The sequence below is a fragment of the Ruminococcus sp. 5_1_39BFAA genome (assembly GCF_964240875.1).
In the GTDB taxonomy this organism is placed as follows: domain Bacteria; phylum Bacillota; class Clostridia; order Lachnospirales; family Lachnospiraceae; genus Blautia_A.
In genome coordinates this window covers 1-57,671 of record NZ_CAXSVO010000017.1, presented here as the reverse complement: position 1 = coordinate 57,671, position 57,671 = coordinate 1, and the positions used below count along the sequence as shown (strand labels likewise).

Annotated in this window: 46 protein-coding genes, 1 pseudogene and 1 other annotated feature (1 of these 48 running past the window's edge); of the genes and pseudogenes, 9 read left to right on the top strand and 38 right to left on the bottom strand. The window is 47.1% G+C overall.

Annotated features, from left to right (window positions below):
* Positions 1–40, top strand: partial view of a response regulator gene (locus tag ACESZH_RS16110; RefSeq protein ID WP_373217721.1) — the 3' portion only. 1,574 nt of this gene lie to the left of the window's left edge; 40 of the gene's 1,614 nt are visible here — the last part of the coding sequence; its start codon lies off the left edge, out of view; its stop codon occupies positions 38–40.
* A 1-nt stretch (position 41) separates the two neighbouring features.
* On the opposite strand, the gene ACESZH_RS16105 is transcribed toward ACESZH_RS16110, so the two are convergent.
* The 7 genes from ACESZH_RS16105 to ACESZH_RS16075 form a co-directional block, all read right to left on the bottom strand.
* On the bottom strand, positions 42–1,268 hold the full coding sequence (locus ACESZH_RS16105) for a hypothetical protein (protein ID WP_373217722.1): 1,227 nt from the start codon (positions 1,266–1,268) through the stop codon (positions 42–44).
* 1 nt (position 1,269) lies between these two features.
* The gene (locus tag ACESZH_RS16100) at positions 1,270–2,097 is read right to left on the bottom strand and encodes a PP2C family serine/threonine-protein phosphatase (RefSeq protein ID WP_373217723.1); all 828 of its coding nucleotides are present in this window, start codon (positions 2,095–2,097) and stop codon (positions 1,270–1,272) included.
* Positions 2,098–2,117: 20 nt separating this feature from the next.
* A complete protein-coding gene (locus ACESZH_RS16095) occupies positions 2,118–3,755 on the bottom strand; it encodes a serine/threonine-protein kinase (protein WP_373217725.1) in 1,638 nt (545 codons plus the stop codon).
* A 164-nt stretch (positions 3,756–3,919) separates the two neighbouring features.
* Entirely contained in the window at positions 3,920–7,633 is a 3,714-nt protein-coding gene (gene rpoC / locus ACESZH_RS16090) for a DNA-directed RNA polymerase subunit beta' (RefSeq protein ID WP_373217727.1), read from the bottom strand.
* 16 nt (positions 7,634–7,649) lie between these two features.
* A complete protein-coding gene (locus ACESZH_RS16085; protein ID WP_373217728.1) occupies positions 7,650–11,513 on the bottom strand; it encodes a DNA-directed RNA polymerase subunit beta in 3,864 nt (1,287 codons plus the stop codon).
* A 265-nt stretch (positions 11,514–11,778) separates the two neighbouring features.
* Positions 11,779–14,115 carry a NosD domain-containing protein gene (locus ACESZH_RS16080; RefSeq protein ID WP_373217729.1) on the bottom strand — a complete coding sequence of 779 codons (2,337 nt, stop codon included), beginning with the start codon at positions 14,113–14,115 and terminating at the stop codon, positions 11,779–11,781.
* 124 nt (positions 14,116–14,239) lie between these two features.
* Positions 14,240–17,173, bottom strand: coding sequence for a glycosyl hydrolase (locus tag ACESZH_RS16075; RefSeq protein WP_373217731.1), 2,934 nt, complete (start codon positions 17,171–17,173; stop codon positions 14,240–14,242).
* A 279-nt stretch (positions 17,174–17,452) separates the two neighbouring features.
* Between ACESZH_RS16075 and ACESZH_RS16070 the strand changes: the two genes are divergently transcribed.
* On the top strand, positions 17,453–18,502 hold the full coding sequence (locus ACESZH_RS16070; protein WP_373217732.1) for an AraC family transcriptional regulator: 1,050 nt from the start codon (positions 17,453–17,455) through the stop codon (positions 18,500–18,502).
* Between the two features lie 31 nt (positions 18,503–18,533).
* Here the strand turns inward: ACESZH_RS16070 and ACESZH_RS16065 are convergent, their stop codons facing one another.
* From ACESZH_RS16065 to ACESZH_RS16035, 7 genes are all read right to left on the bottom strand, one after another.
* Positions 18,534–19,568, bottom strand: coding sequence for a M24 family metallopeptidase (locus tag ACESZH_RS16065; RefSeq protein WP_373217734.1), 1,035 nt, complete (start codon positions 19,566–19,568; stop codon positions 18,534–18,536).
* Positions 19,569–19,626: 58 nt separating this feature from the next.
* Positions 19,627–20,421, bottom strand: coding sequence for a tetratricopeptide repeat protein (locus ACESZH_RS16060; RefSeq protein WP_373217735.1), 795 nt, complete (start codon positions 20,419–20,421; stop codon positions 19,627–19,629).
* A gap of 36 nt (positions 20,422–20,457) precedes the next feature.
* Entirely contained in the window at positions 20,458–21,459 is a 1,002-nt protein-coding gene (locus ACESZH_RS16055; RefSeq protein ID WP_373217736.1) for an ABC transporter ATP-binding protein, read from the bottom strand.
* Entirely contained in the window at positions 21,428–22,423 is a 996-nt protein-coding gene (locus tag ACESZH_RS16050; protein ID WP_373217737.1) for an ABC transporter ATP-binding protein, read from the bottom strand. The genes ACESZH_RS16055 and ACESZH_RS16050 overlap by 32 nt, the downstream gene beginning before the upstream one ends.
* A 10-nt stretch (positions 22,424–22,433) precedes the next feature.
* Positions 22,434–23,270, bottom strand: a complete 837-nt coding sequence (locus tag ACESZH_RS16045) for an ABC transporter permease (RefSeq protein ID WP_373217738.1) — start codon at positions 23,268–23,270, stop codon at positions 22,434–22,436.
* 11 nt (positions 23,271–23,281) lie between these two features.
* Positions 23,282–24,202, bottom strand: coding sequence for an ABC transporter permease (locus ACESZH_RS16040; protein ID WP_373217740.1), 921 nt, complete (start codon positions 24,200–24,202; stop codon positions 23,282–23,284).
* 187 nt (positions 24,203–24,389) lie between these two features.
* On the bottom strand, positions 24,390–25,982 hold the full coding sequence (locus ACESZH_RS16035) for an ABC transporter substrate-binding protein (RefSeq protein ID WP_373217741.1): 1,593 nt from the start codon (positions 25,980–25,982) through the stop codon (positions 24,390–24,392).
* Positions 25,983–26,050: 68 nt separating this feature from the next.
* On the opposite strand from ACESZH_RS16035, the gene ACESZH_RS16030 reads away from it, so the two are divergent.
* Entirely contained in the window at positions 26,051–26,932 is an 882-nt protein-coding gene (locus tag ACESZH_RS16030; RefSeq protein ID WP_373217742.1) for a helix-turn-helix domain-containing protein, read from the top strand.
* On the opposite strand, the gene ACESZH_RS16025 is transcribed toward ACESZH_RS16030, so the two are convergent.
* From ACESZH_RS16025 to ACESZH_RS16010, 4 genes are all read right to left on the bottom strand, one after another.
* Positions 26,927–28,267, bottom strand: coding sequence for an MATE family efflux transporter (locus tag ACESZH_RS16025; RefSeq protein WP_373217743.1), 1,341 nt, complete (start codon positions 28,265–28,267; stop codon positions 26,927–26,929). The two genes, ACESZH_RS16030 and ACESZH_RS16025, sit on opposite strands and share 6 nt — an antisense overlap.
* Positions 28,268–28,361: 94 nt before the next feature.
* On the bottom strand, positions 28,362–28,733 hold the full coding sequence (rplL, locus tag ACESZH_RS16020; RefSeq protein ID WP_373217744.1) for a 50S ribosomal protein L7/L12: 372 nt from the start codon (positions 28,731–28,733) through the stop codon (positions 28,362–28,364).
* Between the two features lie 60 nt (positions 28,734–28,793).
* Positions 28,794–29,333 carry a 50S ribosomal protein L10 gene (gene rplJ, locus ACESZH_RS16015; protein ID WP_373217745.1) on the bottom strand — a complete coding sequence of 180 codons (540 nt, stop codon included), beginning with the start codon at positions 29,331–29,333 and terminating at the stop codon, positions 28,794–28,796.
* A 49-nt stretch (positions 29,334–29,382) separates the two neighbouring features.
* Positions 29,383–29,526 (bottom strand) — a sequence feature (ribosomal protein L10 leader region).
* Between the two features lie 21 nt (positions 29,527–29,547).
* Complete coding sequence (locus ACESZH_RS16010; protein WP_373217746.1) at positions 29,548–30,141, bottom strand: GNAT family N-acetyltransferase; 594 nt, start codon at positions 30,139–30,141, stop codon at positions 29,548–29,550.
* 182 nt (positions 30,142–30,323) lie between these two features.
* On the opposite strand from ACESZH_RS16010, the gene ACESZH_RS16005 reads away from it, so the two are divergent.
* Together ACESZH_RS16005 and ACESZH_RS16000 are read left to right on the top strand one after the other, a co-directional pair.
* Entirely contained in the window at positions 30,324–32,339 is a 2,016-nt protein-coding gene (locus ACESZH_RS16005) for a M28 family peptidase (protein WP_373217748.1), read from the top strand.
* An 18-nt stretch (positions 32,340–32,357) separates the two neighbouring features.
* On the top strand, positions 32,358–33,002 hold the full coding sequence (locus ACESZH_RS16000) for a GNAT family N-acetyltransferase (protein ID WP_373217749.1): 645 nt from the start codon (positions 32,358–32,360) through the stop codon (positions 33,000–33,002).
* 15 nt (positions 33,003–33,017) lie between these two features.
* On the opposite strand, the gene ACESZH_RS15995 is transcribed toward ACESZH_RS16000, so the two are convergent.
* Positions 33,018–33,206 carry a DUF6472 family protein gene (locus tag ACESZH_RS15995; protein ID WP_373217751.1) on the bottom strand — a complete coding sequence of 63 codons (189 nt, stop codon included), beginning with the start codon at positions 33,204–33,206 and terminating at the stop codon, positions 33,018–33,020.
* A gap of 87 nt (positions 33,207–33,293) precedes the next feature.
* Between ACESZH_RS15995 and ACESZH_RS15990 the strand changes: the two genes are divergently transcribed.
* A complete protein-coding gene (locus tag ACESZH_RS15990) occupies positions 33,294–34,409 on the top strand; it encodes an FAD:protein FMN transferase (protein ID WP_373217752.1) in 1,116 nt (371 codons plus the stop codon).
* A gap of 106 nt (positions 34,410–34,515) precedes the next feature.
* Here the strand turns inward: ACESZH_RS15990 and ACESZH_RS15985 are convergent, their stop codons facing one another.
* From ACESZH_RS15985 to ACESZH_RS15960, 6 genes are all read right to left on the bottom strand, one after another.
* Positions 34,516–34,770, bottom strand: a complete 255-nt coding sequence (locus ACESZH_RS15985; RefSeq protein WP_373217753.1) for a kinase — start codon at positions 34,768–34,770, stop codon at positions 34,516–34,518.
* Between the two features lie 29 nt (positions 34,771–34,799).
* Positions 34,800–35,486, bottom strand: coding sequence for a TIGR00266 family protein (locus ACESZH_RS15980; protein ID WP_373217754.1), 687 nt, complete (start codon positions 35,484–35,486; stop codon positions 34,800–34,802).
* 131 nt (positions 35,487–35,617) lie between these two features.
* The gene (locus ACESZH_RS15975; RefSeq protein ID WP_373217756.1) at positions 35,618–37,252 is read right to left on the bottom strand and encodes a DUF4179 domain-containing protein; all 1,635 of its coding nucleotides are present in this window, start codon (positions 37,250–37,252) and stop codon (positions 35,618–35,620) included.
* The gene (locus tag ACESZH_RS15970) at positions 37,203–37,811 is read right to left on the bottom strand and encodes an RNA polymerase sigma factor (protein ID WP_373217757.1); all 609 of its coding nucleotides are present in this window, start codon (positions 37,809–37,811) and stop codon (positions 37,203–37,205) included. The genes ACESZH_RS15975 and ACESZH_RS15970 overlap by 50 nt, the downstream gene beginning before the upstream one ends.
* 257 nt (positions 37,812–38,068) lie before the next feature.
* A complete protein-coding gene (locus tag ACESZH_RS15965; RefSeq protein WP_373217759.1) occupies positions 38,069–39,106 on the bottom strand; it encodes a rhamnose ABC transporter substrate-binding protein in 1,038 nt (345 codons plus the stop codon).
* An 85-nt stretch (positions 39,107–39,191) separates the two neighbouring features.
* Positions 39,192–40,691, bottom strand: coding sequence for an arabinose isomerase (locus tag ACESZH_RS15960; protein ID WP_373217761.1), 1,500 nt, complete (start codon positions 40,689–40,691; stop codon positions 39,192–39,194).
* 170 nt (positions 40,692–40,861) lie between these two features.
* Here ACESZH_RS15960 and ACESZH_RS15955 point away from each other — a divergent pair, with 170 nt between their 5' ends.
* On the top strand, positions 40,862–41,746 hold the full coding sequence (locus ACESZH_RS15955; RefSeq protein WP_373217763.1) for an AraC family transcriptional regulator: 885 nt from the start codon (positions 40,862–40,864) through the stop codon (positions 41,744–41,746).
* A 138-nt stretch (positions 41,747–41,884) separates the two neighbouring features.
* Positions 41,885–43,282 carry an alanine/glycine:cation symporter family protein gene (locus ACESZH_RS15950; protein ID WP_373217765.1) on the top strand — a complete coding sequence of 466 codons (1,398 nt, stop codon included), beginning with the start codon at positions 41,885–41,887 and terminating at the stop codon, positions 43,280–43,282.
* Positions 43,283–43,365: 83 nt separating this feature from the next.
* On the opposite strand, the gene ACESZH_RS15945 is transcribed toward ACESZH_RS15950, so the two are convergent.
* Together ACESZH_RS15945 and ACESZH_RS15940 are read right to left on the bottom strand one after the other, a co-directional pair.
* Entirely contained in the window at positions 43,366–46,365 is a 3,000-nt protein-coding gene (locus ACESZH_RS15945; protein ID WP_373217767.1) for an alpha-mannosidase, read from the bottom strand.
* Positions 46,366–46,458: 93 nt separating this feature from the next.
* Positions 46,459–47,481, bottom strand: a complete 1,023-nt coding sequence (locus tag ACESZH_RS15940) for a LacI family DNA-binding transcriptional regulator (protein ID WP_373217769.1) — start codon at positions 47,479–47,481, stop codon at positions 46,459–46,461.
* A 161-nt stretch (positions 47,482–47,642) separates the two neighbouring features.
* Here ACESZH_RS15940 and ACESZH_RS15935 point away from each other — a divergent pair, with 161 nt between their 5' ends.
* Positions 47,643–50,045 (top strand): TIM-barrel domain-containing protein, encoded by a 2,403-nt coding sequence (locus ACESZH_RS15935; RefSeq protein WP_373217771.1) that lies wholly within the window; start codon positions 47,643–47,645, stop codon positions 50,043–50,045.
* A gap of 154 nt (positions 50,046–50,199) precedes the next feature.
* On the opposite strand, the gene spoIIID is transcribed toward ACESZH_RS15935, so the two are convergent.
* The 11 genes and pseudogenes from spoIIID to ACESZH_RS15880 form a co-directional block, all read right to left on the bottom strand.
* Positions 50,200–50,454, bottom strand: a complete 255-nt coding sequence (spoIIID, locus tag ACESZH_RS15930) for a sporulation transcriptional regulator SpoIIID (protein ID WP_373217773.1) — start codon at positions 50,452–50,454, stop codon at positions 50,200–50,202.
* Between the two features lie 178 nt (positions 50,455–50,632).
* Positions 50,633–50,812: a DUF3990 domain-containing protein gene (locus tag ACESZH_RS15925; RefSeq protein WP_373219938.1), complete on the bottom strand. Its 180-nt coding sequence runs from the start codon at positions 50,810–50,812 to the stop codon at positions 50,633–50,635.
* 105 nt (positions 50,813–50,917) lie between these two features.
* Positions 50,918–52,645: a carbon starvation protein A gene (locus ACESZH_RS15920; protein WP_373217774.1), complete on the bottom strand. Its 1,728-nt coding sequence runs from the start codon at positions 52,643–52,645 to the stop codon at positions 50,918–50,920.
* Positions 52,646–52,661: 16 nt separating this feature from the next.
* On the bottom strand, positions 52,662–53,213 hold the full coding sequence (locus tag ACESZH_RS15915) for a hypothetical protein (protein ID WP_373217776.1): 552 nt from the start codon (positions 53,211–53,213) through the stop codon (positions 52,662–52,664).
* Positions 53,214–53,308: 95 nt separating this feature from the next.
* Complete coding sequence (locus ACESZH_RS15910; RefSeq protein ID WP_373217777.1) at positions 53,309–53,581, bottom strand: hypothetical protein; 273 nt, start codon at positions 53,579–53,581, stop codon at positions 53,309–53,311.
* On the bottom strand, positions 53,535–54,785 hold the full coding sequence (locus ACESZH_RS15905) for a hypothetical protein (protein WP_373217778.1): 1,251 nt from the start codon (positions 54,783–54,785) through the stop codon (positions 53,535–53,537). The genes ACESZH_RS15910 and ACESZH_RS15905 overlap by 47 nt, the downstream gene beginning before the upstream one ends.
* 381 nt (positions 54,786–55,166) lie before the next feature.
* Complete coding sequence (locus ACESZH_RS15900; RefSeq protein WP_373217780.1) at positions 55,167–55,520, bottom strand: hypothetical protein; 354 nt, start codon at positions 55,518–55,520, stop codon at positions 55,167–55,169.
* A gap of 182 nt (positions 55,521–55,702) precedes the next feature.
* On the bottom strand, positions 55,703–55,987 hold the full coding sequence (locus ACESZH_RS15895) for a Wadjet anti-phage system protein JetA family protein (protein WP_373219936.1): 285 nt from the start codon (positions 55,985–55,987) through the stop codon (positions 55,703–55,705).
* A 178-nt stretch (positions 55,988–56,165) separates the two neighbouring features.
* Positions 56,166–56,795 carry a uracil phosphoribosyltransferase gene (upp, locus tag ACESZH_RS15890; RefSeq protein ID WP_373217782.1) on the bottom strand — a complete coding sequence of 210 codons (630 nt, stop codon included), beginning with the start codon at positions 56,793–56,795 and terminating at the stop codon, positions 56,166–56,168.
* 105 nt (positions 56,796–56,900) lie between these two features.
* Positions 56,901–57,527 carry a hypothetical protein gene (locus tag ACESZH_RS15885; protein ID WP_373217786.1) on the bottom strand — a complete coding sequence of 209 codons (627 nt, stop codon included), beginning with the start codon at positions 57,525–57,527 and terminating at the stop codon, positions 56,901–56,903.
* A gap of 12 nt (positions 57,528–57,539) precedes the next feature.
* Positions 57,540–57,584, bottom strand: a pseudogene (locus tag ACESZH_RS15880) (FRG domain-containing protein); the annotation flags it as partial.
* Positions 57,585–57,671 lie beyond the last annotated feature (87 nt).

Genomic DNA, 57,671 nt, shown 5'->3' with positions numbered 1-57,671 from the left:
ACTCACCCCGTCCAGATATATTGAATCCAAAAAAATTTAGACTATTTTTCCTCTGCCTCCTCATAGGACTTCTCCCAGATCTCCGAGAAGACCGCCAGCGGGCAGTCGGTGAGCAGGCACATGAGCAGGAAGCATTCGTATGGATTTACGATGTAAATTTCGCTCATGCCGCATTTTGACAGGATCTCCTGTGCTTCCTCAATAAAATGGTGATAGCGGTTATAGGGATCGTCATCCTCCATTTCCTGGGAGACGATGAAAAACTCCAGTGTCAGCAGGTCAAAACGCTCCACCGGGAATTTATGGTTCAGGATGTTGGTAATCCGCTGTCTGCTGAACCGCTTCTGGCTGAAATGCTTTGCCAGGATGGAGGCTGACATTTTTTTCAGATTTCCCATTTTATTGATGGGGATTCCGTTACAGATAACCTTTTCCAGATCAGAGGGTGTGATGTTTTCCGCTTTCCACACCCTTTGGCGGTTTTTCTCCTCCTCATCCCTTTGGTACATGGCCGCAATGATGCCCTTTGCGCGCTCCAAAAGCTTCTGAAACTCCTGAAAAGCCTGGCTTTTCTCTGATTTCGGATCGTCCCAGCCAGCCTTCAAATACGCCAGATATTGGAACAGCTTCTCCTCGTTGTCAAGGCTGAATCCTCCGCTCAGGATCATAGGTGCATTTCCCTTTTCCCGCGCCGGTTCCAGGGTCTTATATTTCTCCTTATATTCCTCCGCCTTTCCGTACAGTAAGTGGTTGCAATAGCAATACCAGTAAATCACTTCCTCCGGGTTATGGAAGTCAAAGTCCTGTTCCCGAAGCACCCTTGTCAAAAAGTCTGAGACATCCTCCGCCCCCATTCTAAGTCCGAATCCCAACAAAAATACGGTCTCTCTTTTTACGGAAGCCTGGGTAAGCCAGTTATTTACAAGAGCCGGAAGCTTGGTGGAGGTAGGATTCATGGATTTAGGTGTATAGGTTTCCCGGAAGGATTCCACTGCGATTTCCCGGTAAACCTCCTGCGGTACCTCCCCGAAAGGTTCCTCCAAGCCTGCCCTTTCATATATGTAGCGTTTCAGATGATCCCCAAAGGATACCAACTCCATTTCCTTGTACAGGTAATTAAAAATTACGTCTGCATCCTCGTCTTCAAAGCTTTCCAGACTGACCACCTGCCGGAACCTCTGCGCCGCTCTTCTGGTAAACTCAAAATCCTTAACCGTATCAAAAGCAACCGTCTGTTCAAAATCCAAATCATTCATACGGTTTTTCATCTCACATCACCTTCACGTATTCCTTTCTGCGCTGCCTGAGCCTGGTCACAAAGGAAGGCTTCTCCTCGTTGGCCTGCACCTCGCACAGGATAATGGTTGCATTATCCTTTCCGCCTTTTTCCATAGTCTTTTCCATCAGTTCTTTCACTGTCTCTTCTACTGTATTTCCATGAGCCAGGATGTCAAAAATCTCCTGTTCCGTAAGCATATCTGTAAGCCCGTCTGAACAGAGCAGATAGCGGTCCTCCGGCTGATAATCAATTTCCACGATAGATGGCTCCAACAGCATATGTTCCTCCTCCACCCCAAGGTACTGAGTCAGAGGAGCTTTGCCGAAAAAGCCGTTTCCCATAACATGGTCTGTGGAAATTCTGGCAGCCTGTCCGTTTCTTACCTGATAGATCCGGCTGTCTCCCAGATTACAGGCAAATATGGACTGCCGCCCAAATGCAGTCATTGCCAGGGTAGTTCCCATACATCGAACGCCGTTTTCCCTTCCATAACGGCATACTGCTTCATTCATCTTCCGGCAGGCATCCCGTAGAAAGCCTTCCGGATTTCTTTTCATTCCCCGCTTGTTTCTCTGATGGAATCTGCCCAATTCTTCTGCTGCAAGGAACGCTGCCATCTCTCCGCAACTTTCTCCCCCCATACCGTCAAAAACAGCCAATACCGGCATATCGCTCTGGGTTCCGCTCCCGGTATGAATACCCGCAAGCCCCTGATTTTCTACGGGAAGCTGCTCATGGCAGCACCAGAAATTATCCTCATTATTAGCCCTTACTTTCCCCATGTCACACGCATATGCGAACTTAATCTGATAGGTCATTTCCGTATTCCTTCTCTCATTTATTCGAACTGCTCCAGAGAAATTTTCCAGTATTTTTCACCTCGCTTAGTGTACTCGGTGCTGTCTGTTTCCTTGTCATGAACCGTGCCGTCCTGATCGATCCAGCGGATCATTTTTCCCCGCTTGTCATAGTAATAAAGTTCTTTTTTGTCGCCTGTCCATATGTATGCGAAGAATAATCTCTCGTCCCAGTAATAGTATTCCTCATAGACTCCGTCATCTGACATCTCCGGGTAGATCAGGGCTTTTAAAAGCTTACCGTTTTCATCATAGTAACGGAGTCTTTCGCCCTCGGTTCCTACCTCCTCGCAGTCAGGAAGCTTGTCCACGATCTCCGTAGCCTGATCCTTGATCGTCTGAATTGCTGTGGAAAATTCATCGATCTGAGCTGTACTGTAATCATTTTCTTCCAAAACATTGACAACCGTCTCAGAGTTCTGTGCGCGTCTGTCCTCATCCAGAATCAGCTTTGCATATACTGCTGTAATAATACATGCCGCAATTGCCACCACGACCACCGAAATAGTCCATGGCGAGGTCTTTTTTGAGTTTTCCTGAGTTTTCGGTTTCCTTATTACGTTCTCCTGAACTGGCTGCTGCTCTGGTTCTATTTTTCGAATCCTTCTCTCCGGAGCGGCTTTCTGCCTCATTACAGCATTTTGCTCCATCCTGGCTTTCTGCACGATCCGGCTCTGGGCAGTTTCCTGCTCAAGACCGGACAGCCGTCCATTCTGCAGATCGTCCAGATCATGAAGGAAATCCTCCGGCATACGGTAACGTTCCTCCGGCCTGTATGCACAGGCTTTCAGGATGATCGCAGCAAACGCTCCGCTCGCCTGTGCCGGCAAGGGCATCATCTCGCCGGATATCCTACGAGTCAGGGCATTTTCCTTATCTCTGTATGTGATCAACTGCTTCTCCAGGGGAATGAAGGGAAGTCTGTTATGGTTCATCAGCTTATACAGGACAATTCCCAATGAATAAATATCTGCACTGCTGTCATATTTCTCACCCCGGTACATCTCCGGCGCCATGTAAGAGTAGGTACCCTTTTTTGACATACTGCTCATACTGCGTTCCAGCTCCCTGGCAATTCCGAAATCCCCCAGCTTAAAATCCCCAAACCGGGATATGAAGATGTTTTCCGGTTTTATGTCCCGATGGACAATGTTAAGCTGGTTGCAGTAGATCAGCGCCCTGCAGAGGTCGCAGCCCAGCTTGATCACTTCTTTTTCCGTAAGCTCTTTTCCGGTACAATAGTCCATAAAACTGGTCAGATATTCCATACGTATGGAAATATCCCAGCCAATCTCATCCAGATACTCCACAACCTTAAAATCCTCAACCGATACAATGTGAGAATTTCCCCGGAAATATTCCATTGTGCTTACTTCCTGAATGCACTCTTCCACAAGATTCTGAAAGTATTCCCTGGTAGAATTATCATTTCCTGTCTCTGACCTGACACTGTTTAACTCGCTCTTACTGCCCGGGATAGTAATAATCTTTATGGCGGAATAGAAAGATCTGCCTCTTTCTGTCCGCTGCGCTTTATATACCTTTCCGAATGAGCCTTCTCCGATCTTTTCTATAATTCTCCATTCCGGCCACACGGAAACCGGTAATTCTTTATCCATGTATTTCCCTCCTTTCCGTCAGGAATTAAAGCAAATTATACTAGAATATTAACACAAAAGATAGTGCCCTTTGTATTTTTCTTTTTGAAGAATATGGAAAAAAATACCCTCCCAGCGGCTTTCGCCGCCACGGAGGGTACCTTAAATCACTCGTTATGGAATTCTTATTCTTCCTCGCCGTCTTCTGTCGGCTCTTCGAAATCCTCTTCTGCCTCTTCATCCTCCGGCAGATCCTCTTCCATCATAAGCGGCTCGTCTTCATAAGAAGAAATATCAATCTCCTCTTCCATTTCTTCTACTTCTACGGGCTTTTCCTCAGGCATTCCTGTGTCAAGCTCTACATCACTGTAGCACTTCATACCAGTACCTGCCGGAATCAGCTTACCGATGATAACGTTTTCCTTCAGACCAATGAGCTTGTCAACCTTACCCTTGATCGCTGCCTCCGTCAGAACCTTGGTAGTCTCCTGGAAGGATGCGGCAGACAGGAAGGAATCGGTAGCCAGAGAAGCCTTGGTAATACCAAGCATACCCTGTTTTCCAACAGCAGGTGCTTTTCCTTCTTTTTCCAACTGCTCGTTTACTTCCTCGTACTCCAGATAATCTACAAGAGTACCTGGCAGGAAATCGCTGTCTCCGTTCTCCTCAATGCGGATCTTCTTCAGCATCTGATGAACAATAACCTCAATATGCTTATCATTGATCTCAACACCCTGGAGACGGTATACACGCTGTACCTCGCGGAGCATGTAATCCTGAACAGCACGGACACCCTTGATCCTAAGGATATCATGCGGGTTCACGCTACCTTCTGTCAGCACATCACCAGCCTCCATAACCTGTCCGTCCGTAATCCTGATACGGGAACCATAAGGAATCAGGTAGGTCTTGGAATCGCCTGTCTCCGGATCGGTAACGATGATCTCACGTTTCTTCTTGGTATCATTAATGGTAGCAACACCCTTGATCTCTGTGATAACAGCAAGACCCTTAGGCTTTCTTGCCTCAAAAAGCTCCTCGACACGGGGAAGACCCTGTGTGATATCTCCACCAGCAACACCTCCGGTATGGAAGGTACGCATGGTAAGCTGTGTACCAGGTTCACCGATAGACTGAGCAGCGATGATACCAATGGACTCACCAACCTGTACAGGCTCACCGGTTGCCATGTTTGCGCCATAGCACTTCGCGCACACACCAACCTTACACTTACAGGTAAGAATGGTACGAATCTTCACTTTGTCAATGGAACCGCCGGTTTCGTTATCTACGCCCTCTTTCATAATGCGGGCCGCACGCTTCGGCGTGATCATATGGTTTGCCTTTACAAGGACTTCACCGTCCTTGTTCTTGATCGTCTCACAGGAAAATCTTCCGGTGATACGTTCCTGAAGGCTCTCAATCTCTTCTTTTCCGTCTACGAATTCTTTTACGTACATACCGGAAATTTCGTCTCTGCTCTCACAGCAGTCCATCTCGCGGACGATCAGGTCCTGAGAAACGTCTACAAGACGTCTGGTCAGGTAACCGGAGTCAGCGGTACGAAGCGCTGTATCGGACAGACCTTTACGTGCACCGTGTGCAGACATGAAATACTCCAGTACGTCAAGACCTTCACGGAAGTTTGACTTGATAGGCAGCTCGATCGTATGTCCGGTTGTATCGGCCATCAATCCACGCATACCAGCAAGCTGTTTGATCTGTTTATCGGAACCACGGGCTCCGGAGTCAGCCATCATGAAGATGTTGTTGTACTTATCAAGGCCGGACAGCAGGGCATGTGTCAGCTCATCGTCCGTCTTTTTCCAGGTATCTACAACTTCCTTGTAACGCTCTTCCTCAGTGATAAGACCACGCTTATAGTTCTTGGTGATCAAATCCACAGTATCCTGAGCCTGTTTGATCATCTCCGGCTTCTGCGGCGGCACGGTCATATCAGAAATAGATACGGTCATGGCTGCCCGTGTGGAGTATTTATAACCCATGGACTTGATGGCATCCAGAACCTCTGCGGTCTTGGTTGCCCCGTGGGTGTTAATGACCTTTTCCAGAATCTGCTTTAACTGTTTCTTTCCAACCAGGAAATCAACCTCCAGAAGCAGTTCGTTGCCCGGAATGCTTCTGTCTACAAATCCAAGGTCCTGAGGCAGGATCTCATTGAACAGGAATCGTCCCAGTGTGGACTCCACATTTCCTCTCAGCACAGTTCCATCCGGCATCTGCTTCTCGCAGCGTACAATAATCTTGGACTGCAGCGTGATGGCTTTGTTTTCGTATGCAAGGATCGCTTCGTTTACACTCTTGAAGATTTTTCCCTCGCCCTTATTTCCAGGTCTTTCCTGAGTCAGATAGTAGATACCAAGAACCATATCCTGGGAAGGAACGGCCACAGGTCCACCGTCTGACGGCTTCAGCAGGTTATTCGGCGAAAGGAGAAGGAAACGGCACTCTGCCTGTGCTTCCTGGGACAGCGGAAGATGAACAGCCATCTGGTCACCGTCGAAGTCAGCGTTAAATGCAGTACAAACAAGGGGATGAAGCTTGATCGCCTTACCTTCTACCAGAATTGGCTCAAAAGCCTGAATCCCAAGACGGTGCAGTGTAGGTGCACGGTTCAGCATAACCGGATGCTGCTTAATAACATCCTCAAGTACATCCCATACAGCCGGCTCCAGCTTTTCAACCATTTTCTTTGCATTTTTAATATTGTGTGAAGTTCCGTTTGCAACCAGCTCCTTCATGACAAATGGTTTGAACAGCTCGATTGCCATTTCCTTCGGAAGACCGCACTGGTAAATCTTCAGCTCCGGTCCTACGACAATAACGGAACGTCCGGAATAGTCAACACGTTTGCCAAGAAGATTCTGACGGAAACGTCCGGATTTACCTTTCAGCATATCGGAAAGGGATTTCAGCGCTCTGTTTCCAGGTCCGGTAACAGGGCGTCCGCGGCGTCCGTTATCGATCAGCGCGTCAACAGCCTCCTGAAGCATACGTTTCTCATTGCGGACAATGATATCCGGAGCACCCAGCTCCAGCAGTCTCTTCAGACGGTTGTTACGGTTGATGATCCTTCTGTATAAATCGTTCAGGTCAGAGGTTGCAAAACGTCCGCCGTCCAACTGTACCATAGGACGGAGATCCGGCGGAATGACCGGAATCACATCCAGGATCATCCACTCCGGTCTGTTTCCGGATTCGCGGAAGGATTCTACTACTTCCAGACGTTTGATGATTCTCGCACGCTTCTGTCCGGTAGCCTTCGCAAGCTCAGATTTTAATTCCTCTGAATCCTTCTCCAGATCAATTGCCATCAGAAGCTCTTTGATCGCCTCTGCGCCCATGCCTACGCGGAAATTGTAACCGTAACTTTCACGGGCATCCTGGTATTCTCTCTCTGTCAGGATCTGTTTGTACTGAAGCCCGGAATCAGCCGGATCCAGTACGATATAGTTAGCAAAATAGAGGACTTTCTCCAGAATTCTCGGAGTCAGGTCCAGGATCAGTCCCATACGGGACGGAATTCCTTTAAAATACCAGATATGGGAAACAGGAGCCGCCAGCTCGATGTGTCCCATACGCTCTCTACGAACAGATGCTTTTGTAACCTCTACGCCGCATCGGTCGCAGACAACGCCTTTATAACGAATTTTCTTATACTTTCCACAGTGGCACTCCCAGTCCTTGCTCGGTCCGAAAATTCTCTCGCAGAAAAGTCCGTCTTTTTCAGGCTTCAAGGTACGGTAGTTGATGGTCTCAGGTTTTAAAACCTCGCCTCTTGACCACTCTCTGATCTTCTCAGGGGACGCCAGTCCGATCTTGATGGCATCAAAAGTCATTGGCTGATATGTTTCAGCGGTATTGGTTGATTCTGCCATGTATTCTTTCCCCTTTCTACTCTTCGCTATCATCAAAGGAATCGTCGAGAACTTCGTAATCTTCATCGTCCTCATCGTCTTCCTCTTCCACGTCTACAAGTTCCCCTCCGTCAAACTCCTGCTTGGTATAGCCGTGTCTGCCCAGAGATTCTTCTCTTCCGTGGCTGCGGGAATCCCCTTCGATAATAGAACGAAGGTCTGTCTCGCCGTAATCGACATTTTCCATGATCTCCACTTCTGTCTGGTCTTCTCTCAGGACGCGGACATCCAGTGCAAGAGACTGCAGCTCTTTCAAAAGTACCTTGAAGGATTCCGGAATACCCGGCTCAGGGATATTGTCTCCCTTGATGATCGCTTCGTAGGTCTTTACACGTCCGACAACATCATCGGATTTCACAGTCAGGATCTCCTGCAGTGTGTAGGATGCGCCGTATGCCTCCAGAGCCCAAACCTCCATCTCACCGAAACGCTGACCGCCGAACTGCGCTTTACCGCCCAGAGGCTGCTGTGTAACCAGGGAGTATGGACCTGTGGAACGTGCATGGATCTTATCGTCAACCAGATGGTGCAGCTTCAGGTAGTGCATGTGACCGATGGTAGTCGGGCTGTCAAAGAACTCGCCTGTACGTCCGTCACGGAGCTGTACCTTACCGTCTCTGGAGATAGGAACGCCCTTCCACAGTGCTCTGTGCTCTTTGTTCTCATCCAGATACTGCATAACATCCGGTGCTAAAATATCTTTGTATTTCTCGCGGAACTCTTCAAAGTCCTCTGTGTTTACATAATCGTTTGCCAGCTCAAGGGTATCCTGGATATCATCCTCGTTTGCACCGTCAAATACAGGTGTAGCGATATTGAAGCCCAGGGCCTTTGCAGCAAGGCTTAAGTGAATTTCCAGTACCTGTCCGATATTCATACGTGACGGCACACCCAGAGGGTTCAGCACGATGTCAAGCGGACGGCCGTTTGGCAGGAATGGCATGTCCTCAACAGGAAGTACACGGGAAACAACACCCTTGTTACCGTGACGTCCGGCCATCTTGTCACCAACGGAAATCTTTCTCTTCTGTGCAATATAAATACGGACTGATTCATTTACACCGGGAGACAGCTCATCGCCGTTCTCTCTTGTAAATACCTTTGCATCCACAACGATACCATACTCGCCGTGAGGAACCTTCAGAGAAGTATCACGGACTTCACGTGCCTTCTCACCGAAGATCGCACGGAGCAGTCTCTCCTCAGCCGTCAGTTCTGTCTCACCCTTCGGGGTAACCTTACCAACCAGGATATCTCCGGCACGAACCTCTGCACCGATGCGGATGATTCCGCGCTCATCCAGGTCTTTCAAAGCATCATCGCCCACACCTGGTACATCGCGGGTGATCTCCTCCGGCCCAAGCTTTGTATCGCGGGCCTCTGCCTCATATTCCTCAATGTGGACAGATGTGTATACATCGTCCTGTACAAGCTTTTCACTTAAAAGAACAGCATCCTCGTAGTTGTAACCTTCCCAGGTCATAAATCCGATCAGCGGGTTTTTACCAAGAGCCAGCTCTCCGTTGGAGGTGGACGGTCCGTCTGCAATAACGTCTCCTGCCTCTACGTGATCGCCCTGGTTTACGATCGGTCTCTGGTTGTAGCAGTTGCTCTGGTTACTTCTTAAGAATTTTGTCAGATGGTAATCATCCTTTGTTCCGTCATCATTCTTGATACTGATGTCTGTAGATGTGGAACGGAGAACCGTACCGGACTTTCTTGCCAGCATACACACGCCGGAGTCAACGGCTGCCTTATTCTCCATACCGGTACCTACAACAGGCGCCTCTGTGGTCAGAAGCGGCACTGCCTGACGCTGCATGTTGGATCCCATCAGCGCACGGTTCGCATCGTCGTTCTGCAGGAACGGGATCAGGGCCGTTGCCACTGAGAATACCATCTTAGGTGATACGTCCATGTAGTCAAACATCTGACGCTCGTACTCCTGTGTTTCCTCGCGGAAACGACCGGATACGTTCTTACGGATAAAGTGTCCTTCTGCATCCAGGGCCTCATTCGCCTGTGCTACATGGTAGTTATCCTCTTCGTCTGCGGTCATATAGACTACTTCGTCCGTGACACGCGGATTTTTAGGATCTGATTTATCGATTTTACGGTAAGGCGCCTCCACGAATCCGTACTGATTGATCCTTGCATAGGATGCAAGAGAGTTGATCAGACCGATGTTCGGACCTTCAGGAGTCTCAATGGGGCACATTCTTCCATAATGGGAATAGTGAACGTCTCGTACCTCGAATCCTGCTCTGTCTCGTGACAGACCGCCTGGTCCAAGGGCGGAAAGACGTCTCTTATGGGTCAGCTCACCAAGAGGGTTGTTCTGATCCATGAACTGTGACAACTGGGAAGAGCCGAAGAATTCTTTTACCGCTGCTGTCACCGGCTTAATATTGATCAGGGATTGAGGAGAAATACTCTCCACATCCTGAGTTGTCATTCTCTCGCGGACTACACGCTCCAGTCTGGAAAGACCGATACGGTACTGGTTCTGAAGCAGCTCGCCCACTGCACGGATACGGCGGTTGCCCAGATGATCGATATCATCGTCATTGCCCAGACCGTATTCCAGATGCATGTTATAGTTAATGGAAGCAAAGATATCTTCTCTCGTAATGTGTTTCGGAATCAGGTCATGGATATCTCTGCGGATTGCCTGTTTTCTTTCCTCAAAGCTGTCATTTTCTTCCAGAATTTTTTCAAGTACAGGGTAATATACTAACTCTGTAACACCCAGTTCTGCCTTAGGATCTGTCACCTCAGGCAGGTAATGGCGGATATCAACCATCATACTGGAAAGGACTTTGATCTTGCGGTCTTCCTCTCCCTGGATCCATACAAACGGAACAGCGGAATTCTGCAGAAGATCTGCCATCTCCCGTGTTACGGTTGTTCCGGTCTCTGCCAGAATCTCTCCGGTGGAAGCGTCCACAACATCCTCGGCCAGCTTATGACCTACGATTCGCTTGTTAAAATGAAGCTTCTTATTAAATTTATAACGTCCGACTTTTGCAAGGTCGTATCTTCTGGGGTCGAAAAACATTGCATTGATCAGGCTCTCTGCGCTCTCTACTGCCAGCGGCTCACCCGGACGGATTTTTTTGTATAATTCCAGAAGACCCTCCTCGTAATTTGTGGAGGTATCCTTTGCAAAGCTTGCCAGAATCTTCGGCTCCTCGCCGAACAGTTCCACGATTTCCGCATTAGAGCCTACTCCCAGGGCACGAATGAGGACAGTGATGGGAACCTTTCTGGTTCTGTCAACTCTTACGTAAAATACATCGTTAGAGTCGGTTTCATATTCCAGCCATGCACCTCTGTTGGGGATAACTGTACAGGAAAACAGTCTCTTACCAACCTTGTCATGGGCAATCGCATAGTAGATTCCAGGGGAACGTACCAACTGGCTGACAATGACACGCTCAGCGCCATTGATCACAAACGTGCCCGTAGCCGTCATTAACGGCAAATCTCCCATGAAAATCTCGTGTTCGTTGATTTCTTCTGTTTCTTTGTTAATCAGTCTCACGCGAACCTTCAAAGGTGCGGCATAAGTTACGTCACGTTCTTTACACTGTTCGATGGTGTATTTTGCATCTTTTTCCTCAAATGTAAAGTCGATGAATTCAAGGCTGAGCTTTCCGCCGTAATCTGCGATCGGAGAAATGTCATCAAAGACTTCCTTCAATCCTTCGTCGAGAAACCACTGGTAAGAATCTTTCTGGACTTCGATCAAATTCGGCATTTCCAGAACTTCTTTTTGTCTCTGGTAGCTCATTCGCATGCTTTTTCCAGTTTTTACAGAACGAATTCTGTTTTTTTCCATTGACGTTTCACCCCTGTTTTTATTTATATTTATTACAACATGTTACTGCCTGTTATGAAGATAATTAGGCATATCTTGCCATAATATAGCATTCTTCACTATAGCACAACGAAGAAAGGCTGTCAATAAAAATTTTAAATTTTTTTAACAAAAAAGAAACACCGGGCGCAGCGGCTTTTCTGATTCAGCCGCTGTATCCCGGTCTATACAGTCTGTATATTTATTTTTTCTCAAATCCAAGTATCATCCGCGCTTCCGCAGCTTTTTATTTTACAGTTTTCTGGATAATAGCTGTGTTTCCATAGGCATCCTTTACAGCAAATATCAGAGTGGTTCCCTTTTTCTGCTTTTTCACAGAAAGGCTGTATCGGCCTTTCGCAGTTACCTTTCCCCTGGCAAGCTTTAAATTTCCGGAGTTTTTTTTCGCATATACGGTAACGGTTTTTCCGCCCACTATTTTCCCTGTAAGCTTTGTAGTCTTTCTGGTGACCGTGCTGCTTGGCACCATCCGAAATGAGCTGATTCCTTTACTGCTCTTTGCGCAGATAGCATAGGAGGATTTGTTGCTTTCCATTTTATTTGATTTCTGGCTTTTTACCTTTGCCGCTTCCGTATAGATGCCGTACTTTCCATTTTCTTTCATCGTATTTTTGCGCAGGATGCTGACGGTCAGGCTCTGAAGGGACATCCCTCTTCCTTTGTTTGCCGAAATACTATTTGCCCTCAGATCGATTCCGCTTGCTTTTACAGCGCTGATTCCATCCAATGTACATTTGCTTACATTATTATAGGTAATAACACAGTTTTTACTGCCCGAAATGACGATTCCGTTCTTTTTGGATCCCGTAACCGTGTTGCGGTACACGACAGTCGTCGTGCTTCCCTCTTCGACCAAAATGCCGTCTCCGTCTGTTCCCGATACGGAATTGCGGCTGATAGAATTTTTCTTCGCCGCAATCTTGTAGGAGCTGCCTCCGTTATAGACATATATTCCCACATTACGGCTGTTCTCCACCGCGTTCCCGCTTATAGTATTGACATTTGACGCTCCCAGACAGATTCCTATATTAGAAAAGTTTCCTGTTTTTTTCAGGGAGACCCGATTTCCGGTGACCTGGCAGTTATCTGCAAGAAAAAGGCGGATTCCGTTTCCATAGCCCGTAATGGTATTTCCTGTAACCGCAACCGATTTTGCCGGGTAAATCCCCTCCGGCACACTGCCCGAGGTTTTCCTTGCCTTTTCTCCCTCAATCTGGATACCATATCCCTTCCACGAAGCGCCATTAATGGCTGCCGTATTGGATATGGAGATGGAGTTTCCTGTGACGTTCACATTCATCGGCTGCTGGTTTCCCTTATTAGAAGGATTTTGTCCTGCAAGAACATGGGTGTTGGGATAATAAACAGAGCTTACCAATACACCGCCGCCCACGTTTTCCATCACGTTATTTTCCACGCGGGAATCTTCATAGTTCAGACACCATACGGCGCGCTTCTTTATATTATAGAAGGAATTGCCGCTGATAGTAATGTTTCGATAGGAATGGTCAAATACCATACTATGGCTTCCCACTCCTGCAAAAACATTTTCAAAGGTGTTTCCCGTGATCACAACATCCTCACATACAGTTCCGTCAAAAGGCTGATAATTGGGAAAAATATAATCCAGACAGGCATCCAACTGAATACATTCCTGCCCGCCGCCCTCATAACCTTCCCAGTACCCCCGGAAGGTACAGCCTGTTACTAAAACATCCCTGACCCCGGCCAGCTCCAGAAAATGGGATTTCAGATTATTCAGAAACGTAACATTTTTGACTGTCACATGGCTGGCATGACCGATGCGGAAGCCTACGTAGCCCGTTCCTCCTGCTTTATCCTCAATGACCGGATAATTACAATCCCAGGTTCCGCCTTCTATGGTGATATTCCGGTAGCCATCATAGCCTCCCGCCGAAATCTCGCTGTTTCCAAGACGGAGCAGGATGTGCTTTTCCTGGGAGTTTTTTGTAATAGTAGCTCCCTGCGCACAGAGATGAAGATTGCTGTACATGCAGATCGTACCAGTAAGCTGATAGCTGCCCGGCGGTATGGTGACCTTACAGGGCTGCTCATCTGTGGCGCGCTGACCCATGATAAAAAGCAGCTCATTAAGAGGGGCTGTGATATCCTCCCCTTCCCGCACATTCAAGGTTGCTTCCACGGCACCCGGCTCCGGAAGCTCCCCCGTATCCGGATCCGATCCTGAAAACAGTTCTGTTCCTGCTGTCATCTCCTGTTGCTCTGCATTCATCGCGCCTTCATCTATAAAACCGGATACTTCTGTCTCTCCTTCGGAAAATTCTGTATTTCCGGACTCTGTATTGTCAGGAGCACCAGGCAGAATCACACTTTCGTCTCCAAATAGCGCCTCATTTTCCTCCTGAAACATTCCCCCTTCTTCTTCCTCTGTTTCAGGAAGAAGCGTCTCTATTTCATCTGTCTGTATTTCTTCAACCGCCGTCACTTCCGATCCTGATACCACTGCTTCCTCCGCTGCTGCAGGCAGCGACAGCCAGGAAGCGATTGCCAGGCATAAAAGGACTGCTGCTGTTTTCTTCATCCCAATTCCCTCCAAATACTGTAAAATATTGCTTTATTTCCTTATTTTACATGAGGAAAACGGGAATGTCCATAGACATTCCCGTTCCATTTTTTTACAATACATCCTTCTATTCCTGTCCTGTTTATCTGATTTCCACGTTGATCTCACCAGCAAGTCCGGTATCTACCAGCTCCTCTGTAGCAAGATCTGTGTGAACCTCGTTATATCTTCTTGGTGTAACCTGAATGGATACTGTGTTTTCTCCATCCTGAACATATTCTGTGATATCCAGCTCATAAGGTGCATACAGGATATCTCCGGCTTCCTGCCCGTTTACCAGGATCGTTACACCGCCGTAGATCTCACTCAGTGTGAGATATGCCTTCTGGCCTTCCTCTTTTCCTTCGAGGGTAAAGGTGCCCTCATAGGTTCCTGTTTCAGCAGAATTTTTCAGAGCGCCGCCCTGGAATTCGTCACTGTTCCATTTTCCAAGGATATCCTCCGTATATGTCTCCTCGCCTACTGTCAGGGTCTGAAGCTCTACGGCTGCCTCAGAAGCTGCCTCAGTCTGGTCAATGCACGCCGGAGCGCCTTCAGATACTTCGATAGCATCGTCAGCTTTTGTGCAAAGCAGTGCAAGTGACATACTTCTCGGGCCGTCTCCTGCCATGCCTGTCAGATTATCCACACTGGCATCCATCGTTACGGTAATAGTTCCATCCTCTGCCTTTTCAGCGTTATAGATCTTTCCGGTGCTCTGGTCAAGCCAGTAGCAGCTGCCATAGCCTTCGGCTGTCTTTACGGTAATGGTATTCTCAGCTTCTCCGATGTTTCTCAGGTAAACAAGCTCGGATCCGTCATCCAGTGTACGTCTTGCAAAACGAACCTGGTCATTTGTTTCATAGGAAACCTCTGGTGTCACTTTTTCTGCCAGAGCCTGCGCAAAGCTTTCAGCGTCTGCTGCAAGGACTCCGTTTTCCTGCTCCAGAACTTTTGCTGCCGCATCTGCAGTTTTTGCATCTGCTTCCGCATAATTTCCATCCTGGTATCCCGGCTGTCTGGACGGCGCCTCTCCATAGAAGATCACAGTTGCGCCCTCTTCTGCCATAGCTGCCAGTTTTTCCATTGTATCTACAGGAACGGATGCGGATTCTACAACAATAGCATCATAAACCATGTTGCCGCCGTTTGCAGAAATTTGTCCGTCAACAACCGTTGTCTCCTCAGAAATGATACTGTCATCGTTTATGGCATCCCATGCGATACCGTTGCTGTTCATAGTATTTACAGCGTCTGTGAGGGAAAGGCTTCCGTTAAATGGCATGTAATATGCCACGTCCTTGCTCGCCTTGCCCTGCTGCATCAGATAGTTGACGCGGGTTGCATATTCGTTCATTTCATCCAGATATTCGGATAAGGTATTTCTCTCAGAAGCATTCATGCCGGTAGACGGGAACGGTGCCCATCCAATTTCACCATATTCTTCAGAATCCACTCCATATCCGTACATCATTCCATGATAGAAAAAGTTATTGACACCGCTGGTCGCCATAATATCATAGCCAATCTTGAACTGCTCCAGGGTATTTGCCAGAGGAGTTCTCCCCAATGTATACTGTTCACAGGTAACCAGATCTTTGTCGTATAAATGCGCTCCGGAGGATACGCGGATCAGACTCAGCTCATCTGCCTGCTCAGCCTCTGGAATATCAACGTTTTCAGCAGATCCGATGGTATCAATAGGCGGATTATATGCTTCCTGCCTGTAGAGAAGATCCCTCTCATTAGAGCCTTCCTTAAACGCTTCCATGCCTTCTTCAAATCGCTGGTTCACCAGAGTGTTATAATCATACTGGATACGGCTCTTTTCATCCTCATCTGTGGTGTATGTAAGATAAGTATCTATAGTTCCAAGACCCATGTAGAACGGCGCTGCACTGTACTGCTTATAAATCGTTGGCAGATATTTGCTGAAGTCATAGCCAAGGCCATTGTTTTCTGCATCTGCCGCCAGCTCTGCAATATTTTCGGAATAATAAATATCAGAATAGAACTCATAGCTGTCGTTGAAAAGGGCTCTGATATTGGAATGCTTTTCCAAAATTGCGGACAGATTTTCATTGCCCAGCCAGTCATTCAGATAATCCGCAACCTTTGCTGCGTCCATATGATCCACGGTGTACCACTCCGGTACTGCGCAGTCGATTGCCTTTCCGCCGGACGGAAGATAATACATAGCAATGATCTCATAATTCTTGCCGTCATCAAGGGAAGCCGTAATTTCTTCGCCTAAAACAAGCTTGCCGTCCTGGATCTGTGCATCGTCAGCAGAAATAAAGTGGCTGTTTTCAGAATTCAGGACGATCTGTGTGTCGTAGGATTTTGTCACATTGCCTTCTGCATCATACACATCCTCGTAAGAAGGCTTCGGACCAAACAATCCCTCTCCCTCTACAAAATCCGTTCCTGCGGCCTCCGTAATTTCTGCAACCAGTATACCCTGAAGCTTTACGCTTTCGTCACGCCACTCGCCCTTTGCGTCTTCTCCCACATAGAAAAGGCTGCGCTCTGCCGCTGGGATTTCCAACTCTGTTTTTGCATCGGCTCCTGTTACCGTTGCACGACCAAGTGCCATATTTCCCATAGATTCCTCATAAGTAACATCAGGGCTGTTTGCATTCCAGCCGGAACCCATATTCAGATCAACGGTAATTCCTTTTTCTTCACAATAGCTGATGGCAATGTCCAAAAGCTCATAGAACTCCGGTGTATAGATGGATTTCACCCTTTCCTCATCACCCTCCAGTATTTCAGATACTTTGAAAGGATTGATCTCTACATAACCGATTCCTTTTTCCGCCAGATAATCAATCTCGGATTTCAGAGTTTCTTCCTCAACCGCTCCGCCCGGCCACCACCAGCGCACGCCTGGCCGATAGCTCTCATCCGGTACCGCAAATCCTGCTGCCAGTGCTGCCACAGTGCTGCCTGCTTCTTCTGCTGCCCATACAGGTGCCTGAATGCTTCCCAACGCCATCAGGCCTGCCAATAAAATCGCAACGTGTTTTCTTTTCATATTCCAATCTCCTGTTTTCATATTCAGGTTTTTTCTCAGGTAACCTGTAAACCTTTTTTCTGTCCTGAATTATAGCAGGAAGGTTTCCTTGATATTTGTATTTTTTTGGCTTCTGAAAAGTATTTTTTTGACATATTTGCTCATATAAGTTACACTATTCAGAGAGAGTCTTCTTAATGTTGTACATTTATTACAATTTTAATTTGATTTTTTTATCAATTATGAACAATTCATTTTTTTTGCCCGGCGATCAAATAACCACGACTGGAGATGATGATTTTGACAGAGAAATATTCCCCAAATGACTTTTCGGTGCTAATGAGCAGACTTCGTCCTCTTACCCCACTGGAAACCCTGTTTCGTTCCCATTATCATATTTTGCACAGACAAAGCCTGCTGTCGCAGGAACAGCAGGAGCAGATCAGGCAGGAATATGACCGCACTATCGTAAGATTTCAGGAGGTTTTGCTGGATACAGAGGTATTTCACGGCAACGAATCTATTTCCGTAGTCAAACACCTCCGCTATCTGCCTCCTCACATGCACCGACATACATTTTTTGAATTCTTCTATATTTTGGAAGGCTCCTGCACCCATATCTCCGGCAACCGTAAATATTCCCTGCAAAAGGGAGATTTCTGTCTCTGGCAGCACGATATTCCCCATCAGATCATCGCAAATTCTGATGAATGTATCGGCATCAACATTCTAGTGCAGAAATCGGCATTTCAGTTATTTTTCTTTGGAAATATGACGGAATATAATCTTTTGAACCAGTATTTTGAGAAGATTTTATATGGAAAAGGCGATTCTCCGCTTTTGCTTTTCCACACGGGAGATGACCCGCTGATGTTTCAGTTGATCTGTTCCATTTATCTGGAATACGAAAGAAAGAAGCCTTACTGGCAAGGCGCCATTGTGGGCATGCTGAACTATGTTTTCGTTCATCTGCTGCGTCACCATCAGGAGCACGTTACCACCTCCCAGCACACGGAAAAAAGCGAACCGATTCTTGCAATCCTGATGTATATTCAGGAGCATTTTTCCTCAGTCACACTGGAATCTCTGGCAAAAGAATTCGGATATACCACAGCCTATCTTAGCCGCTATATCAAGGCAAAGACCGGCTCCACCTTTTCCCAGATCGTCACCCAGCAGAAAATGCTCCATGCGGCGCTTCTTCTCACCACCACACAGCGAAGCATCAGCCAGATCTCCGATGACATAAACTGCGCGGATGCCAGCCACTTTTCCCGACAGTTTTGTAAGATCTATGGTGTCTCTCCCAGCGCATACCGCAAAGAACACACGGACCACCAGCCGCTTTGACTGGTGGTCCATATCATATCCTTATTATTTATTAATGTATCCTTACCATCTCCGTAGGCATCTTGCTGAGCAGCTCGTATCCATCTTCTGTGATGATAAAGTTCTGCTCCAGAACCATGGAGCCTGCAGTCTTGCTGTCCAGATTCGGCTCAAGTGTCATGACCATACCTGCCTTCAGAGGCGTCTCTTCCCCTGCTTCCAGACACGGATACTCATGTACATTCAGACCAAGACTGTGGCCTACGCCAATGCGGATAATATCGGAAAAATATCCCTGATAGCTCGGGCCGCCGTCGATCAGGATCGCCGTGCCGTCCTCTGTTCCAAAAGGCATATTGCTGGGCGGACAATTCGGAAGGCCGTAGCGGTCCTTGTGTCCTCTTACATCCAGCTCCAGCATACTGTCACAGCCAAGTGCAAACGCCTCGGAAACCATGCTGTTATACAGCTCCCGCTCCGTTGTCACACCTGGGATCAGACGCTCATAAGCATGTTCAAACAGCTTTGTATTGATATTGTTTACCTTCCGAAGAAGATCCTGCTCGTACGGGCTCTTCACACCGCGCACTGCCCAGATTACATCACTTGCATCCACAAAATTCGCATGTGACATAGTAGATATGATCTGCTCATAATCCGCATGGATCATACGCACGCGACAACCCCGGCCCCATTCCATACCAATTTTTCCATTTTCCAGTCCAAGCTCCGTAAATGCCTGGCAGATTGCCTCCGGATAGCTGGTTGGCTGGCCCGGCTTTCTCACGCCTCCGTTAAAATAGGCGATATAACAATCCTCATCTACGCAGGCAGTCCTTACAGCCGTCGGATGATTGCTCTGGGAACCAGCCAGACGCATCGTTCCGTCTGCTGATACCACCAGCGTTCCCGGCATGGAAACGTTTGAATCCCACACAATACTGCGGTGACCGCAGAAATATCTCATATTGTCCGGTGCAGAAAGCAAAATACCATCCATTCCTCGTTTTTTCAGTTCCGCACACAGCTTGCTGATCCTCTGCTCGTATTCGGAAAGCGGCGCCTCCAGCAGCATACTCTTTCTCATAAGCTCTTCCTCCTGATTCCATCTAAAAAATATGTTTCAAACTTCTATCCGTTCAGGCTTAACCTCTGTTTTTCTTATCTACCTTAGCAGCAAGATATCCAAAAGCAAAGTAACACTCGTTTTTGTCTCCCATATCCAGGATCATGTCAATCATCTGATTGGATTTCTCCTGGTCTCCGTTATACCAGTAATAATTTGCAATGCCAAATCCCATTGTCACTACATCCAGGGCTTCCATTTTGGAGATGTCTGCCGGAATTACCTCTTCCGGCTTCAGGATTCCCTTGTACATCAGCAGACGGCGGAAATATGCCACATTGTCTCCCGGGTTAAAGTCCTCTTTGATGTTCTCAAGCAGAGCCTGCGCTTTTTCCCGGTTACCCAGACGAAGCTCTGTCATATAATACCAGTCGCAGACAGCAATCAGCTCATCCTCTGCCTTAGAAAGCTCCAGACATCTCTGGTAAGCCACCTCAGCCTTCGCGTAATCTCCCAGCAGGAAATTGGAAAGTCCCAGATGATACCACACATCCCAGTTCTCCGGAATCAGTCTGGAAGCGATCACAAAGTCTGCCCGTGCATCCTCAAATCGCCACTGGGAAAGAAATCTGTGTGCTCTGTGGCGGTATAAGATTCCATTGAACGGATCCAGAGAGATGGCATGGGCATAGCACTCTCCCGCCTCACGGTAAAGTGCGCTCTCTGCCAGCTTCAGACCTTTTTCCATCCAAAGCACCGCATTGTCAGGATCCGCTGCCATCTTCTTTTCGATTTCCTTTAATTCCTCGTCAGCCTGAAACTCTACGCGCTCCCAACTGGATACCTCATACTCCTGAATTAACTTACATTCCATTTTTATATTCCTCCTTGAATTGATCCCCGTAGTTTTCTACAGAGTCTCTGACTCATGAAACTGATGACATGCAACTGTATGTCCTTTTGCTGTCTCATGCAATACCGGAGCTTCCTTTCTGCAGCGTTCCGTAGCATAAGGACAGCGTGTATGAAAGCAGCACCCGGACGGGGGATTCAAAGGACTGGGAACATCTCCCGTCAGCTCCCCGTTCATACTCTTTACATCCGGATCTGCAATGGGAATCGCATCTAACAGAGCCTTTGTATAAGGATGGCAGGGATTGTCAAACAATTCCTTCTTATCCGCCAGCTCCACAATATGTCCCAGATACATTACCGCAACACGGTCGCACAAAAACTTTACTACGCTCAGATTGTGTGAAATAAAAATATAAGTCAGCTTATATTTGTTCTGCAACTCTTTCATCAGATTCAGGATCTGAGCCTGAATCGAAACATCAAGCGCAGAAACCGGCTCATCGCATACCACCAGCTCCGGCTGAAGGGCAATTGCCCTGGCAACACCGATACGCTGGCGCTGTCCCCCGGAAAACTCGTGAGGGAACCGTTCGTACTGGTCTTCCCGAAGTCCTACGTCCTTCATAAGCTGAACAGCCCGGTCCCGCCGTTCCTTCTTTGTTCCCACCTTATGTACGGAAAGCGGCTCCGCAATGCACGTTCCTGCCGTCATTCGGGGATCCAGTGAGGAAAAAGGATCCTGAAAGATCATCTGGATCTTCCGTGCCAGCTCTTTTCTGGAATAGCCGCTGATGTCCTTTCCGTCAAACAGGATCTTACCTTCCGTAGGCTCCAACAGACGGATGATCGCCTTTCCTGTAGTGGATTTTCCGCAGCCGCTCTCACCAACCACGCCAAACGTTTCTCCCTTTTTCACTGTAAAGCTCACGCCGTCCACCGCTTTAGACCAGGAGACGCTATTTCCCAGCCTGTTCTTTGACTTTACAGGATAATGTATTTTTAAGCCCTGTACCTCAAGCAGATTTTCACTCAAAATGCTTTCCCTCCTGTTCGTCATATTTCCAGCAGCGGACCTTTCTGCCGTCTGCAAGCTTCAGCAAAGGCGGCTGTTTTTCCCGGCAGACCCCTTTCGCTTCCTCGCACCGCGGACAGAACCGGCAGCCCTTTGGATAATCCTTGGGGCTTGGAACCATTCCCTTAATGCTGTACAGTGTATCCGTCTCCTCATTCAGTTTCGGAATGCTCTTCAGCAAACCTGCCGTATAAGGATGCAGCGGATCCTTATAGATACTGCGGGTCGGCACATATTCCACCACCTGCCCCGCATACATAACCATGGCATTCTGCGCAATCTGCGCCACTACCCCCAGGTCATGGGTAATAATAATGATGGATGTTCCCGTTTTTTCCTTCATCTCTCCCAAAAGCCGCATGATCTGTGCCTGGATCGTCACATCCAGCGCCGTAGTGGGCTCATCCGCGATCAGAATATTTGGCTGGCAGGCAAGTGCCATGGCAATCATGATCCTCTGACGCATACCGCCTGACAGCTCATGGGGATATTCGTCCACCACCTTTTCCGGGGACGGAATTCCCACCATCCGGATCATTTCAATCGTTTTTTCCCTTGCCTCTTTTTTCCCCAGCTTTTGATGGATCCGAAAGGAATCCATGATCTGCTGTCCTACCGTAAATACCGGATTCAGGCTGGTCATTGGTTCCTGGAATATCATGGAAATCTCGTTGCCCCGAATGGCACGCATTTCCTTTTTATTCATTTTCAACAGGTCCTGTCCCTTGTACAGGATCTCTCCGTCCACAATTTTTCCGGGAGGGCACTGCACCAGGCCCATGATCGACAGGCTGGTAACGGATTTTCCGCAGCCGGACTCTCCCACGATTGCCAGTGTTTCACCCGCTGATAACTCAAAATCAACGCCGTCAACCGAGGGCATCACACCGTCTTCCGTATAAAAATAGTTCTTCAGGTTGCGGACGCTCAATAATGCTTCTTCCTTCATAGTCCTCACCTCACACATTTTTCAGACGGGGATCCAGTGCATCCCGAAGCCCATCTCCAACTAAACTGAAACTCATAACTACCAGTGTAATAGCAGCACCCGGAATGATTGCCTGCATCGGATAAGACCGGAGCACATCCCTTGCCTGGCTCAGCATGGAACCCCACTCCGGATCTGGAGGGGTAACGCCCAATCCCAGGAATGACAGGGATGAAGCGATCAAAATAGCCGTTCCAAGCTGCAGCGTCACATTTACGATGATCTGCGAAACCGCGTTCGGTATGATATGGGTAAAAATAACCCGAACATTGCTCTCTCCCATTACCCGGCTTGCCGCAATATACTCATTTTCCCGCAGGGAAATTACCTCACTGCGCACCATGCGCGCCACGGTTGGTATGGAAAAGATTGAAATCGCGATCACTGTATTCTGCATACCGTTCCCCAATACGGCAACTACCGCGATTGCCAGTAATAGCCCCGGAAACGCCAGCAGAATATCCACAAAACGTGAGATCAGGGTATCCACAATTCCTCCGAAATATCCTGCAAATACACCCAGCATTACTCCCACAAAGGTGCCTAAAATCACTCCTTCAAAGCTGATCCAAAGGGAATTCCGTCCACCTACCAGTATGCGGATAAAAATATCACGACCAAGATTATCGGTGCCAAACCAATGCTCACTGCTTGGCTCCTGGTAGGCGCTGAGAATATTCTGTTCCAAAGGATCCGTGTGGATAAATATAGGTCCCAATACACACAATCCAATGATGACCAGCAAAACAACGGCAGCGACTACAGATACCTTACGCTTTAAAAAACGTCGAAATACAGTATGTTTCATCCTCTGCCCCCTTACTCAAATTTAATACGCGGATCTGCCACTGTATAAAGAATATCCACAATTGTATTTACCACAACAAAAGTAACAGCCAGTACCAGAATACACCCCTGGATCAGCGGGTAATCACGCTGTGATACCGCAGTTACTGTCAGACGACCGATACCGGCAATAGAAAACACCGTTTCTGTCAGTGTTGCCCCTGCCAGAAGAGAACCAAACCGCAGGCCGACAGAGGTCAGAACCGGAATAATGGCATTTTTCAGCGCATGTACGCAGGTAACGGTCAGCTCTCCCACACCTCTGGCACGGGAGGTTCTGATATAATCCTGCCCCAGGACATCCAGCATGGAGGAACGGGTAATTCTCGTTATGTAGCCAACCTCCTGCATTCCCAAAGTCATGATAGGCAGCACCATATGCTTCCACGTATCAAAACCGCTCACCGGCAAAAGCCCCAATTGAAGACAGAAAATCAACATCAGTATCATTGCCAGAAAAAAGGACGGCGTGGAAACAGATACCAGAGACAGCACCATCAAAAGATTATCTGTTATTTTTCCGTGTTTTACAGATGCCAGGATTCCGAAAGCAACTCCTACCACAGTAGAAAAAAGAGTGGCTCCCAAAGCCAGACGGAAAGTAGTCGGATAGCGGCGGGTGATCTCATACAGCACTTCCTTGTGCGTGGAGATCGAGGTGCCGAAATCCCCGTGCAGCAGATTATTCATCCAGATCAGATATTGCTCCCAAATCGGCTTATCCAGTCCCAGCCGCGCCGTCTCTGCCGCAATCGCATCTTTTCCGGCGCCCATACCCAGATTCATGGTAACCGGATCTCCCGGGATCAGGCGGACCATACAGAAGACCACGACCGACAGGATCAGCAGCATGGGAATCATCTGTAAAATGCGTTTCACAATATATTTAAGCATAAACAATTCCTCTATTAAAAAGTGTGCTCTGGCGCACACTCGCGCCGAAGCGCGGCTGCGCCAGCAACCATTTCTCTGTTGAAAAATTCCGAAGTGCTATAAGAATAAAAATATGTGGAGCAACTGTGCCGGATACCCGGCACAATGGCTCCAACATTTTACTTAATATTTCTTATTTGACACCGTGTTACTCGCGAACCTTGATCTTCTCGAATTCTACACGCTGGGTAGCGCTCATGGAGAAGTTTTCCACCTTATCGGTCATTACAAAGATGCTGCTTCGCAGATTGAAGTACACTGCAACCGGATCGTCCAGATATACGATCTGCTCTGCTTCCGCGTACATTTCACGACGTTTATCCTGATCCATTTCCACAATAGCGCCGTTCAAAAGCTCATCTACACGCTCATTGGAATACCAACCGTAATTGTTGGTGTTAAGTCCATCGGGGCTGGTTACAAATACACGGCGCAGACATCCGTCACAGTCCAGACCGCCCAGACCGCCAAAGCCCATGATGAACATATCCCATGGCATTTCCTCAGGAGTGATTCCGTTCACTGCTGCGGTAAAGGTTGCTCCGTCCACTGCCTCGATGGTTACATTGATGCCAACATCTGCCAGGTTTGCTTTGATACACTCTGCCAGCTCAACGCCCTTGTTGTATCCGTCATAGGTCATGACAGACAGCTCCATGCCATCCTCATATCCTGCTTCTGCAAGAAGCTCTTTTGCTTTCTCTACGTCATAAGGCTGTACGCCCATATCCGTATATCCAAAATACTGAGGTGCCAGCGGAGCATGTGTAGCAGTCTCACCGATGCTGCCGTACAGTGCCTGGCAGATCGTCTCACTGTCGATTGCGTTTACGATTGCCTGACGAACCTTTGTATCTGCACATACACGTCCTTCGGAGCAGTTGAACTGGAATCCGTGAAGACCGTAACCCGGCTTATTAAATACTACCAGACCTTCTGTCTCTTCCAGTCTCTGTACATCATCGACACCAGGACGGTCCATTACATCTACCTCACCGGTTTCAATGGCCATAGCACGGGAAGCTTCCTCAGGAATGATCTTGAAGATCAGATTTGGCGTACCAACTTCGCCTCTCCACCACTCTTCATTTTCTACAAGTACAACTTCCTCATCCATATCCCAGCTTACCAGCTTATATGGTCCTGTACCGTCGATCGTAGCCGGATCAAATCCGATGTCGCTTCCGTACTCTTCAAGGTAGTCTGCATTCATGATGTAGGTACATGCCTGTGTAAAGGTATCCTCCACAGCACCATACTCATATGCCAGTGTCATCTCCACCGTATAATCGTCCAGTGCTGTAACCGTATCGATGAATTCCACGTTCTGTGTATATCGTCCCGCATTTTCTTTGTCCAGCAGACGGTCAAAGGTGGCCACTACATCCGCAGAGGTCATCTCTTTTCCGGATGCTGCAAATTTTACGCCCTGGCGCAGATGGAAGGTCCAGGTCATGTAATCATCGCTGTGCTCCCAGCTTTCTGCCAATGCTCCCACAAACTCGCCTGTTTCCGCGTCAATTTCCAGAAGACCCTCATACAGCTCTCTCATGATTTTTTCATGGGATACGTTTTTCTGCGGATCCAGTGAATCGGAATCGCCGTACTCAGCGACAATAAGGGTATCCTTATATTCCGCTTCCTCAGCTCCTACTGTGACTCCCATGCAAGCAGCCAGAATACCCGCCACAGACATAACAGCAGCTTTTTTCCATAATCCGCTCAATTTGCTCTTTTTCATAATAATGTCCTCCGCAGTTATATACAGAAACTCCCGGGGCTTGTATATGCTACAGCACGGTCAAAAACATGACCTATCTGGAACATACGCACTTAGAATATGAGCTTCTCTTTGTCCTGGAGGGCAATATTGATGTGGCGATCCTGAACCATAAAATCAAAGCGGTTCCAAACGATCTTATTTTTATTGCCAACAATGTTCCCCACAGCTACGTTACCCAAAACAGCTCCGTGTCGTTGGTTCTTGCCTGCTCTCCCAGTGAGGTTCCCCGTTTTACTCAGCTTGTACAGACCCAGGGATCAACCTCCTGCTGTCTGAAAAGCGATGGTTCTTTATATCCCATCATACATTCTCTGACAGACACACGGGTATCCTCCCAAAATCTGTACACGGTCACAGGCTATATCAACATGCTGCTGTCCCATGTGAGCACTGCGCTTTCTCACCAGCCCCGTCAGGCACCTCGTGAGATAACCCCTTACAATTTGGTTTTGAATTATATAAGCGACCATTTTGAAGACACGACGGAAGAGTCCATTGCAAACGAACTCGGAATGTCTAAATATGCGCTTTCGCGCCTTTTTAATCAGAATATGGGATGCAATCTGCGCACCTATATCTCCTCGATCCGTATCAATACCGCCCACCGGATGCTGGTGCAGACGGATCTTCCAATAAATGAAATTGCATTAAGATGCGGCTATTCCTCACCGCGGAGCTTTAACCGTGATTTTCTTCGTTTTTCCGGTATACAGCCCCGGGAGTGCCGAAATATAGAACGACAGGAAAAGATGGTAAACTACCAGACTCCCATCGTAAATGAGATTTTGCTGAAGAAGTGGACATCTCCTGACTTTACAGATTATCCACCAGAAAATATTTTTTACCTTTCGCCCTCTGCTCCGCAGAATCCCGCTCCTTCGCGGCCGTCACGCAGGCTGCAGTCATAAAAAGCCATGTAGCCAGTCAGACTTAAGATAGCAGAACAGCAGCGTAATCGAGCTCAGGCTCCAGGTAAGGGGATAGACCCAGTTAACTACTGCGATATTCTGAAAAATCGGGGTAAATATAGTCAGAAATCCCACCCTGACCACACACCAGAATATCAGCATGACCACCATCGGCGTCACCGCCTGTCCTGCTCCCCTAAGGACTGCAGAAACACAATGTGAAAAGGCCAGCAGGCAGAAAAACAGGGTACAGGTTCTGGCCTTCTGTACGCCAAAACCAATTGCTTCCGGCTCGCTTGTAAAAGCCTTGATCAGCAGCGGTGCCCCCAGGAAAATAAGCGCACCGATAACCTCAGCCATCAACATGGAGCACAATATTCCGAAACGCGAACCTTTTTTCGCCCGTTCGTATTCCTTCGCCCCCAGATTCTGGCTTACAAAGGTAGTAATTGCCATGGTGAAACTGGTAACCGGCAAAAAACCAAAGCCTTCTACTTTGGAGTAAGCACCGCAGCCGGCTATGGCCATCTCTCCGAAGGTATTGATGTTAGACTGTACCACTACATTGGCCAGAGAAATAATTGAATTCTGCAAGCCGGAAGGAAGGCCGTAACGAATGATCATTTTCAGACTGCTCCGGTCAAACCTGATTTTGCGCAGTGATACCTGATAGTCCTCTTTTACCCTGGTCAGCCGCAGCAGACAGAGAAAGAAGCTGATAAAGTTCGATATCACCGTTGCCAACGCTGCGCCTCCCACTCCCATGTGGAATACGATAATCATTACCAGATCCAAAACCACGTTGAGCACAGACGAAATGATCAGGTACTCCAGAGGATGGCGGCTATCCCCCACTGCCTGCATAACACCCATACAACAGTTATACATGATCATTCCCAATACCCCGGCAAAATACACTTGTATGTAAATAACTGACTGCTTCAGCACTTCTTGCGGTGTATCCATCCACACCAAAATCCTGGGCGCTGCCAGCACGCCGAATACAGATACCGCCACTCCTGCGCTCAGGCCCAATGCCAGAGCAGTATGCACAGCTTTTTGTACATTTCTGGTATCCTTTGCCCCCCAAAAACGCGAAACAACAACTCCAGCCCCCATAGATATTCCATTGAACAGACTGACCAGCAAAAATACCAGACTTCCTGTAGAGCTGACTGCAGCCAAAGCAGTATTTCCCAGAAGATTACCCACAATCAGGGTATCCGCAATGTTGTAAAGCTGCTGAAACAGATTCCCCCAAAATAAAGGCATAGCAAACCGAAGGATTTTTCTTCCAATTGCCCCCTCAGTCATCCTTTCCTGTGTTCCCTCCATAATTGTGTATTATCTCCTTCTACACTTCATATTCCTAAAAAAGGGCAAAAAGATGGCACATGGCTTTTGTCCATGTGCCGTCTCTGTTTTTAAATTATTTAAGAGTAACCTTAGCGCCTTCAGCCTCAAGTTTTGTTTTGATGTCCTCAGCCTCAGCTTTGGAAGCTGCTTCTTTAACAACCTTCGGAGCACCGTCAACAACAGCTTTTGCTTCTTTCAGACCTAAGCCGGTAACTTCACGAACAACTTTGATAACTTTAACTTTGTTCGGGCCAACCTCTGTCAGCTCTACGTCGAACTCATCTTTCTCTTCTGCTGCTTCTGCAGGGCCTGCTGCTGCTACAACAACACCTGCTGCTGCAGATACGCCGAACTCTTCTTCACAAGCTTTTACTAAGTCATTTAACTCTAATACGGATAATTCTTTGATTGCCGCAATAAATTCTTCTGTTGTTAATTTTGCCATTTTAATTTCCCTCCATTTTTGATTTTTTAATTTAATTTGGATTTTTATTTTTCCGTTTAATTATTCTGCTGCTGGTGCCTCAGCCTCTGCTGCAGGTGCTTCTGCTGCTGCAGCAGCTCCGCCTGCCTCTGCGATCTGATTAAGCACACGAGCAAAGTTGGTGATCGGAGACTGGATGCTTCCAAGCAGTTTTCCAAGAAGTTCTTCTCTGGACGGAATCTGGGACAGAGCCTGGATTCCAGCCTGGTCATTGTAGTTTCCTTCCACGATACCAGCTACTAATTCAAGTGCCGGATACTGTTTTGCATATTTTGCCAGGATTCTTGCAGGAGCAGTTGCGTCTGTCGCGGAAATGGCCAGAGCGTTTGTTCCATGTAAGTGCTGATCAAGTTCTGCACATGCAGTACCTTCGAATGCACGACGCATCATAGTGTTTTTGTAAACCTTATAATTAACGCCGGATTCTCTTAATTCCTTACGTAAAATAGTATCCTGCTCAACAGTAAGACCGCTGTAGTTTACCAGAACTACTGACTGTGCGTCTTTGATGCTGTTCGCGATTTCTTCTACGATTGGTTGTTTCAGTTCTACTTTTGCCATGAAATGGTACACCTCCTTATAGATTTTGATATACCGCCGTCGCAATGAGTAAGTCAAAAAAAATACCTTACTGCATGACAGTAAGGCTATACGTAATCTCTCTCATAAAGTAAAGAATACTTAATCCTCGGTAGGCGTTTTCATCCTTATGCCTTACGGCACCTACTGTCTTCGGCAGCGTTCTTTGAAAGAATAGCATGTTTTGGAATTGATGTCAAGCATTTTTTCGCAGAAGTGTGGGATTTACCACCTGTCTCATTTCCGCTTCTCCCATAACCCTTGTCAAAAATCCCACATACTGCTCATATGTCACCTTTCCGTCCGGGGTCAGGATCTCAAAATCCGTATCATAGGCATGGACAAACAGCCCTGTCTCCTTTAATCCGCCCCGCAGGTAAAATGCCACTCTCCGCTGGCGCTCTGCGGCATTAGGTGCTGCCTCATCCCGCATCTCTACTTCAAAAATATATGTTTTCCCGGAGAATCGTTCCAGAAGCAGCTTCAACGCCTTACTTCCGTAACCGCCGCCCCGCACATCCGGCGAAATCGCAAAATAATCCAAAAGCGCTGTTTCCTTTTCCCCTTCAGGTGCTTTGCGGGATGGCTCAGTCATATTAATGGCAAGCCCTACAAATCGCTCCGCCCCTTCATCGTCCACAACAGCCAGGATTTCCAGCATTCCCCTTCTTGCAAGCTCCTCCAGCATTCCTACCGGCTTTTTTTCTTCCTCCGGAAACGCCTCCTGATACAGCTCATAAACCTTTTCCTTGTATTTTTTTCCATCTTTAAAAACATCATAAAGCTTCATTTTTTTACCTTTCTAATTCAGCATTTACATATTGTACACCTTTTTCCCGTTTCTGTATACCCTATCTTCCAATGCACAGATCTCCGCATTTCATTTCCCATCCCTCTTTGCTTGTTTCCCTAAAACAACTGTGCTAGAATGGCATTTGTAAAAAAGATTGATTTACAAAAGGGGCGATGAAATTGAATATAGAAGAAAAATGCCTTTCCTTTCTGGATACGGATTATTCCTACCGCCTTGCCAAAAGGATGGAGACAAATAAGACCAACCCGGTTCTGGGTTACCGGACTGCCGGCTCCGAGGCTGAGCGCGCTACCGGAGAGCTGCTTTTTGAAGAAATGCAGCGCATCGGACTTTCCCAGGTCACAAAGGATACCTTCCGTCTGGACGGCTGGGAATTTGAAAAAGCGGTTCTGAAATTTACTGCGCCGGACGGCCAGGAGCATATCTGTCAGATGGGCGGCTATCAGACTGATTTTTCCACTGATGGCTTCCAGCCCTATGAGCTGGTTTATCTGGGCAAGGGCACTGCTGCGGACTATGAAGGCGTGGATGTTCGTGGCAAGCTGGTCATGGTGGATATGAACCAGCGGGATGAGTGGTGGATCAGCTTTCCCGTATATCAGGCATATCTAAAAGGCGCTGCCGCTCTTATTGCCGTGCAGACACAGGGTTACGGAGAGATAGCAGATACCGCTCTAAATGCCCAGGACATTGCAGGGCCGGACTTTGCCCCGGCATTCTCCCTTTCCCAGGCTGATGCCGGGCTTCTGAAATCCATGATGACGAAACAGAACGTCACTGTCTGGCTGGACGCCAGCTCCAGGGTCATGCCGGATGTCACCTCCGCCAATATCACAGGCCGGATTCCGGGTACGGAAACAGATTCCATGATTCTGCTTTCCGCTCATTACGACTCCTATTTTGACGGCTTCCAGGATGACAACGCCGCAGTTGCCCTGATGCTGGGCATTGCACGCGCCCTGATAAAGGGAGGCTATCAGCCTGCCCATACCCTCGTTTTCTGTGCCATGGCAGCGGAGGAATGGGGTGTAATCGATTCCAAATATGACTGGTCCACCGGAGCCTACAACCAGGTTTTCCGCATTCATCCCGACTGGCAGGGCAAGGTGATCGCAAACCTGAATTTCGAGCTTCCTGCCCATGCCCACAATACCCGCGACGCAGTACGCTGCACCTACGAGTATGCTGATTTTATAAAAAAATTCGTGGATACCCTGGAAGTCCCGAGGGAAGCGTTTCCTGACGGCATGACGGTACTGTATCCTATTGAAACCTGGTCCGATGACTTTTCCATGGCAATCGCCGGAATTCCTTCCATGGTCAATGATTTCAGTGCAGGACCGTTTATGCAGAATTACTATCACTCCCAGTATGACAACCAGGAGCTGTACCAGGAGCCTGTCTACCGTTTCCATCATGAATGCTACTTAAAGCTGGTAATGACCATAGACAAACTGGTACTTCCGCCCTTTGATTTCGGGAAGATGCTTCGGGCTGCCGCTTCCTCGGTCAATGAGCCCATGTGTGCCTTGGCAGGACGCAGCAGCTCAGAGCTGGTCACGCTTTTAGACCAGGCTGCCGTTCTTTCCGATAAAGTTTACGAAAAAATCTGCCATGTGAATCAGGAATACCTGACCCTTGACACCCCGGAGTCCCGCATCGCTTTCCGTCAGGCACATGCCAGGGAAGGAGCTGCACTTTACCATATTTTCCGCAAAACACAGGATTATTTTGTGCGCCTGAACTGGCATGATGAGGTTATCTTCCCCGAAGAGGCGGCCCAGTGGAATCTCCAGGAACTGCAGTCCGCCCTGGATGCCCTGAACGCCGGAGATGTGCGCCGGGCGCTGGCAGCACTTTACAAGGTAGATAATAATATGTATGCCTTTCTGTTTGACGAGGAGGTATACTACCATTTTACGGAATATATTCTCCACCAGCCAAAGGAGCGGCTGATGTGGGGCTATGGACGCATCGTTCATCATGAAAACCTTTATGGCATTGTACAGAGATTAAAAAGCTGTCTGCAGTCACCGCCTGACTCGCTGGATGAGGAGATCAGACGCCTGGATGCGGCGCTTCGCAGGCAGAAATCCTGTCTGAAGGACGACATCCGTTATATGACCGAAGCGGCAGAACATACCATTCAATTGTTAAAGGAACTGGAGTTTTAAAAGAGGAGAAGACATTTTATGACAAGCGAGAAATTATACAGGGTTCAGAAGGAAGATTTGCCAAAGCTGCAGCAGCTTCTTACCATATGCTTTGCTGAGGACCCGTTATATCAAGCGCTGATACCGGACAAAGAAACAAGAGAGCGGCTTCAGCCAGAGCTGTTTTCCTGTGACCTGACAGAATTTTTTGAGACATGCGAGATTTATGCGGACAGTCCGGAGTTTAAGAGTCTGCTGGTGGTTTCCGATGAGTCAAAGCCCTACAGCCTGTTCCACCACTATGCGGTAAGGATCCGCGCCACCCTTTCCACAGAGGGATGGCTGATCAAGGAGGATCCCAGCCTTAAAACATTCTGGAACTTTATTTACGGAAAGGATTACCTGAATTCAAGCTGGACGGATCAGCTCCACCAGACAGAACGGCTTCATGTCATCTATCTTGCAGTGGATCCTGCACACCAGCACCACGGCCTTGCCGAGATGCTGATGAATGAAGTCATTCATTATGCCCAGGTGCACAAAATGCTGGTTTCCCTGGAAACCCATAATCCCAATAATGTTTCCTTTTATGAGCATTTAGGCTTCAAGGTCTACGGTGTTGTGGAAAAGCCCCACTTTAACCTGAAGCAATATTGCATGATCCGGGAGGCGCAGGCAGAGTAAACGCTTTCCCGGCGCCTACATCTGCTTCCGCACGATCTTGTACTCATCTCCCATCTGGAAATATGGGCACTGGCGGAAATCCCCCATGATGAAATGCGCCATTTCATCCTCATCGAGATTTACCTCGCAGGTGTAGCACTCATAATCCTCATCGTAGGAATAGTTGACACAATATTCGCAGTTTGAACCATTACTTTTTCCCATTTGTTTTCCCCCTGTCGGCTGTCTTGGGAAAAGCATACCATACATTCATGCGAATTTCCATTTTAGTTTGTACGGACAGGAGAAAATATGCGAAAATCATCAATGCCTTACCTTATAATATTACTTGCCGCCGCTGTCCTGGCTGTCTCCGGATGCGGAAAGCAAACCGGGAACAGCGCCCAGGAATCCGTCCTGACCCAAAACACCCAGACGGCGGCTGAACCGTTTTCCCAGACAAGCTTTAAGCTGGATACGGTTGTAACCGTAACCCTTTACGATTCCCAGGACCAGGATATCCTCACCCACTGTATTGATCTGTGCGATGAGTATGAAAAAATCTTCAGCAGGACAAAAGAGGACAGTGAGCTCTACCGTTTAAATCACCGTCTCCTTCCCACAATGAAGGGGACTGCTGATACCTATGAAATCTCCCAGCCCCTGTCTGAGCTTTTATCTGCGGCGCTTTCCTATTCCACGGAAACGGATGGAGCCTTTGATGCTGCCATTGCGCCTTTGTCCTCTTTATGGGACTTTCATGACGAGGAACCATCTGTACCTCCGGCAGACGATATCCAGGCTGCTGTAGAAAAATGCGGCTACGAAGGGGTAACCGTGCAGGGACAGACCGTGACGCTTCCCTCTCCGGATACGGAATTCGATCTTGGCGCCATCGCCAAGGGTTATATTGCGGACAGAATGAAAGAATATCTTCTTTCCCAGGGAATAAAAAGTGCAGTTATCAGCCTTGGTGGAAATGTACTTTGCGTTGGAGAAAAGCTCTCCGGCGACTCCTTTAAGATTGGAATCCAAAAGCCTTTTGCAGACCGTAATGAAACGATTGCCATTATGGAAATTAAGGATAAGTCCGTTGTTTCCTCGGGAATTTATGAACGATATTTTGAGCAGGGTGGAAAGCTCTACCATCATATCCTGAACCCCCGTACAGGCTATCCCTATGACAACGGCCTGGTCTCCGTCACCATCATCTGTGACAAATCTGTGGACGGAGATGCCTTAAGCACATCCTGCTTTGCACTTGGTCTGGAAAAAGGGCTTGAATATCTGCAGTCCCTTGATGATGTACAGGGAGTGTTTATCACCAGTGACTATGAGCTTCACTATACGGAGAATTTTTCGGAAAATATCCGTATGATTCCAACAGATACCGGCTATGCTTCCCTTCCCTCTGACTCAAAGAAATGAGCTTATTGTCTTTCTCCGGAAAAAGGTCTGAAACGCACTAAGGCGGAGAATCCTGCTTTGCAGTATCTCCGCCTATATTTTTGCCACACCTTTCTGCACATGCCGCTCAACTTCCCGGCAGCATATCAGGCCAGGAGAGGATCTCTCCCGCAATCACTTCTTCGTAATTGTCTTCAATGTCCTGGCTTCGCCCGGCATCGAAAACATTGGTTTCCACGCCCCAGGCGTGATCCTCATATTCCCAGATATGGAATTTCAGTCCCCGGAACATAAAATCAATACTTCCACAGCCATCGACCTCTGTGTAATCATACTTGATCTTTTTCTTCTTTAATGCTTCCTGTATAAGATTCAGCCTCATCCTCCATACCCCATTATCTTTCTTAACGACTAATCGTTATTTCCTGTGGGGAAATATGGTCTTAATGCCGATGCCACATTGCTGATCGGCATAGTCTGAAGCCATACATGTCCCGGTCCGGTGATCTCCGTATTGAAAACGCCTTCACCGCCGAACAGCATATTTTTGACGCCTGGTACAGTCACCACGTCCATATTGCAGGAACTGCTCATGGCTGCCAGATGCCCCGTATCAACTACAATTTTCTGTCCTGCTTTCAGGTCATATTCCACTACATGGCCATCAAACTCTGCAAACAGGGTTCCCTGTCCCGAAAACCGCTGCATAATAAAGCCCTCGCCTCCAAACAGACCTGAGCTGAATCTTTTGCTGAAATGAACGGAGCAGTCCACTCCTGATTCACTTGCAAGAAATGCACTCTTCTGCGCAATAATCTCATTGCCCGGCGTGATATCAAATGCCCGGATAGAGCCCGGAAAGCTGGATGCAAATGCGATCATTCCCTTTCCGCCTATGGCTGTGTAAAAATTCTGGAATATTTTTTCCCCGGAAAACATACGTCCGAACACTTTTCCGATTCCACCGTTTGAGCTGGTCTCCATCTTCATATTAGGCGACATCCAGGCCATTCCGCCGCCCTCCGTGATCATCCTCTCGCCGTCTTCCAGATAACAGATTACAACGGGAAGGGTTTCCCCCTTGATTTCGTACTTCATTTGGCACTCCTTCCTGCCCTTTTGGGCTGCACATCAACTCACAGGCAGCCAACCTGCGCTGTGTGGATTCCATTTACTGCCATTATACCAGCCGGCGGGGGAAATTTGTAGCATTTATTTTTCAGCTGTTTTTATTCCTCAAAAGAAATCTCCTTATGATAAAGCGCTCTCTCATCAAGAAGCTGCTTAAAGGTTTTCTCCTTCTTTTTCTCCTCATAATCATCGGAATAATAATAACCCTTCAATTCGTCCATGTATTCATCATAATCGCAGATATAGATATCGATCTTAGATATATCACGGTCCGAGATAGCCAGCGTATTCGCCATTCCACCGAATTTACCGTTGTCCATGATATTTCCGTCCGCGTCCAGAGCAACAGTAAAGTAATCTGCTCCCTGTCCGTCCTGAATGGTCACCTCAAAGGGTGTTTTTGTCACAGATACAAGGCCAAGGCCATTCTCATCTACATCATTGATCTCTTTGACGATCGTCTGGCTGTCGTCCCTGGTCACATCAAAGGTAAATTCCCATGGGCCATCCACCCACCAGTTTTCATACTGGTTTGGCTGCTCCAAAGCTTCCGGATAGCGCTCATCATAAGCATTCCACATTTTCTGGAAAAGCTCATGCTCGATTTCCTTCTGCTCCTCCGTAAAGCCTGCATAATCCTCATCCGTAAGCCCGAGTCCATTGTCCTTCATTGCCTGCTCGTATTCCGCCCGGATATCCTCCGGCATTTCCGGAAGCTGTGCATCCGGCTTATTTCCAATAATCTGAGGTATTGTAAAGTCTACGGTAAAGCTGTCCGGTATCTTGACACTGGATTCATAATCCTTCCAGTTCGGTCCGCCTGCTTCTGCAATCGTTTCATCGGTAATCTCGTCAATTCCCAGCAGATTCTTGATCTTTTCTTCCGCTTCCTCCGGTGAATTGTCGATTTCCTCCTCCGTAACGCCCAAGCCTTTCAGGAACTCATAGTATGCCTCATTAAATCCATCCGCATCTGAAGTATCCACGGTAAAAGAAAGGTCAAATCTAAGCACCCCTGCATAGGTATATTCATCTATCATTTTTCCGTCAAGGGAATCCTCCACACCGAAGAGATGCTGTTCATCGCCGTTATAGCTGAAATTCATAGTGCTTCTCAGCAGCCTGATGATCGGCGTGTTATCATCCCAGGTCATGGTTTCCGGGAATTTGTCCTCTGAGCGGATGATCATGCTCACATATAAGGCCGCATCATTGCAGTAAACCTCAGACAAGGTGACTGTCATGCCATCATGTGTCTGGGTATACAGCGCCTTTCCGTTATCACTGGACGATACCGCTGTGCCGCTGGCATCCACGCTTCCCGGCTCCTCCAGCGGTTTCGCATATTTACTGAAATCACCAGAAAATCCAAGGCTCTCGCCAAGCTCCTCGAGCACATGTCCCACCAGCGGTATCTGTGCTGCAAATGCCGGGTTTACAATGCAAACCCCGGAGAAAGCCGCTGCTGCCGCCGCCAGGCCGGCGCAGGACTTGAAAAAAGCACCTCTCTTATTCTTCTTTCTTGTTTTTGCCGCAACTGCATTGGCATATGCCTGCTTTTTCTCTGATTTCTGAGTCTCCTTCTCTGCCTGCATTTCTCTGATCTGTGCAAAAGCTGCTTTCTGCGCATTTTCAACCTTCTCCGGCAGAGGAAACTCTCTTTCCATGGTCTTTTTGATTTCTTTATCCAACTGTGTATTTTCTAATTCTGGAAATCTGATCTGTTTGTTCATCTGAAATTCCTCCTTTAATACTGGAAAATCCTATCTTGCTGCCTGATTCCTGCTTCACTTCTGTTTCCTGAAAATAAACGCCGCGGATCTGTGACCTTGCCCTTGCCAGCCTTGTCTTTACCGTGTTTTCGTTCAACTCCAAAAGCTCTGCGATCTCCGGGATCCGAAATCCCTGTACATAATACAGAACCAATATGACACGGTATTTCTCATCCACAAGATCCAGCATTTCCTTAAATTCAAATTCCGCAAGCGACTGGTCCTGTCTTGGCGTTTCCGGCAGCTCTCCCGGCATATTCACTCTCTGGTAATGCCGCAGGGTCTGATTACATTCATTGATCAGAATCCGTATCATCCAGGTTTTAAAATATTCCGGCTTCTGCAGGGTATGTATTTTTTCAAAACAGCTAAGAATTGTATCCTGTATAGCATCTGCTACATCATCGTCATTCCTTAATATTCCACGGGCTACCTTGTACATGGCAAGGGAATTCGCTTCCATCAGTTCTAAAAATGCGTCTGTGTCTCCGCGAACTGCCTTTTCTACAAGATTTTTCATTTATATAGCCCTCCTTTCTTTAAATAAGCCGCACGGCCTTTTCTCTCATTCGAATGATCATTTTTTGTTTCTTACACCTATTAGATGGAGCAGACTTAAAAAAGGTTTCATTAATTTTTATGTTAAACAATTTTTATTTCCAGCACAAGAAAAATATAAAAGCTTCCCCAAAAACAGCTTAAGCCAGACCGGGCTCAAACCGGGCTGGCTTAAAACTGAAACTATATTATTTCCACGGATAACGGGTCTGATTTACATTAGTAGATTTCTTTCCACTCCTCAATGTTGGATGGGTCAAATTTAAATGGTGCGCCCAAGATGATCTCCGTACCGCCGTCTCCTGCAGCTACAACCTCATAATCTCCCATATCCCCTGCTGTAAAGGTATCGCCTTCCGCTCCGGTGATCTCCTCATTCGCCAGTGCGATTGAAGTGTAAGCACTGAGACGTCCTACGTCAACCGGATTCCACAGGAACATGTATGGGCAGGAGTGTGCATCGTCATCCCCAATATACTCAGACATTTCGGAAGGAAGTCCAAGACCTGTCAGCTTCACGTCTGTGTCGCCGTCCTGAAGAACCTTTGCAGCAGCTGCAATACCTACTGTTGTAGGTGCGCATACAACCTTCAGATCCGGATATTTCTCAAGGAGAGCCAGAGTCTGGTCTGTTGACTTCTGCGGCTCGTCATCGCCGTAAGCTACTTCTACCAGATTCAGCTTGCTGTACTTTTCATCCTCTTCCATGATCGCTTTCATGGAATCGATCCACGCATTCTGGTTGGTTGCCTGAGATGTTGCGGAAAGGATCGCCCAGTCGCCTTCGCCGCCTGCAATATCATAAACAGCATCCATAAGTGCCTGTCCGATTTCCTGGACACCGGCCTGATTTACATGTGTAAGTCTGCTGTCAGGATTTACGCTTGCATCAAGGCTGCTGACCTTGATCCCTTCTGCCATTGCGTCCTCCAGAGACGCCTGTAAGGAGTTAATATCATTTCCGGCAATGGCGATTGCATCTACATCCTGTGAGATCAGGGACTGGATTACAGAAATCTGCGCGTCTGCAGTTGCAGTCTCAGGATGCTTTACGATGACTGTACCGCCCTCTGCCTCAATCACTTCCTGGAAGCCCTCTGCTTCTTTCTCATTGTATGGATTTCCGGCTGATTTTGTAATGATCGCGAAGGTTTTTCCCTCTGCTGTCCCCTCCGCAAAAGCAACGGTAGCTGTGCCAGCGCTTAAGCCTGCTGTCATTGCCGCACAAAGAACTACACTGATTATTTTTTTCTTCATTTTTTGTTTCCTCCTTTTTGAAAAATGTAATATGGTGGTTTATACCCAAACACCCCATGGTGTCAGTATCGAATTTACAGCTCCTTTAATAAATGGCATACGGAATATCCATCAGCTCCGCCACTTTTTTAAACAGCCCAGCATTGTGTCCCACAGAAAGAGCTAAATGGTGAGTCGGAGCCTCCACAAACCATTTGTCCATATACTCTGCAGGTTTCTCCGCAAAGCGGATGTGGGTGGACGTATTGCCGTTCAGAAGAATCGGTGCGTCAATCGCCTCTCCCTCACTGATGTTAAATTTCAATCTGCCGTCTCCGGTTTGTGTCACGCCCAGCGTGGTGACAGCTCCCGGCCTTACCTTCGCCTCCACGGACACGCCGCTTCCTCTTTTTCCGTGGTAAACGCCCATGCCGCGCAGGATCGGTTTTCCCTTGGAGATCGCAAAGTGGAAAGGCCCGTCATGTCCCAGAATCATAGTATCCCGGTTAAAATCTGCCGCCACGATCTCACAGAAGCTTCCGCCTGTGCCGCAGATATCTGCAATTTTCATTGCCAGGGCGGTTTTGATGTCCCCCTCACCGGAGCAGGCGATCCCCTGTGCATTCAGAAGGGAAAAGCCCACAATAAACCCGCTCTGTACCTCCTCGAAATGGTCATCTCTTCCATGATAATAATAGGAAACGCTGTCCAGATTCCTGTCGCGCACCATCTTTTCCTGAGCCGCAGCCACTCTCGCAGACCAGTCAAGCTGCTCCTCTGTAGGTTTCTTGGCGATCGGATCGGAAGGGGAATCTCCTGAAATCTCAAAAAAACTTTCAATCTGTTCCAGTTTTTCCTGAACATCCTGATCTGTAACCTTTTGCAGATAAGAATCCAGATCACTCATTTCCAGTACTTCAATGTCCATCCCCGTCTGCGCCTGAAGCATGGTAAAATCGCTGTACATGTCCAGCATTCCGCTGTAATAACCACCCAGGAAACCAAACCGCGCGTGCTGCAGGGTTCTTTTTACACCTGCCGCCCTGCACCATTCTCCGATTTCCTTCCAGGCCTTTTTTGCCTCCGGTCTGTCGCAGGTGACCTCATCTGCCTTTGCAAAAGAAGGTGTGTAATCCAGCCCCAAAAGTCCGTTCACTGCCCGGAATACCACTCCCGCACGATTAAAGGCATTGGAGATTTCCGGGATCGAGCAGCCCACGCACTGTGCCAGCCAGCGGTCCGTACCTGTTGCCTCATATGCCATTTCCGCAGCAGGCTGCAGATTCAGGATGATCACCGGAGCCTTGCTGATCTGATGGACCGGAAGTACACAGGCGCTTGTATAGTAGGTCGCTGCGTGGGAAAATACAATGTCTACATTATTTTTATTGAAAAACTCCCCGGCTTCACGCCCTTTATCTTCCGTATCAACCAGTCCGAAATTGTAAACCTCTCCGAATTCCTCAAGCTTCTTTGCGATAAATGTGTTATACTCCATCAGGCAGTCCTTTAATCCCGCAAACTGATCCCAGTAAGTGTGAAGACCAGCACTGTATATTCCGATTCTCGCTTTGAGTGGATTTTTTATTTTCTTTAATCCGTTCATTTTGCGCCTCCTTCAGCCCATAGAAAAACTTTTCCTGTAACACAAAATTTATTCTTCTTGCTGTTTCCCTTTTTGACTTTACACACTGATTATATTCCGCTATAATCAAAACATCAATCAAGTATATTGCCGTAAAATAACAGTATATTGCTGTATAGAAGGAGGCTCTTATGAAAAAGTCGGAAAGACGTGAATATCTGGAACGGGCAGACTACACCTGGAGCGAGGATTCTATCCGCTTCATTAACACACCTACACAATCTGCGAGGCAGACCTTTTTCTACGTTCAGGAGGTGGGTTACTTTCTTACGTCTCCTCCGTATTTTACGGAACGTGCTAATCTGGACAGCTTCCTCATTATTTATACGTTAAATGGTCAGGGAACGCTGGAATATCGCGGAAAAAAGTATGAAATACTGCCTAAAACAGCTTTTTTCCTCAACTGCATGGAGCACCATAAATACACCTGCTGTCTGGGATCAAACTGGGAAATTTTGTGGCTGCACTTTAACGGATCGTCGGCCCTGGGATATTATCAGGAATTTACGAAAAGCGGTTTCCGAATCCTCAGCGGCCTGGATGATTTTTTCATGGAAAGCACCATGCGCCGTATACTTTCCCTTACCCAGAAAAAAGACCTGCATTCGGAGATCATTGTTTCCAGCCTTATCGTAGAGCTTCTGACAAAACTGCTGATCCAAAACAGCAGTGAAAATCTGGGAATCGGAATGATGCCGCCTTACCTAAAAGATGTGTTAAAAGAAATAGAGAATCGCTTTCTGGAACCCCTCACCCTGGACGATCTGTCAAACAAAGCCATGATCAGCAAGTTTCATCTCTCCCGGGAATTCAAACGCTACATCGGAACCACGCTTAACGAATATATCATCCTGAAAAGGCTGAATCACGCCAAGGAGCTGCTGAAATACTCCGACCTTTCCGTGGAGCAGGTGGCGTATGCCTGCGGTTTTAACAATGTAAGTCATTTTATAGGATTGTTTAAAAGGCATGAAAACAGCACGCCGCTGCATTTCAGGAAGGATTGGGGGCAGTAAAAACATCATTTCCTGTACTTTTTTGTCTAAATGTGCTATCATTTTTTTATGTCTGCAGTTTTTTGTATTCTGTTCACTTAACCACAAAAGACTGTCTCAAAGGGCAATTTTATCAATACAAAGGAAAGGTTATCAAACATGTTGCAAACGATCGAGACAATCAATTCTGCGGTAAATAACTTCATCTGGGGTGTTCCGGCTATGATCTGCATCATTGGCGTGGGATTGTACTTAAGCATCCGCACCAACTTTCTGCAGATCCGCAAATTCCCTTATGCTATCAAGACCACCATCGGACGAGTCTTCCGCAAAAGAGAAGCATCAGACGGAGCTATGACTCCATTTCAGGCAGTCTGTACAGCCCTGGCCGCTACAGTGGGCACGGGAAATATCGCAGGTGTGGCGGGAGCCATCGCCATCGGCGGTCCCGGAGCGGTATTCTGGATGTGGGTTTCCGCCCTTCTGGGAATGTGCACCAAATTTTCAGAGGTAACTCTGGCTGTCCATTTCCGCGAGACCAACCAGCAGGGCGACCTGGTAGGCGGACCTATGTACTATATAAAAAATGGCCTGGGCAAAAACTGGCAATGGCTTGCTGTCCTGTTTTCCGCTTTTGGTGTTCTTACCGTATTCGGTACTGGTAATGCCACTCAGGTAAATACCATCACCACTGCCATTAATTCTGCTTTGCTCAACTATAACATCATCTCCGGGACTTCCGTCAGCACGGTCAATCTGATCCTTGGAATTTTTATTGCCGCTTTGGTAGCACTTGTTCTTCTGGGCGGAGTAAAAAGAATCGGAAGGGTGGCAGAAAAACTGGTTCCTTTTATGGCGCTTCTCTATATCATTCTTGCTTTGGGAGTGGTAGTGCTGAATATCGGCCGTATCCCTGGTGTTCTCTACTCCATCGTATACGGTGCCTTTAATCCTACAGCCGTTACAGGCGGTATCGTGGGAAGCTTCTTCATGAGCATGAAAAAAGGCGTTTCCAGGGGTATTTTCTCCAACGAGGCCGGACTTGGTACAGGCTCCATTGCCCACGCCTGTGCTGACACCCAAAAGCCTGTAAAGCAGGGATTTTTCGGTATCTTTGAGGTATTTACCGATACTATTTTGATCTGTACTTTAACCGCACTGGTCATTCTCTGCAGCGGTGTTTCCATCTCCTACGGAGATGCTGCCGGAGCCGAGCTGACCATACAGGGATTCACCTCCACCTACGGCAACTGGGTATCCATCTTTACCGCCATAGCCATGTGCTGCTTCGCCTTCTCCACCATCATCGGCTGGGGACTTTACGGCGCACGCTGTATGGAATTCCTGTTTTCTTCCAAAACGATCCGCCCCTTTATGGTGGTTTACTCTCTGGTTGCCATCGTGGGCGCCACGGTAGATTTGGGCCTTTTATGGAGCATCGCGGAAACCTTCAACGGGCTTATGTCCATCCCCAACCTGATCGCGCTGTTCTTACTGTCAGGTACGGTGGTTAAGCTGGTAAAGGAATACTTTGAGACAGAAGGAAAAGAAGCCTGAGTCACAGTTTCTATATATGCACAAAAAGGTGCATGGAACACGTTCATTCATGTTCCATGCACCCTTTATTTACTAATATGTTCCTATGCTCTCGTAAGACGAACGGTTTTTATCTCAAATGCCCTGAAGGAAAGCTCCAAACTCCTATTCGCCATCTCAAGGCTGCCGATAACGTTTTCAAGCATATCACACTCATATGCCTGAAATCCATCTGTATTTATGGTCAGGTTTGCCTGAACCGCCGCCTTCTTTGCCTCGTATAAACGGACAATGATATCTCCGCTTCCGTCCTCCGCCAGCTTCACCGTATCTATCATAATGTTAGCCTTATCAATCTTCATAAAGCTCATATCCAGACATCCGCCCTGCAAGACTTTCGGCGGCACGTTCAGTTCATAGCCCTGCTGTACCACATCACAGTCTGCGAACGCGCCTTCCCATGCGGTGAAAGCATAGGTAAATCTGTGTACTCCGTTATCTCCCCGCATAATGGGAGAAGCCGATGCACGGAGCAAAGTAAGCTCAAGACTGTTTTTATTCATGGAAATCCCATATTTACAGTCATTCAAAATTGCCGCGCCGTGCGCACCATCACACAATGCAGTGTAGCGGTGATTTGCCACTTCAAAGCGGTCCTTCGCATACCGTGTCGAGCGGTGCGTGGGGCGCTCCACATAGCCAAACTGCATTTCGTTGACAGCATTCTCCGCATAAACCGCTGCCGGAAACGCTGCTTTAAGCAATTTGTGCAGTTCCTTCCACTCCACCTCCGTATCAAATTCCACCCTCCTGCTGTCTTTTGCCAGGCGGATGTATTGGGTGAAAGCAGATTCATTCAGCTTTCCTGTCACCTTCAGCACAGCTTCCACGCCCTGGTCCTGAATCTCAACAGAAACGTCAAAAGCGCCTTCTATTTCCTGTTCCACATAGTTTGAATCAATATCCCATGCGTCAAAAAATCTTGGCACATCCTTGAACATACGGAACTGGTTCATCCTGCCGGCTGCAAATTCTCTTCCGCTTTCCTTTAAAACGAAAGAGGTTATTTCGCCGCGGCAGTTCACCTGCACTTTTACAAGGGCGTTTTCCATAACAAACCCCTCGCCCGTTTTCGTCACAGAAGCACCGCAGCCGTTTTCCCTGACTTTGTCTGCATCCACATAAGGAGCCGGTTTCAGGGATATGGAGCCGCAGGACGGCAAGGTTACAACCGTTTTTATTCCCTCAGCCGTTTCATATACAGGAAGATAGCTTCCGTCTGCAAGCAGCGCCCCATTTTCAAAGCCCTGCGGCAGAGTAACCAATGCCCTGCGCTCAAATCCCAGAGAATTGAATACCGTAACAGCACCCTCTGTCTCTCCTGTCTTTAGCAGGTTCATGTACGCTTTCCGGCACAGACTTTCCGTCTGTTCCAAAAGCACTTTATATCTTGCTTCCGTCTTCTCATATACCTTCGCAATACAGGAACCTGGCAAAATATCATGAAACTGATAAAGCAATACCTCTTTCCAGATCTTTTCCATCTCCGAAGCAGGGTATTCACCGCCGTTAAGGAAAGAAAGCGCCGACCACAGCTCCAGCTCGCGCAATGCCAGCTCACTCTTTCTGTTATTTTTCTTGGTCTTTGCCTGTGAAGTATAGGTTCCCCGGTGAGCTGAGAAATACAATTCCCCTGTATAGGTGTTTTTAGGGCCGCCCTTAGCCTGCATGTCCTCAAAAAATTCCACAGGACCCGCAAGCTTCACTTTTACGCTGCCTTCCAGATTTTTCTGGCGCACCGCGTATTCCACATGATCTCTGGAGGGCCCTCCGCCGCCGTCACCATAGCCGAACGGCAGCAAAAACGCATCCAGATCCCTTGTCTGGCATCTGTTTTTCCATACCGTGTTCACTTCCTCCGGGTCAGTCCGATAGGTATAATTGGTGGGCAGGAAGGATACGATCTGAGAGCCGTCCATCCCCTCCCAGTTAAAATAATGGTAAGGGAACTGATCCGTGTCATTGTAAGACCAGAAGATTTTTTGTGTAACCAGATATTTTACTCCGCAGCCTTTTAAAATCTGTGGCAGCGCCGCCGTATATCCAAAGGTATCGGGAAGCCAGAGCACCTGACTGTCCACGCCGAATTCCTCTTTATAATACTTTTTCCCGTACAGAAGCTGACGGATCAGCGCCTCGCCTCCTGCCAGATTGGTATCCGGTTCCACCCACATAGCGCCCTCGGCGATCCACTGGCCGCTTTTGGCAGCCTCTTTTATCCTATCAAAAAGCTCCGGATAGTATTTTCTGCACATCTCATAGGATACCGGCTGGCTCTGGATAAATTTATACTCCGGATATTCTTCCAGGAGCCGGAGCTGAGCCGCAAAGGTACGCGCCGTCTTTCTGCATGTCTCTTCCATCGGCCACAGCCACGCCAGATCCAGATGGGCATTGCCCACAGCATAAAATACCGGCATGGTACTTCCGTTTTCCGCTTCCATGACCGGGCGCAGCATTTCAAGCGCCTGTCTGTAAGAAAGCCTTCTCGCTTCTCTGTCCTGTTCAAAGTCCACGATTAAAGTGAATCTCTCTAAAGCATCTGAAATTTTTGCTGCCCGGAGAGAGGTCTGATCCAGGGTGCCAAGAAGCTTAAGCAGCGTCTCCACATCCATACATAGCTGATAAGCATCTTCATTCCATATACCAAAGGTACTTTTTCCCAAAGTCCTTCTCGCTCCCTCTTGGAGCGTATCTCCATACATCCCCGGAACTACCGGGCCGTATGCGCAGATGTCATCTCCCGCCTCCGGGTAATAATGCCCTGCATAAGTTTCCATCAGGATCTCATACTCTGTTCCTGCAGCTCCCTCCCGGGTAAGAAAGTTATCCTCCATAAAATGGTATTTCTCATTTAAGGATGCGATCTGCTCCGAACGGTATGTTCCGAACGCCCTGCCATTTACAAATAATGTAGATTCACCGCCTGGTCTGAGATCCATCACGATCCGCTGTCCGCACGCCCGCTCAGGCAGTGTCACCTTTCCTTTGAACCAACAGTATTCCCAGGTCTCTCCCCATGTAAAGCCGGGGGAAACCGGCACGAAGTCCCTCTGCAAAGCCTCATGCTGGCTTAAGTGATCCTTCGTGCGGTAAGCCTCGGTAAATATGCGCCGTTTTCCGGTTTTTATAACAGCCTATGACACGATCGAAATCACCGACTGCCTCTCCACCACCTCCACATCCATCAAAACAGAGGTCACCTCGGCAGGGCTGCCCCGCCGGATCTGCTCCAGCAGCATTCTTGTTGCCACGAGGGCTTTCTCTTTGACATTCTGTGAAACAGATGTAAGCTTTGGGGTCAAATACTGGCACAGCCGCAGATCATCGTATCCGATCACGGACAGGTCTGCCGGGATCCTAAGTCCCCCAAGCCGCGCTCCCTCGATCACGCCTGCTGCGCAGATATCTGCTGTTGTAACCGCTGCGGTGATCTTTCCCCGAAAAGAAGCAATTTTTCGTCCTGCGGCAATTCCTCCCTCATAAGTGACAGGACAGGTAAAAATAAATTCTTTCCTTAGAGGGATCCCACATTCCTTTAATGCCTCCGCATATCCCTCCAAACGTCTGGTAAGCAAGGTATTTCCCTCATACTCCGCAACAAACGCAATTCCGGTATGTCCGTGGTTGATCATATACCTGGTTGACAGATACAGCCCTTTCCGGTCATCGGACCTGACATTTATCACACCCGGGTAATCACAGGAATTATCAAAGATTACCACCGGACAGGGGGGATCCTTTAGAAAATCCTTCAAAAAACCGTCCTGATCCTGGTAAAGGAAAATGATACCGTCCGCATTCCAGTTTTTCAAAAGCTGCATCAGCTCATCCTTTCTGGTTACCGAGCGTACCATGGTATAATATCCGTTTTCCCGCAGCTCCTTTTCTATAATGCCGATCATAGTGCTGATATAAGGGTTTTCAAAATAATTCTCGTTATCCTCTTCTTCACGTATGGAAATCACGATCCCGATAATTTTCGAAGTCCTGTTGCTTAGATTCCGGGCACTGAGATTAGGAACATAGCCGCATTCTTCTATGATCCTGTTTACCCTTTCTATTGTTTTAGCAGATACACGATTGTTTTTCCCATTGATCACATTGGAAACAGTCATCATACTGACACCAGCTTTTTCTGCAATATCTTTTAAAGTCATCTAAACCTCTCCATTCCGTTTATAAACCTATATCTAAATCTATTATATTATTTTTATCACATAAAAGCAACGCAAAAATCCCATATTTCATTGACAAATTCAGGTTTTAATGATACCTTAACAATAGATTTAGCGCTAAACTCGTAGAAGGAGACTACACCATGCAGAAAATCTATAAAGTCCAGACAAGCCCCTGCGCTTTAGACAGCAACATCGTTCAGGGCGAAAACTACCGCATCACCATTCTTACGGACGGACTGCTCCGCCTGGAATATTCACCGGACGGAATTTTCGAGGACCGCGCCACGCAAATGGCTTTTTTCCGTGATTTTCCCCAGAGCAGCTATCGCGTTATCCCTACGGAAACGGGTATTGAAATTCATACAGACCGCATTCACATGATCTATAACGAAGAGGAGTTTTCCCCTCACGGCCTCTCCATCCAGGTAAAAGGAAATTTAAGCCTTTACCACAGCACCTGGCATTATGGAGATGAAATCCATGACCTGGGCGGTACCGCCAGAACCCTGGACGGGGTAAACGGTTCCACGCCTCTGGAGCACGGCATTGTTTCCAGATTCGGTTTTTCCGTGTTGGACGACAGCCATTCACAGGTCCTACTGGATGACGGCTGGATTGAACCGCGTAAAAAGGGTATTCAGGACTTGTATTTCTTCGGCTACGGCCATGATTACAAGCAGGCATTGAAAGATTTTTATTATCTCTGCGGAACAACTCCCATGCTTCCCAGATACGCTTTGGGCAATTGGTGGTCCCGCTATTACAAGTATACCGAACAGACCTACATGGAGCTGATGGATCGCTTCCGCCAAAATCAGCTTCCCTTCTCTGTGGCTGTCCTTGATATGGACTGGCATTTGGTGGATATTGATCCCAAGTATGGCAGCGGCTGGACCGGATATACCTGGAACCGTGACTTTTTCCCCAACCCTCCCCGCTTCCTGAAAGGTCTTCACGACCGGGGAATGAAGGTTACCTTAAACGTACATCCGGCAAGCGGCGTCCAGGCGCACGAGGAAATGTATCTGGAAATGGCAAAAGAAATGAGCGTAGATTACGAACACGAGGATCCTGTTGTGTGTGATCCTGCTGATCCCCATTTCCTGGAGTCTTATTTCAAATATCTCCATCACCCCCGCGAGGAAGAAGGTGTGGATTTCTGGTGGATCGACTGGCAGCAGGGAAGCCACAGTAAGATTGAAGGACTGGATCCGCTCTGGATCTTCAATCACTTCCATTACCTGGATAACGGACGGGATGGCAAACGCCCTCTGACCTTTTCCCGCTATTCCGGTCCGGGCAGTCACCGCTATCCCATCGGCTTTTCCGGCGATGCCCATACTACCTGGGAATCCCTGGATTTTCAGCCCTACTTTACCTCCACTGCCTCAAACATCGGTTATGGCTGGTGGAGCCACGATATCGGCGGCCATATGATGGGATATAAGGACGATGAGCTTGTTGCCCGCTGGACCCAGTACGGCATTTATTCTCCCATTATGCGCCTTCACAGCACAAACAGCGAATTTAACGGAAAAGAACCGTGGCGTTTCAAGCCTGAAGCAGAAAAAGCCATGGAAGATGCCCTGCGCGAGCGGCACAGAATGGTGCCTTATCTTTACACCATGAATTACAGGAATTACCATGATGGCCTTCCTCTGGTTCTTCCTATGTATTACGAATATCCGGAAGAAGACGCAGCTTACGAGAGGAAAAACCAGTTCCTGTTTGGAAGCCAGCTTATGGTTGCCCCTGTAACCTCCAAACGGATTACCGGAATCAACTGCGCCAAAGTCACTGCCTGGCTTCCCGCCGGAACCTGGTATGATATTCACACCGGACTGATCTACGCCGGAGACCGGACCATCGATCTGTACCGTGATATCCATTCCATTCCTGTTCTTGCCAAAGCCGGAGCCATTCTGCCGTTTACGGACGAGATCGGAGAAAATAATGTCTCCGCCAATCCCTCCTCCCTTCACCTGAAGGTCTACGGCGGGGCTGACGGATGCTTTACGCTTTATGAGGATGGCAGCGAGGACTGCAGCTATGAAAAGGGGAGCTGCGCCACTACTGTTCTGGAATACAGGGAAGCAGATGATGTCTCTTTCACCATCCATAGACCGGAGGGCGACCTTTCTCTCCTCCCGGAAAAGAGAAGCTTCCTGGCAGAGCTTAACGGCTTCTCCAAGGAGGCGGCGGAACATGTCACGGTATCCGCAGACGGAAAGCCAGTCAGTGTCTCTGTTGACTATGATTGTGAAAAACAGGCGGTGCTTGTCTCCATACCGGAAACGCCTGTGACTCAGGAAATCTGCATCCGCACGGAAAAACGTTTTCTTTCACTGAACAACAATGTACAAAAACGAAGCTTTGATTTCCTCAACCAGGCTGAGATTGCATTTACCCTGAAGGAGGATATCTATGCGCTCATTCAGAAGGAAGCTCGCCTTCCTGTTCTGCTTAGCGCACTGGCATCCCTGATGCTGGATAAGGATCTTTATGGGGCGCTTCTTGAGATACTTACGGCGGATAGCTTCTGATGCACATCCCCACCTGCGGTAAGGTGCTGAATGACACCCTCACCAAAACAGGGTCCGGATCACCTGGATCCGATTCCGGATTCTTTTGCAGGAATGTAAAATGAAAATACACGGAACACGTCATGTTTGTGTTCCGTGCATTTTTATGCTGCACCTAATGCTCCATATGAAGATATTTTTCCCTTGTGGCAAGACCGCCGCGGATGTGACGTTCCTGCTTATTCACATCCAGAACCGCCCTTGCCTGGCTTGCAAGTCCAGGGTTCAGCAGGAGAAGACGTTCGGTGACATCTTTATGTACCGTAGATTTGCTGATTCCAAATTTCTTTGCCGTCTGCCGCACTGTTGCCTTAGTTTCAATGATATAATTGGCAATCTCCACTGCCCTCTCTTCGATATAATCTTTCAAGGATAAGCCTCCGAAGACGCTGTTTTTACAGTGTATGCGGAAGGATTTGCAGGTATTCTCTCCATTTAAGATTGCTTCATCATGCCGTCTGAGCCGAAAATTTCCTTATCTCACTTCTAACTTCCATCAAAGTATATCCCAGCAGATTTTGTCCCTTCCATTCCTTCAAATCAAACCTCTATTTACAATCAAGCTGATATTTATGCAGCCATCCATTACCTCTGTCCGGGTTACAAACTGCCCATTCCTTTGCCAGGTCTTTGTGCTCTGTTAAATAAAACCCTTTTCCATAATCATGCTTTTCTTCACCTTTTCCATATTGTGGAACAAATTCTTTATTTGGACTTCCATGATACAGAATCCTCTCTTAAAAAGCAATGTAGTAAAGCCTCAGATGCCCGGAGGGCTTTTTTGTTTCATAGAAAACCGGCAGACCATTGGCCTGCCGGAACGCAAACTTCTATTATTTTCTTACCGTTTTTGCTGTTTTTGGTTTTTTCAGGGTCTGGATTCCCTCGATTACAAGTATGATCGCAAGAATGATCAGCAAAATACCAAGTATGGTCTGGGCATAAGGTCCCCAGTCAGCACCGCCTGCAGCAATCATTGATACTTGGTTCCTTACGGTCAGGGCCAGGGAACAGATCGTTACAACGATCATAAATGCCATCGGGAACAGGAACATCTTATTATTCTTTCCGATATTGCCGAGCCATGTGGCAACTGCCAGAAGGCCGATGCCTGCCAGAAGCTGGTTTGCAGCACCAAACAGTCCCCAAATCTTGGAGTAGCCGTTCAGACCGAGCAGGATTCCCAGAACAACCGTCAGGATCGTTGCAAAATACGGATTTACCATAACCTTTTTCCATCCTTCTTTGATATCCTTCGGCGTCTGTCCCGGCTCAAGCCAGAATTCCTGGAACATGAAACGTGCAAGACGTGTTGCCGTATCCAGAGAGGTCAGACAGAATGCGGAATAGGTCAGGATCAGCAGGGTGTAAAGGCTCTTTTCCAGTCCTGCACAGCCTGGGATAGCAGCTACCATACCTGCGATACCGCCTGCAAAAATGTCGGTCGCTCCGGCAGTGTGGCCGATCTTTCTTGCATAGCCGATTGCACACAGAGTCAGAACAGCAAGCACACACTCCAGCAACATGCCGCCGTAAGCGATCGGTTTTGCATCAGTTTCCTTGTCAAGCTGCTTGGATGTTGTTCCGGAGGATACCAGTGAATGGAAACCGGAAATCGCGCCGCAGGCAACTGTGGTAAACAGTACCGGGAACAAGAGCTGAATGCCGTTTCCATTGTCAACTGCAAATCCGGTAAATGCCGGAAACAGCTCCGGGTCAATGTTCGGATGAGCGCCTACCACACCGACCACTGCAATGATAAGCATTGCATAAAGCAGGAAGGAACTTAAATAATCACGGGGCTGCAGCAGAATCCATACCGGCGTTACAGAAGCAATGGCAATATAAATTCCCACGATCACCATCCAGGTATTTGATGTCAAATAAATCGGATGAAAGTTCATACCGATCGCCATGATCAAAACAATTCCCAAAACACCAATCACAGAAGCAATGCCCATCGGAACATTTCTGCGGTATACACAAAAGCCGAAAATGATCGCAATGACAATAAACAAAATGGATACCATTGCCACTGATGCATTGGAAGCGGAAGCCGCACGATCAATGGCTCCTGTCTCATCCACAGTTGCACCAAAAGTAGATGCAACAATAGACGCAAAAGCAGCTACCACCAGGATCAGCGTCAAATATGAGAAGATAATAAACAAACGCTTTGCCCTTTTGCTCATATTTACGGAAATAATCTCACCGATGGACTGTCCGTTGTGACGAATGGAAGCAACAAGCGCACCAAAGTCATGGACACCACCGAAGAAAATACCGCCGATCAGAACCCAGAGGGTCACAGGCAGCCAGCCGAACATAGCTGCACCTATCGGTCCAGTAATGGGACCTGCACCTGCAATGGATGAAAAATGATGTCCCATAAGAACAGGTGCCTTTGCCGGTACGTAATCCACACCGTCTTCCAGTGTATGCGATGGTGTTGATTTGGAATTATCGCCTATGCCCCATTGTTTGCAGAGCCATCCTCCGTAGAAGATGTAGCCTGCCAAAAGGACTGCAACACAGACGATCAGAAGTACTAATGAATTCATAATTATCCCTTTCCTTTCACGTGTTTTTGACCCAACTCTTATGAATTTGTTTTAAATTTTTCTTTATTTCACGACCGCTGCGGTTTGCATCAATCCTGCCGGTGGAGAGCTCAATCACAGCGGTATGGAAATCCATCCATCCATGAAAAGAAAACTTAAAACTCTGGTAAACGCGGCATTTCATCAAAGCCTTTCTTGCATCCTCATCACAGCTATTGCAAAGAAAAACAGGCGTGATATAGGAATACATATGTCCCGGACCAATATGAATACGGCTTCTGCCATCCTCCAAAATCTGATCCCGGTACCGCTCAAAAAGCTCCAGTGTAAGCTGCGGAACCTTTATGATATAAAGAAACTCTTCGCCGTTTGCCGACCACAGCTCTGCTTTCCGCGATATCACAAATTTTTCCGAGCGCTCATAAAATTCACAGCGTGCAGTCACAGGCAGCTTTCCCTGTCCACCTGCCTCCTGCGGCTCTATCCTGTAAATATCATAACAGGATGAAAAACTATGTAATAATGCCTCCGCGGCTCTGTCCAGATTCTTGTTATCTTTTGTCAGCATAAGTCCTCACCATTTCTTTTATCATTTACTGCATCATTATATCACCGTAAGAAAGTTATGGCAATTATTTCTCCTATTCCAATTAATTATATCTATTATTCCATATTGATCGCAGCATCAATTCTATTCGTATCTGCCCGTTTTCTTCTTTTCGCACTGGCGTATAATTTGTGATACCGTTCTCTATCCCCGCATTTCTTTGCATCATTTAAAAGATATATAAATATTTCCGTTAAATCATCCTTGCATTTTTCCAGCCCCCGTTCTGCAACTTCTCGCGCTTCGGAGTCTCTTCCAACACTATTGTAATATTTTATTAGTTCAACGTATTCTTCGCTTTCTTTTTCCAGATGATTTTCCAGATACAACACACTTCTCCATTCTTCCATATTGCTGATACATTCTGGCTGCTTTCTTGGCATAGTATGGATACAATATATCTGCAAATTCAAGATATTCTTCATTGGATGTACATAGTTTTTCAGACAGATTCTTCATTGGATCATAGCACCCGAAATGATCATAATAGCCGTGATTGATAATGCTTTTCAAAATCTTTTTCCTTAATTGCCAATCCTCATCCTCAAACTTTCCGTGTTTTATCAATGCTTCACTGATCTTCCAGACTTCTTCAATTTCCCATTGATCATCAATATAAGGCTCGAATTCCAGGATATCGAATAATCCACAAATCTGCTTCCAGGAGGATCTAAGAACTGAAACCTGTTTTTGTTTCGTAGATACTTTTTTCTGTTTCTTACACTGTTCTTGAATATTCAGAAGAAGTTCCTTTCTTCTTGCAAGTTTTTTCTCTATTCTATATTCTTCTCTCCAGCTTTTCGCTTTTGCGGAAACCTCAGCCAAAGCCTCCTTATCCCTGCGTATTTCTTCCTCCAACAAATTCTCCATACGCTGCAGAAGTCCTTCCGAAATACTTTCTGAAAAATCAACAGGATTAAGCTTTTTGCATAATTCAAGCTCAAATATCCCGATTAATTTTTCTGCAAAATCAAAATCATCGAAATCATTCACATAAAGCAGGGCAGAAATCCAGTCAATACCTATTTCACTGGTTCGCATAGAAAGTAAGTGTTCCTTCTCAGCCATTGGTAAGGTAAACATTTCATCCTCCGCACAATCCTCCGATGACTCAACCTGAAATTCCAACCTGCACACCATATCCAAGATAACTGCGACAGTTTTATATTCGCCCAAAATGATTAGGTCATGGCATCCTGCAAAAATCCTGTTTAAAAACGGAAATGCCTTTTGAGGATCATTATGCCACACCTTCCAGTCGTCCAGATATCTGCCGTCCTCGTCAAACTCATAATAGTGCGCCTCATATTCCACATAAATATCGCCATTTTGAACCTTCTCACAAAAATCTTCAATTTCTGCTTTTGACGGCATATAGGTAATCGTTTTTTCTCCGGTAAGCGACATAAAAAATCCCTGCTGCTCTGATTCTGACAGTAATTTTGCTCTTTTTAAAATCCACTCATCTTTCTCTGATTCCGACATTTTTTCTAATTGTTCTTTTACCTGATCAATAAACATCATTCTTTCCAATGCTGCGCTCTCCCTTTACTACAGCTTATTTTTTCAAGCGACTAAACTCTTACCCGTCACGAAAACTTCGCCCAGGCGGCAGTTCCTGTATCCATGCTCATTTTTTAAATCTGCAATCACTCTGTATTCATTTTACCGTGTTTATAAACAGAATACAATCTTATGGCGCTTAAGGAAAAACCATTCCTATTACAAGTCCACTACCACTGTTTATGAGGGTTGAAATGTATAGCTTGTTTTATCCATGACATTCCTCCCTTATGATATACCAGAAGGCACCGACTGTCTCTCCACCAGCCGCACATCCATTACCACAGATGTCAGCGAACTAAGTGATTCGTGCGGTACCCCCTTTTGAATTCATATTAGTGTTATCCAAACTCAAAACATATCGAACAAATCATCCGCATCAAATAACGCATCATTCGGCAAACATAACTTGTACTTTTCTGCAAAATCATTTATAAATTCGCCGGTTGGCTCCTTACATCTTTGATATTCCTGTTCCAGTTCTTTTTTTATCTCTTCGCGTTTGATATCTGCATTTTCTTTTTCCACATAGACAATGCCATACATTCTGCCATACGAAAGATAAAGCTCATACGGAGCGCCTACAGCCGAAAAAAGGCTCACTTCTACTGCGCCGTCATATACCTCACAAATTTCCAAATAAGTTTCTTTATAATGCCGTTGCTCCTCCGTAAATGTATGTGTTACATTCTCCCATTTCATCATATTTTTATTACCCCTCCCAAAGTATCAATATTCCAGGTATCATTTTTCCATCGTTTTTTTTAATTTCTTCACAGCATTATAAAGGAATTTATCGCCAAACCCGTTCTTCAGATCACATCCATTCTCTGCCAGAAGCATCAGGATATTGGAATACGGGCGGATAACGCGGGTACTGTCCTTCCTCAGGGATGTTTTAAGATTTCATAAATCGAAAAGATATGATTGGTGGTTGCGCTGTTCATGTCCTGGTCGAAAATCCGGTGAATGGCATCGATCAGCTTGCGGCAATAAGCAGAAACCGATGCGATATTGTCTCCCGTACACCCAATCTCCTTCGGCGTAATCCAGCCGCAAACACGGAAATACCGTAAGATTGCAGACGCATTCTCCTGAGGGCTCCGCGCACTGCTGATCCCATCACTGATATCCTCTGTTTCAATGGAGTACAGACAATTCTGCAAATAGATAATCAGGCACTGCCTTGCATCCGTTTCATACAGAACCGGAATCTCCTTTGACTTTTCAACCAGCAGGCTGATGCACTCAAAATAAACATCCCGGTTTCTGCAGCAAAACGGATTAAAAAACTTGTCACTTACGCTGTCAAAATACGGCCTACCTCACCTCTTCTTCCTGTTGCTCCGGCTATTTCGTCCCGAAAATCCGGTCGCCAGCATCCCCCAGGCCCGGGCAGATATATGCGTCTTTATTCAATTCCCGGTCTATATGCCCCACATAAATCTGCACATCCGGGTGTGCTTCATGGAGTCTTTTGATGCCTTCCGGCGCTGCGATAAGGGACATGAATTTTATATTTTTTCCGCCTCGTTTTTTGATAAAATCTATAGCCTCCACAGCAGATCCCCCGGTCGCCAGCATCGGGTCGGTTACAAGGATCAAGCGCTCTGAAATAGATTCCGGAAGCTTACAGAAATATGCATGGGGCTCATGTGTTTCTTCATCCCGGTACATTCCAATGTGTCCCACCTTAGCAGACGGAACCAACGTCAAAATGCCGCTTGACATACCAAGACCAGCTCTGAGAATAGGTACAACTGCCAGCTTTCTGCCGGAAAGCATTGGGGACATACATGTCTCTATCGGTGTTTCAATTTCTACCATATGGGTCGGCAGATCCTTCAATGCTTCATATGCCATCAGCATGCCGATCTCGTCTACCAGACGACGGAATTCATTTGTTCCGGTATGTTTATCTCTTAAAATAGAAATCTTATGCTGAATCAGTGGATGGGTAGATTCGATTACGTTTTCCATGGTATTCCTCCTCTTTAGTCGTAATTTTTTTCATCTTATCATAAAGTCCTGCTCTTTACCAGACAATACGAACATTTATGTAGCACTTTCCAAGCTTATGCCCAGTTACCTTTTTTTACGTACGTAGTGCTTTACGATATTATCCATATCTCCATAAAGCGTCCCTTCATTAATATTTATTGTGTCCAATTCTTTTAATATGGACCCTTTGCATTCATCCGGTATGACTATATGAATGATCCTGAATTCCAGATTTTGAAATTCGAAATCGACTTTTTCCTGTTTCTTCCTGTCAATTCCGAATATTGCAAATAACCCGCTCTGAAGTGCTAGTCTCTTAAAATCCTGACGCGGTTTTACCAAAAGAATCGTATTTGATAAATGCTGCGGATCGATCTCATTTGCAAAGCCTGGTCTTTCATTGCGCACTTTGTGAACCAGTCTCTTTATATCTTTTCGGTCATTAAACCTCCTGACCATATCTGCCCTCAAAGGCTCATTCAGGCATTTGCCAAATTGATTATACGTATATCCGGAAGGCAGATCGAATAATTCTTCATATTTAAAATAATCAAAATCCGACACATCCAAATCATCGTCAAAAAATGCCAAATTTGCCAACAGCGATACCGTGTCGCTGTCATAATATTTATAAGAATCTTTGCTGATATCAATCCTTAAAACTTCACCATTCTCTGCACTGTCACTGGCGCATGCCATATATAATGCCACTAATGGATTCTCCGTAAAATCCAGCAGACGTGTGGGGAAACCATAATGTTGGAGCACTGCCAGAAAATCTAGTACAGCATTGCATTAATAATTAAGCAATATCAAACCGTCAAAGGTATACCTTTATAAGTCCATTTAAAGGGC

Bases quoted from the DNA above. Each gene is read 5' to 3' on its own strand.
- ACESZH_RS16105 (WP_373217722.1), bottom strand. From the start codon at position 1,268: ATGAAAAACCGTATGAATGATTTGGATTTTGAACAGACGGTTGCTTTT.
- ACESZH_RS16100 (WP_373217723.1), bottom strand. From the start codon at position 2,097: ATGACCTATCAGATTAAGTTCGCATATGCGTGTGACATGGGGAAAGTA.
- ACESZH_RS16095 (WP_373217725.1), bottom strand. From the start codon at position 3,755: ATGGATAAAGAATTACCGGTTTCCGTGTGGCCGGAATGGAGAATTATA.
- rpoC (WP_373217727.1), bottom strand. From the start codon at position 7,633: ATGGCAGAATCAACCAATACCGCTGAAACATATCAGCCAATGACTTTT.
- ACESZH_RS16085 (WP_373217728.1), bottom strand. From the start codon at position 11,513: ATGGAAAAAAACAGAATTCGTTCTGTAAAAACTGGAAAAAGCATGCGA.
- ACESZH_RS16080 (WP_373217729.1), bottom strand. From the start codon at position 14,115: ATGAAGAAAACAGCAGCAGTCCTTTTATGCCTGGCAATCGCTTCCTGG.
- ACESZH_RS16075 (WP_373217731.1), bottom strand. From the start codon at position 17,173: ATGAAAAGAAAACACGTTGCGATTTTATTGGCAGGCCTGATGGCGTTG.
- ACESZH_RS16065 (WP_373217734.1), bottom strand. From the start codon at position 19,568: ATGAGAAAGAGTATGCTGCTGGAGGCGCCGCTTTCCGAATACGAGCAG.
- ACESZH_RS16060 (WP_373217735.1), bottom strand. From the start codon at position 20,421: ATGGAATGTAAGTTAATTCAGGAGTATGAGGTATCCAGTTGGGAGCGC.
- ACESZH_RS16055 (WP_373217736.1), bottom strand. From the start codon at position 21,459: ATGACGAACAGGAGGGAAAGCATTTTGAGTGAAAATCTGCTTGAGGTA.
- ACESZH_RS16050 (WP_373217737.1), bottom strand. From the start codon at position 22,423: ATGAAGGAAGAAGCATTATTGAGCGTCCGCAACCTGAAGAACTATTTT.
- ACESZH_RS16045 (WP_373217738.1), bottom strand. From the start codon at position 23,270: ATGAAACATACTGTATTTCGACGTTTTTTAAAGCGTAAGGTATCTGTA.
- ACESZH_RS16040 (WP_373217740.1), bottom strand. From the start codon at position 24,202: ATGCTTAAATATATTGTGAAACGCATTTTACAGATGATTCCCATGCTG.
- ACESZH_RS16035 (WP_373217741.1), bottom strand. From the start codon at position 25,982: ATGAAAAAGAGCAAATTGAGCGGATTATGGAAAAAAGCTGCTGTTATG.
- ACESZH_RS16030 (WP_373217742.1), top strand. From the start codon at position 26,051: ATGACCTATCTGGAACATACGCACTTAGAATATGAGCTTCTCTTTGTC.
- ACESZH_RS16025 (WP_373217743.1), bottom strand. From the start codon at position 28,267: ATGGAGGGAACACAGGAAAGGATGACTGAGGGGGCAATTGGAAGAAAA.
- rplL (WP_373217744.1), bottom strand. From the start codon at position 28,733: ATGGCAAAATTAACAACAGAAGAATTTATTGCGGCAATCAAAGAATTA.
- rplJ (WP_373217745.1), bottom strand. From the start codon at position 29,333: ATGGCAAAAGTAGAACTGAAACAACCAATCGTAGAAGAAATCGCGAAC.
- ACESZH_RS16010 (WP_373217746.1), bottom strand. From the start codon at position 30,141: ATGAAGCTTTATGATGTTTTTAAAGATGGAAAAAAATACAAGGAAAAG.
- ACESZH_RS16000 (WP_373217749.1), top strand. From the start codon at position 32,358: ATGACAAGCGAGAAATTATACAGGGTTCAGAAGGAAGATTTGCCAAAG.
- ACESZH_RS15995 (WP_373217751.1), bottom strand. From the start codon at position 33,206: ATGGGAAAAAGTAATGGTTCAAACTGCGAATATTGTGTCAACTATTCC.
- ACESZH_RS15990 (WP_373217752.1), top strand. From the start codon at position 33,294: ATGCGAAAATCATCAATGCCTTACCTTATAATATTACTTGCCGCCGCT.
- ACESZH_RS15985 (WP_373217753.1), bottom strand. From the start codon at position 34,770: ATGAGGCTGAATCTTATACAGGAAGCATTAAAGAAGAAAAAGATCAAG.
- ACESZH_RS15980 (WP_373217754.1), bottom strand. From the start codon at position 35,486: ATGAAGTACGAAATCAAGGGGGAAACCCTTCCCGTTGTAATCTGTTAT.
- ACESZH_RS15975 (WP_373217756.1), bottom strand. From the start codon at position 37,252: ATGAACAAACAGATCAGATTTCCAGAATTAGAAAATACACAGTTGGAT.
- ACESZH_RS15970 (WP_373217757.1), bottom strand. From the start codon at position 37,811: ATGAAAAATCTTGTAGAAAAGGCAGTTCGCGGAGACACAGACGCATTT.
- ACESZH_RS15965 (WP_373217759.1), bottom strand. From the start codon at position 39,106: ATGAAGAAAAAAATAATCAGTGTAGTTCTTTGTGCGGCAATGACAGCA.
- ACESZH_RS15960 (WP_373217761.1), bottom strand. From the start codon at position 40,691: ATGAACGGATTAAAGAAAATAAAAAATCCACTCAAAGCGAGAATCGGA.
- ACESZH_RS15955 (WP_373217763.1), top strand. From the start codon at position 40,862: ATGAAAAAGTCGGAAAGACGTGAATATCTGGAACGGGCAGACTACACC.
- ACESZH_RS15950 (WP_373217765.1), top strand. From the start codon at position 41,885: ATGTTGCAAACGATCGAGACAATCAATTCTGCGGTAAATAACTTCATC.
- ACESZH_RS15940 (WP_373217769.1), bottom strand. From the start codon at position 47,481: ATGACTTTAAAAGATATTGCAGAAAAAGCTGGTGTCAGTATGATGACT.
- ACESZH_RS15935 (WP_373217771.1), top strand. From the start codon at position 47,643: ATGCAGAAAATCTATAAAGTCCAGACAAGCCCCTGCGCTTTAGACAGC.
- ACESZH_RS15920 (WP_373217774.1), bottom strand. From the start codon at position 52,645: ATGAATTCATTAGTACTTCTGATCGTCTGTGTTGCAGTCCTTTTGGCA.
- ACESZH_RS15915 (WP_373217776.1), bottom strand. From the start codon at position 53,213: ATGCTGACAAAAGATAACAAGAATCTGGACAGAGCCGCGGAGGCATTA.
- ACESZH_RS15900 (WP_373217780.1), bottom strand. From the start codon at position 55,520: ATGATGAAATGGGAGAATGTAACACATACATTTACGGAGGAGCAACGG.
- upp (WP_373217782.1), bottom strand. From the start codon at position 56,795: ATGGAAAACGTAATCGAATCTACCCATCCACTGATTCAGCATAAGATT.